Annotated in this window: 54 protein-coding genes and 1 pseudogene (1 of these 55 running past the window's edge); 8 read left to right on the forward strand and 47 right to left on the reverse strand. The window is 41.2% G+C overall.

Annotated elements, in window-relative coordinates:
- Window positions 1-350: 350 nt before the first annotated feature.
- The 14 genes from IQ19_RS20730 to IQ19_RS20795 all read right to left on the reverse strand — a co-directional run bounded on the left by IQ19_RS20730 (window position 351) and on the right by IQ19_RS20795 (window position 17,769).
- Window positions 351-872: an RNA polymerase sigma factor gene (locus IQ19_RS20730; RefSeq protein ID WP_242021078.1), complete on the reverse strand. Its 522-nt coding sequence runs from the start codon at window positions 870-872 to the stop codon at window positions 351-353.
- A 34-nt stretch (window positions 873-906) separates the two neighbouring features.
- On the reverse strand, window positions 907-2,865 hold the full coding sequence (locus IQ19_RS20735) for a DUF6449 domain-containing protein (RefSeq protein ID WP_242021079.1): 1,959 nt from the start codon (window positions 2,863-2,865) through the stop codon (window positions 907-909).
- Complete coding sequence (locus tag IQ19_RS20740; protein ID WP_144544675.1) at window positions 2,840-3,736, reverse strand: ABC transporter ATP-binding protein; 897 nt, start codon at window positions 3,734-3,736, stop codon at window positions 2,840-2,842. Before IQ19_RS20740 ends, IQ19_RS20735 begins: the two co-directional genes overlap by 26 nt.
- Entirely contained in the window at window positions 3,720-4,118 is a 399-nt protein-coding gene (locus IQ19_RS20745) for a GntR family transcriptional regulator (RefSeq protein WP_144544677.1), read from the reverse strand. Before IQ19_RS20745 ends, IQ19_RS20740 begins: the two co-directional genes overlap by 17 nt.
- 173 nt (window positions 4,119-4,291) lie before the next feature.
- On the reverse strand, window positions 4,292-6,079 hold the full coding sequence (locus tag IQ19_RS20750; protein ID WP_144544679.1) for an L-lactate permease: 1,788 nt from the start codon (window positions 6,077-6,079) through the stop codon (window positions 4,292-4,294).
- A gap of 238 nt (window positions 6,080-6,317) precedes the next feature.
- Window positions 6,318-7,094, reverse strand: a complete 777-nt coding sequence (locus tag IQ19_RS20755) for an IclR family transcriptional regulator (protein ID WP_144544681.1) — start codon at window positions 7,092-7,094, stop codon at window positions 6,318-6,320.
- Window positions 7,095-7,161: 67 nt separating this feature from the next.
- Window positions 7,162-7,941, reverse strand: a complete 780-nt coding sequence (locus IQ19_RS20760; RefSeq protein WP_144544683.1) for a fumarylacetoacetate hydrolase family protein — start codon at window positions 7,939-7,941, stop codon at window positions 7,162-7,164.
- Window positions 7,942-8,019: 78 nt separating this feature from the next.
- Window positions 8,020-10,197, reverse strand: a complete 2,178-nt coding sequence (locus tag IQ19_RS20765; protein WP_144544685.1) for a malate synthase G — start codon at window positions 10,195-10,197, stop codon at window positions 8,020-8,022.
- A gap of 198 nt (window positions 10,198-10,395) precedes the next feature.
- Window positions 10,396-11,853 (reverse strand): FAD-linked oxidase C-terminal domain-containing protein, encoded by a 1,458-nt coding sequence (locus IQ19_RS20770; RefSeq protein ID WP_144544687.1) that lies wholly within the window; start codon window positions 11,851-11,853, stop codon window positions 10,396-10,398.
- Window positions 11,854-13,209 (reverse strand): (Fe-S)-binding protein, encoded by a 1,356-nt coding sequence (locus IQ19_RS20775; protein WP_144544689.1) that lies wholly within the window; start codon window positions 13,207-13,209, stop codon window positions 11,854-11,856.
- Window positions 13,210-14,535 carry an FAD-binding oxidoreductase gene (locus IQ19_RS20780; protein WP_144544691.1) on the reverse strand — a complete coding sequence of 442 codons (1,326 nt, stop codon included), beginning with the start codon at window positions 14,533-14,535 and terminating at the stop codon, window positions 13,210-13,212. It lies immediately after the preceding gene.
- 64 nt (window positions 14,536-14,599) lie between these two features.
- A complete protein-coding gene (locus IQ19_RS20785; RefSeq protein WP_338422694.1) occupies window positions 14,600-15,298 on the reverse strand; it encodes a FadR/GntR family transcriptional regulator in 699 nt (232 codons plus the stop codon).
- Between the two features lie 505 nt (window positions 15,299-15,803).
- Window positions 15,804-17,072, reverse strand: a complete 1,269-nt coding sequence (locus IQ19_RS20790; protein ID WP_144544695.1) for a C40 family peptidase — start codon at window positions 17,070-17,072, stop codon at window positions 15,804-15,806.
- A gap of 337 nt (window positions 17,073-17,409) precedes the next feature.
- The gene (locus IQ19_RS20795) at window positions 17,410-17,769 is read right to left on the reverse strand and encodes a Na-translocating system protein MpsC family protein (RefSeq protein ID WP_110065270.1); all 360 of its coding nucleotides are present in this window, start codon (window positions 17,767-17,769) and stop codon (window positions 17,410-17,412) included.
- 236 nt (window positions 17,770-18,005) lie between these two features.
- Here IQ19_RS20795 and fdhD point away from each other — a divergent pair, with 236 nt between their 5' ends.
- The 3 genes from fdhD to IQ19_RS20810 all read left to right on the forward strand — a co-directional run bounded on the left by fdhD (window position 18,006) and on the right by IQ19_RS20810 (window position 20,055).
- Window positions 18,006-18,809 carry a formate dehydrogenase accessory sulfurtransferase FdhD gene (gene fdhD, locus IQ19_RS20800; RefSeq protein WP_144544697.1) on the forward strand — a complete coding sequence of 268 codons (804 nt, stop codon included), beginning with the start codon at window positions 18,006-18,008 and terminating at the stop codon, window positions 18,807-18,809.
- A gap of 356 nt (window positions 18,810-19,165) precedes the next feature.
- A complete protein-coding gene (locus IQ19_RS20805; protein ID WP_144544699.1) occupies window positions 19,166-19,591 on the forward strand; it encodes a CBS domain-containing protein in 426 nt (141 codons plus the stop codon).
- Window positions 19,592-19,716: 125 nt separating this feature from the next.
- The gene (locus tag IQ19_RS20810; protein ID WP_242021080.1) at window positions 19,717-20,055 is read left to right on the forward strand and encodes a hypothetical protein; all 339 of its coding nucleotides are present in this window, start codon (window positions 19,717-19,719) and stop codon (window positions 20,053-20,055) included.
- A 46-nt stretch (window positions 20,056-20,101) separates the two neighbouring features.
- Here IQ19_RS20810 and IQ19_RS20815 read toward each other — a convergent pair whose 3' ends face one another.
- The 5 genes from IQ19_RS20815 to fdhF all read right to left on the reverse strand — a co-directional run bounded on the left by IQ19_RS20815 (window position 20,102) and on the right by fdhF (window position 26,480).
- Window positions 20,102-21,229 carry an NADH-dependent flavin oxidoreductase gene (locus IQ19_RS20815; RefSeq protein WP_144544701.1) on the reverse strand — a complete coding sequence of 376 codons (1,128 nt, stop codon included), beginning with the start codon at window positions 21,227-21,229 and terminating at the stop codon, window positions 20,102-20,104.
- A gap of 211 nt (window positions 21,230-21,440) precedes the next feature.
- On the reverse strand, window positions 21,441-21,761 hold the full coding sequence (locus IQ19_RS20820; RefSeq protein WP_144544703.1) for an 8-amino-7-oxononanoate synthase: 321 nt from the start codon (window positions 21,759-21,761) through the stop codon (window positions 21,441-21,443).
- Window positions 21,762-21,774: 13 nt separating this feature from the next.
- Window positions 21,775-22,680 (reverse strand): HD domain-containing phosphohydrolase, encoded by a 906-nt coding sequence (locus IQ19_RS20825; RefSeq protein WP_144544705.1) that lies wholly within the window; start codon window positions 22,678-22,680, stop codon window positions 21,775-21,777.
- Between the two features lie 271 nt (window positions 22,681-22,951).
- A complete protein-coding gene (locus IQ19_RS20830; RefSeq protein ID WP_144544707.1) occupies window positions 22,952-23,518 on the reverse strand; it encodes a helical membrane plugin domain-containing protein in 567 nt (188 codons plus the stop codon).
- Window positions 23,511-26,480 carry a formate dehydrogenase subunit alpha gene (gene fdhF, locus IQ19_RS20835; RefSeq protein WP_144544709.1) on the reverse strand — a complete coding sequence of 990 codons (2,970 nt, stop codon included), beginning with the start codon at window positions 26,478-26,480 and terminating at the stop codon, window positions 23,511-23,513. Before fdhF ends, IQ19_RS20830 begins: the two co-directional genes overlap by 8 nt.
- A 189-nt stretch (window positions 26,481-26,669) precedes the next feature.
- Between fdhF and IQ19_RS20840 the strand changes: the two genes are divergently transcribed.
- Window positions 26,670-27,011 carry a cupin domain-containing protein gene (locus IQ19_RS20840; protein ID WP_144544711.1) on the forward strand — a complete coding sequence of 114 codons (342 nt, stop codon included), beginning with the start codon at window positions 26,670-26,672 and terminating at the stop codon, window positions 27,009-27,011.
- On the opposite strand, the gene IQ19_RS29040 is transcribed toward IQ19_RS20840, so the two are convergent.
- The 17 genes and pseudogenes from IQ19_RS29040 to IQ19_RS20915 all read right to left on the reverse strand — a co-directional run bounded on the left by IQ19_RS29040 (window position 27,008) and on the right by IQ19_RS20915 (window position 45,790).
- Window positions 27,008-27,133: a hypothetical protein gene (locus IQ19_RS29040; RefSeq protein ID WP_277875355.1), complete on the reverse strand. Its 126-nt coding sequence runs from the start codon at window positions 27,131-27,133 to the stop codon at window positions 27,008-27,010. The two genes, IQ19_RS20840 and IQ19_RS29040, sit on opposite strands and share 4 nt — an antisense overlap.
- Before the next feature lie 55 nt (window positions 27,134-27,188).
- Window positions 27,189-28,547 (reverse strand): LVIVD repeat-containing protein, encoded by a 1,359-nt coding sequence (locus tag IQ19_RS20845; protein WP_144544713.1) that lies wholly within the window; start codon window positions 28,545-28,547, stop codon window positions 27,189-27,191.
- A 522-nt stretch (window positions 28,548-29,069) separates the two neighbouring features.
- Window positions 29,070-29,742: pseudogene (locus IQ19_RS20850) on the reverse strand (GNAT family N-acetyltransferase).
- Window positions 29,743-29,762: 20 nt separating this feature from the next.
- Window positions 29,763-30,431: a GNAT family N-acetyltransferase gene (locus IQ19_RS20855; RefSeq protein ID WP_144544715.1), complete on the reverse strand. Its 669-nt coding sequence runs from the start codon at window positions 30,429-30,431 to the stop codon at window positions 29,763-29,765.
- A gap of 3 nt (window positions 30,432-30,434) precedes the next feature.
- Entirely contained in the window at window positions 30,435-31,310 is an 876-nt protein-coding gene (locus IQ19_RS20860) for a carbon-nitrogen hydrolase family protein (RefSeq protein ID WP_144544717.1), read from the reverse strand.
- Window positions 31,311-31,437: 127 nt separating this feature from the next.
- Complete coding sequence (locus IQ19_RS20865; RefSeq protein WP_144544719.1) at window positions 31,438-31,779, reverse strand: nuclear transport factor 2 family protein; 342 nt, start codon at window positions 31,777-31,779, stop codon at window positions 31,438-31,440.
- 356 nt (window positions 31,780-32,135) lie between these two features.
- Window positions 32,136-32,636, reverse strand: a complete 501-nt coding sequence (locus IQ19_RS20870; RefSeq protein ID WP_144544721.1) for a hypothetical protein — start codon at window positions 32,634-32,636, stop codon at window positions 32,136-32,138.
- Between the two features lie 168 nt (window positions 32,637-32,804).
- On the reverse strand, window positions 32,805-32,948 hold the full coding sequence (locus IQ19_RS27840) for a hypothetical protein (RefSeq protein WP_158638871.1): 144 nt from the start codon (window positions 32,946-32,948) through the stop codon (window positions 32,805-32,807).
- 381 nt (window positions 32,949-33,329) lie between these two features.
- Window positions 33,330-34,706, reverse strand: coding sequence for an N-acetylglucosamine-specific PTS transporter subunit IIBC (gene nagE / locus IQ19_RS20875; protein ID WP_144544723.1), 1,377 nt, complete (start codon window positions 34,704-34,706; stop codon window positions 33,330-33,332).
- A 155-nt stretch (window positions 34,707-34,861) separates the two neighbouring features.
- Window positions 34,862-36,121: an exo-beta-N-acetylmuramidase NamZ family protein gene (locus IQ19_RS20880; protein WP_144544725.1), complete on the reverse strand. Its 1,260-nt coding sequence runs from the start codon at window positions 36,119-36,121 to the stop codon at window positions 34,862-34,864.
- A 206-nt stretch (window positions 36,122-36,327) separates the two neighbouring features.
- Entirely contained in the window at window positions 36,328-38,442 is a 2,115-nt protein-coding gene (locus tag IQ19_RS20885) for a glycoside hydrolase family 3 protein (protein WP_144544727.1), read from the reverse strand.
- Window positions 38,443-38,511: 69 nt separating this feature from the next.
- Window positions 38,512-40,221 (reverse strand): serine hydrolase domain-containing protein, encoded by a 1,710-nt coding sequence (locus tag IQ19_RS20890; RefSeq protein ID WP_144544870.1) that lies wholly within the window; start codon window positions 40,219-40,221, stop codon window positions 38,512-38,514.
- A gap of 428 nt (window positions 40,222-40,649) precedes the next feature.
- Window positions 40,650-42,365, reverse strand: coding sequence for an ABC transporter ATP-binding protein (locus IQ19_RS20895; RefSeq protein ID WP_144544729.1), 1,716 nt, complete (start codon window positions 42,363-42,365; stop codon window positions 40,650-40,652).
- Between the two features lie 114 nt (window positions 42,366-42,479).
- Window positions 42,480-43,997: a gluzincin family metallopeptidase gene (locus IQ19_RS20900; RefSeq protein ID WP_144544731.1), complete on the reverse strand. Its 1,518-nt coding sequence runs from the start codon at window positions 43,995-43,997 to the stop codon at window positions 42,480-42,482.
- Between the two features lie 74 nt (window positions 43,998-44,071).
- A complete protein-coding gene (locus IQ19_RS20905) occupies window positions 44,072-44,515 on the reverse strand; it encodes a threonine/serine exporter family protein (protein ID WP_144544733.1) in 444 nt (147 codons plus the stop codon).
- Between the two features lie 40 nt (window positions 44,516-44,555).
- Complete coding sequence (locus tag IQ19_RS20910; RefSeq protein WP_144544735.1) at window positions 44,556-45,308, reverse strand: threonine/serine exporter family protein; 753 nt, start codon at window positions 45,306-45,308, stop codon at window positions 44,556-44,558.
- A 158-nt stretch (window positions 45,309-45,466) separates the two neighbouring features.
- Entirely contained in the window at window positions 45,467-45,790 is a 324-nt protein-coding gene (locus IQ19_RS20915) for a MerR family transcriptional regulator (protein WP_110065290.1), read from the reverse strand.
- Between the two features lie 183 nt (window positions 45,791-45,973).
- Between IQ19_RS20915 and fbpA the strand changes: the two genes are divergently transcribed.
- From fbpA to IQ19_RS20930, 4 genes are all read left to right on the forward strand, one after another.
- Window positions 45,974-46,138, forward strand: a complete 165-nt coding sequence (gene fbpA, locus IQ19_RS20920) for a Fur-regulated basic protein FbpA (protein WP_144544737.1) — start codon at window positions 45,974-45,976, stop codon at window positions 46,136-46,138.
- A 13-nt stretch (window positions 46,139-46,151) separates the two neighbouring features.
- The gene (locus IQ19_RS28170) at window positions 46,152-46,289 is read left to right on the forward strand and encodes a hypothetical protein (RefSeq protein WP_199749512.1); all 138 of its coding nucleotides are present in this window, start codon (window positions 46,152-46,154) and stop codon (window positions 46,287-46,289) included.
- Window positions 46,290-46,443: 154 nt separating this feature from the next.
- Window positions 46,444-46,752, forward strand: a complete 309-nt coding sequence (locus IQ19_RS20925; RefSeq protein WP_144544739.1) for a PadR family transcriptional regulator — start codon at window positions 46,444-46,446, stop codon at window positions 46,750-46,752.
- Window positions 46,753-46,765: 13 nt separating this feature from the next.
- The gene (locus tag IQ19_RS20930) at window positions 46,766-47,956 is read left to right on the forward strand and encodes a chromate transporter (protein WP_144544741.1); all 1,191 of its coding nucleotides are present in this window, start codon (window positions 46,766-46,768) and stop codon (window positions 47,954-47,956) included.
- Between the two features lie 547 nt (window positions 47,957-48,503).
- On the opposite strand, the gene IQ19_RS20935 is transcribed toward IQ19_RS20930, so the two are convergent.
- From IQ19_RS20935 to IQ19_RS20985, 11 genes are all read right to left on the reverse strand, one after another.
- On the reverse strand, window positions 48,504-50,231 hold the full coding sequence (locus IQ19_RS20935) for a PAS domain-containing sensor histidine kinase (protein WP_144544743.1): 1,728 nt from the start codon (window positions 50,229-50,231) through the stop codon (window positions 48,504-48,506).
- Between the two features lie 20 nt (window positions 50,232-50,251).
- The gene (locus IQ19_RS20940) at window positions 50,252-50,710 is read right to left on the reverse strand and encodes a GAF domain-containing protein (protein ID WP_144544745.1); all 459 of its coding nucleotides are present in this window, start codon (window positions 50,708-50,710) and stop codon (window positions 50,252-50,254) included.
- Window positions 50,700-51,353, reverse strand: coding sequence for a response regulator (locus IQ19_RS20945; RefSeq protein WP_144544747.1), 654 nt, complete (start codon window positions 51,351-51,353; stop codon window positions 50,700-50,702). Before IQ19_RS20945 ends, IQ19_RS20940 begins: the two co-directional genes overlap by 11 nt.
- A gap of 92 nt (window positions 51,354-51,445) precedes the next feature.
- A complete protein-coding gene (locus IQ19_RS20950) occupies window positions 51,446-52,096 on the reverse strand; it encodes a sensor histidine kinase (RefSeq protein ID WP_144544749.1) in 651 nt (216 codons plus the stop codon).
- Window positions 52,097-52,148: 52 nt separating this feature from the next.
- On the reverse strand, window positions 52,149-53,657 hold the full coding sequence (locus tag IQ19_RS20955; RefSeq protein ID WP_144544751.1) for a nitrate/nitrite transporter: 1,509 nt from the start codon (window positions 53,655-53,657) through the stop codon (window positions 52,149-52,151).
- A gap of 5 nt (window positions 53,658-53,662) precedes the next feature.
- On the reverse strand, window positions 53,663-53,938 hold the full coding sequence (locus tag IQ19_RS20960) for a hypothetical protein (protein WP_144544753.1): 276 nt from the start codon (window positions 53,936-53,938) through the stop codon (window positions 53,663-53,665).
- Entirely contained in the window at window positions 53,925-54,236 is a 312-nt protein-coding gene (locus IQ19_RS20965) for a hypothetical protein (RefSeq protein ID WP_144544755.1), read from the reverse strand. The genes IQ19_RS20960 and IQ19_RS20965 overlap by 14 nt, the downstream gene beginning before the upstream one ends.
- Before the next feature lie 5 nt (window positions 54,237-54,241).
- Entirely contained in the window at window positions 54,242-54,433 is a 192-nt protein-coding gene (locus IQ19_RS20970) for a hypothetical protein (protein ID WP_144544757.1), read from the reverse strand.
- The gene (locus IQ19_RS20975) at window positions 54,423-54,947 is read right to left on the reverse strand and encodes a Rieske (2Fe-2S) protein (protein WP_110065302.1); all 525 of its coding nucleotides are present in this window, start codon (window positions 54,945-54,947) and stop codon (window positions 54,423-54,425) included. The genes IQ19_RS20970 and IQ19_RS20975 overlap by 11 nt, the downstream gene beginning before the upstream one ends.
- A 12-nt stretch (window positions 54,948-54,959) precedes the next feature.
- Window positions 54,960-55,520, reverse strand: a complete 561-nt coding sequence (locus IQ19_RS20980) for a 4Fe-4S dicluster domain-containing protein (protein ID WP_110065303.1) — start codon at window positions 55,518-55,520, stop codon at window positions 54,960-54,962.
- Window positions 55,521-57,671 carry the 3' portion of a molybdopterin oxidoreductase family protein gene (locus tag IQ19_RS20985; RefSeq protein WP_144544759.1) on the reverse strand. The gene runs 18 nt beyond the window's last position, so only the last 2,151 of its 2,169 coding nucleotides appear in the window; its start codon lies beyond the right edge, outside the window; it ends in the stop codon at window positions 55,521-55,523.

The raw sequence follows: 57,671 nt of genomic DNA on the forward strand, positions 1-57,671 counted from the left end.
ATTATCCTCTGGAACGATTAGGTCATAGAGTCCCATATAAGGACTTAGCTTGATGGACTGTTGTTTTGGAATCATCGGAACCACCCACTTAACATAGATTACCTTCATTATAAAACAAAGAACGGCAGAATCCCTCACAAAAAGTAAGGGATTCTGCCGTTCTAGTTAGGCTAGGTTAAAAGCTATTAGTTAAGTAGCACTAGGTTGATTGGAGCGGAAGGTGCGAGACTCCTGCGGGAGCAGCGGGACAGGTGAGCCTCCTGGAGCGGAAATCAACCGGCTAATTTAACAAAGGCTATCCTTTAAGGACTTTTTCAGTGGCCTCCTTTTCAGGAGCTGTTTTTTTAAAATCAGGCAGAATACCGATCTCCCAGCATTTCTCTCAACTGTTTTCTGACCCGGAATATTTTTGTTTTAACTGTATTCGGGTTCAGCTGAAGAATGTCGGCAATTTCTCTTTCTTTTAATCCATGATTAACCTTAAGCAGGAACACTCTTTTTTGTTCGGGTGAGAGGGAATCGACATATGCGTATATCTGTTCCTGCAGCATGTTCATTTCTGCTTCCTGCCCAGCATCGAGATGATTTCTTTCCAGACAATTTTCCAAATCGATGCAATCTGCTATTCTCTCATATGTCCTTCTTTCTTTTCGGACAAAATCGATTGCTGTTCTGGTTGCAATCGCCGATAGCCATGCCCCCAATTTTTCCCGATCCTCAATGGTATCTATTTTTTTAAATGCCTTAATGAGTGTTTCCTGCACAACATCCTGTGCAAGATAGTGATCACGGGTAATGCAGTAAGCTATATGAAAGAGCCGTTTATTGTACAGATTGCAAATTTCACTCATATCCACTGAACGTTTAGTCACTCTCATCCCCCTCTCTTTCCAGCTTACCTAACTTCTATTCAAAATGTTTTTTAATGAAGTCTGGCACGTTTTCTCCATTGAAGTTTTTAATATCAATCGCTCTTTGTTCTTCAAAATAGAAGGCAATTAAATATTCTCCATCTATAAAACCTTTTGCGTTTTTAAGACTGGTCTCAATTTGTTCCTTATTGGTCATTTTCATTGCCAGGTTGCTTTGTTTCATATCTTCAAAAATTTCCTCATATGAAAAACCTCTTGCATGATTAATCTCAAGGTCCTCTGCTTTCATAACCAGGGCATATGATATATCGTTACTTGTTACTCTCGCCTCATCAAGCAGCGAGTTTTCCTTAAGCCATTTTTCAAACTTTGTATAGGAAGGATTCCATTGCATGTAGGCTTTCTTGCTGTCGCCATAGAAAACTTCGATATAGGCATACGGCTCAACATGATTTTGGCTGTCTTCATAGGCTGCTGAATCCACTTCTTCAGTCAAAATCTCAACCGCTTCTTTTAGATCATCAGGATCTGTGATCGTAGCCCGCTTATTAACAGGACCGGAAGGAGTAATAGTGATTTTGGTAGTTTCATTAGCTTCGACTTTGTAGATTTCGTTTGTTGCTGTTTTGTATTCATCCGATTCATAGATAAGCTTATAAAATGGTCTGTAATTCGTTTTATCTATTTTGTAATTTCGAACAAGTTTTTCGCCATTTTTCAGTTCATACACGATAAAGGCAGTATCTTGGACATTGGACTGCCTGTGATCAATATTTTTATTTTCAACAATCTCTTTATGAAGCCTTCTGACCATGTCAATATTTTCATATTCTCTTAGATATAAAGGCTCATCCCTATCAATGTCACTATAAAGATAATAACTTTCGCTAATATGGACTCGCTCAATTTCTTTAGCCGCAGGTAGTTTTTTTTCGTATTGGGTAAAGTCAAATTGAAAAAGTATGAACAAAACGGCCATTGCAGCTGTATAAATCATCAGCCCTTTAAGATGGATGGTCACACGCCAGGATTTCTGCAAAACCATTTCTGCAATCACATATCCGATCAACACTCCGAACACATATCCTGCAATAAGCCATCCCATACCGCCTCGCATCTCGCCAAAGTACATTCCACCAAGGAGCATGGTGCAAAATGTGGTTCCAAATTTAAAAATTGGTTTAGTAACCGGAAATACAAGCGCCTGGGAAACAGCCTCCAGCTTCCTCTTTTTATAAACCCACAAACTTAGCCAGTATATGGAGAATATAAGAATGAGATAAACCGCAATCTCGGCTGCTCCAGATGCACGGTAATTGATTTGTGTCAATGAAACCAAAGGAGAAAACTTCTCAAACTTGCTCTCCAAATAATATTGACTCGGATAACCATATAAGTAGAACGGCAAATTAAAAGCCAGCAGAACAATCAGGCCAACTGGAAGCAACAGGATAATGTATGTTAAGGCGCCCTGTACCGCAGATAAACCAGAAACCATTCCTACAAAAACTCCGGACAAGTAGATTAAGATGTTGTACATAAGGGTGATGCCCAGCCATTTAAAAATTTCGCCAATGTTATAGAAATCATTCAAAAAGAACGGCTGATAAAGAATCAGCACGATAATGGCAATGAGTAGAACCGGCAAAATTAAAAGAATAAGTCCAGCAATGGCATATTGATGAAAAATGGCTTCTCTTTTAACAGGAAGGCTATGCATTAAATCACTATATGGTTTCAACTGAAGAAACCGGAATAAAAAGACTGCCATAAGCACTGGTATGCTCATGTTTAGGATAATCTGAATCTGAAAATGATATTGAAACAGATTGTCAATATCTATGAATTTACGCTGTTCCTCTGAAGCGGTCATCAGAATCTCAAGCGGAATGGAAAAAAACAGCCCTAAAAAATAGATAATCGAAACCCAGCCAACACTCCTGGTGATGGTTTTCCAAATTTCTTTATTAACCAAGGATATTCTGGATGGCATATCCAACATCCCCCATTTCATAAATAAAGATTTCTTCCAGCGTAAGGGGAAGCAGATCAAAAATGACAGGTTTAAATTGTTCAACATATGCGGAGATTTCTTCTGCATCCCCCTTTACGATGCAAATCATGATGCTGCCTCTTTTTTCTTTATGCAGTAGTTTCATAGAATCAAAGATGGCAGGTACAGGTCCTTTAAAAGCTACCTGAACTTTATGGGTATCAGATTTGAGATCATCCAAATCTTTTTCCAGAATGATCCGGCCTTTATGCATAATGCCTATGTAATCACATAAATCTTCCACTTCCCTTAAATTATGAGAGGAAATCAAAATGGTCATTTCCCTGTCTGCAACCTCGTCAATGAGAAGGCTTTTAACCTTTTTTCTCATAACGGGATCCAGGCCATCCATTGGTTCATCAAGAATCAGAATTTCTGGCCTCGCGGACAAAGCGAGAATGAATGCAGCTTGTCTCTGGATTCCTTTCGAAAATTTATGAATCTTTTTATGTATATCCATTTCAAAAATAATAGCCAGTTCTTCAAAACGATCTTCATTCCATCCGCTGTATATGCTCTTATAAAACTGTGCCATTTGCTTGACCGTATATTGTGGCAGAAAAAAGGGATTATCCTGGATAAAAAAGATCTTATCCTTAATGGACGTGTTTTCAAAAACCGGCTGGCCATCAATCGTAACTGATCCTTCGTCCTGTAAATAAATGCCGGACAATAGCTTTAAAAGCGTTGTTTTCCCGGCTCCATTGGAACCTAGCAATCCATAAATGGATCCCTTGTTGACATGAATGCTAACCTTTTCGACAGCTTCCAATTCCTCAAAAGATTTCCGTGCATTACTGATTTTGATCACTTTCTATCCCTCCCCCTACGGTTGTTTCTATCTCTTTGATCATCTTGAATAATTCATCGGCTGTGATACCGAGGTACAATGCTTCTGAAATGAGCTTCGAAAGCTCATGTTTCACTTTTACGATTTTTTCACTGTTTTGCTTTAGAGTTGCAGGGCTGACGAAGCTTCCTTTTCCTTTTATTGAATAGATATAGCTTTGGGATTCCAGCTCCCTGTACGCCTTTTGAATGGTATTAGGATTGATCGTCAGCTGCTGGGCCAGCATTCTTACGGAAGGCAGCTGTTCATTAGCTTTTAAAACCTCTGTTATGATCAGCTCTTTTAACCGTTCAACCAATTGTTCATATATGGGCTTCCGGCTCCTTACGTCCAATTCAAACATGCTAACCCTCCCTTCTGTATGCAGTGTACTATGATTCGTAATACAGTTAATACAGTTAGATTATATTACAATGAATTGGAAAAGAAAATAGGGTTTTGGAAAATTTTCTTAATATCTCTTAAATCCATTAAAAAACTGGCTTAGCATAAGAGCTAAGCCAGTTAGAAAAGACCTTATTTAGCAGACTTTACATTAACTGGAGGAGGTAAAATCATGTTGGAGCGTCTGTTGTTTGTTGCGATAATATATACGGCTGCAACGGCTATACCCACCGCAATAAATGATCCCAGGTTAAATATGCCTTTTTGTGAATACCAAACAATCGAGTATCCGACTGAACCTGCTAATAGTGCGTAATAGAAGAATGGGAACAAGGTTTTTCGGATAACAGCTCCTTCTTTACCTACAAGACCAACGACTGCTGATGCTGCAACAACATTATGGACACAGATCATATTTCCTGCTGCCCCGCCAACTGCCTGAAGGGCAACAATCCATGTTGCATCAACACCAATTTGTGATCCAACATCGTACTGGAACAAGGAGAACATCATATTACTTACTGTATTACTTCCGGCAATAAAGGCACCAAGGCCACCAATGAATGTTGAGAATAATGGCCAATAATCACCGGCAAGAGCGGCAACACCATTTGCTAACTCAATTGGCATTTTATCAAAACCTGCTGCACCGCCTCCTGAGTTAAGAAACACTTGAACCATCGGAACGGTAAAAATTAGGGCAGTAGAAGCTGCAATTGTTGTTTTAAAAGATTGACCCCAGGCCCGTTTGTATCCGCTTCCATCCATACCATGTAAAAAATAGGTGATAAGCGATACAAGAATAAATATTGTGCCAGGCAAATATAAAGGCTGGAAGCTGGATGTAATTCCAGAATCAAAGATATTTTCGAACTTAACAGTCCATGATTGCATCCAACCTAAGAAAGGAAGCGTTTTCAATCTTGTCAAAACAAGGAATAATCCTACTAGTACGTACGGAGCCCAGGCTTTAACCATGCTCATATTGCCGCTTTTATGTGCAATATCTTTAATTTCCAGTTTTCCGCTCCACTCAGGATCCCATTTAGACTTTTCTTCAAAGTCCCAAATCTGATCCTTAGCAGGCATGAGGAAACCTTTTTTAGCAGCAGTAACTACCACTGCCAAACCGACTAATCCCCCTACCATTGAAGGGAATTCCGGTCCTAGGACATTTGCAACGATTACATATGGAATTGTCATTGCAAAAGAAGCAAATAAAGCGAATTTCCACACCTTAATTCCTTCTGAGAAGGATTTGTTTTTACCAAAAAATCTTGTCATTAATGCTACAACAAATAAAGGAACCAATGTGCCGGCAATCATATGTAGGATTGCAACCTGGCCGGCAATTTGTGTTACTAGTACGAGAAAATTATCAGTGATGCTTGAGTCAGCTGATAAGCCTGTTTGTACACCTACCAGAATAGGAGTTCCTACAGCACCAAATGAAACTGGTGTACTTTGGATTACCATTCCAGCAACAACAGCAGCCATTGCCGGGAAACCTAATCCTACTAAAAGTGGAACTGCTACAGCTGCAGGTGTACCAAAGCCGGATGCTCCTTCAATAAATGATCCAAACAGCCAAGCAATAATAATTACCTGAATACGCCGGTCAGCAGAAATATCGGTGAATCCCTGGCGGATCGTTTTAATGCCGCCGCTTTCCTGCAAAGTATTGAGAAGTAAAATGGCGCCAAAAATAATGTACAGCAAAGTTCCTGCAACAACAAGGCCATTAATCGAAGCAGCAGCGATATTTGCTCCAGGTACTTTCCAGATAAATAGTGCCAAACCAACTGCCACCAGATATGAAATCGGCATTGCTTTGCTGGCAGGCCATCTCATTCCAACAAGGAACACTGCAACAGCAATAATCGGCAAAAGAGATAGAAAAGCTAAAGTTCCAGTACTCATAAATAACATTTCCTCCTTCTGTTTCGTAATGAAAAACAATAATTGCGATTTGTTGCGGACGACGAAACATTGTTATATAACTATAATTTTTTTGTTATACAACAACAGCTCGACCTATACTTTATTATACAGTCCTTTTTTGTAATTTCAACAATATTAAGAAAATTTAATATATATATTTTTTGAAAAAAAATTAGCCCGATATATCTTTAATAAAAGAAATATCGGGCTAATGCATTTAACTTAAAGGGCTGACATGTCCCAAACGGGCGGAGATAGCTTTTCCTGTTTTAACCATAACTGACTTCAGCGTATTCATCCTATCTTCGGTCATTCTCATAGTAGGACCTGATATACTGACAGCTGCAATCACCTTTCCAAGATGGTCAAAGATAGGAACAGCAATACAGGTAATTCCGTATTCATTTTCCTCCAGATCAAGCGCATACCCCTTTTGCCTAACTTGGCTAAGTTCTTTAAGAAATTCTTCTTTATCAGTAATGGTTTTATCTGTATGGACCGGCATCCCCTTCCGTTCCAGGATATCAAGTACCACACTGGAGGGAAGGTGTGCAAGAATGGCTTTCCCTACAGATGTGCAATGCATAGGAGCCCGTTTTCCAACCTTTGAGTGCATCCTCAATGTCTCATTGCCTTCGAGCTTTTCGATATATACAACCTCTCCCTGATCATATACTACTAAATGTATGACTTCGTTTGTCTCATTTTCAAGCTCTTGCAGAAAAGGCCTTGCTTCCGCTCTCAAATCGATTGATTCAAGAAGTTTAGAGCTGACCTCAAGGAACTTGTAGCCAAGCTTATATTTTCCTGTCTCGCCATCCTGTTCAATATACCCATATTGCACAAGTGTAGACAGGATGCGGTATACGGAACTTTTATTTATGTCTATTTGTTTGGCTATCTCCGTAACACCCAGGCCGCCTTTTTTCATGCTTACCAGCGTGATGATATCAAGTGCCCTGCTTACAGATTTAACCATATTCTCTCTTTCCAAAACGCTCACCTCTGGTGCATAAACCTTTATCTTTTAACATTATAGCATACAAGAAAATGTGAATTGATTAAACAGTTTTTGCACCTTCAAGGGCTGCAGCAAATGTGTTGCGAAGCGTTCCTACTTCTTTAATTTCACACTCAATCACATCGCCGGAACCAACCATCTCCGCTCCGACAGGGCTTCCAGTAAGGATGACATCCCCAGGCTTCAGTGTCATTACATTAGTCAGGTAAGAAATCATTTTGCGGATCGGAATAATCATTAATTCCGTGCTGCTATTCTGCTTTTCTTCCCCGTTTAATTTCGCCTCAACCTTCACTTGGAATGGATCCAGTTCTGTTTCAATAACAGGTCCCAGCGGAGTGAAAGTATCGAATGACTTTCCTACCGTCCAATGCCCGTCACTATGGAAGAATTGCGGTGCCGTCACATCATTTCCTACTGTATAGCCAAAGACATAATCAAGCACATTCGATTCCGGTACATTCTTAGCCTCTTTACCGATAACCACAGCAAGTTCCGATTCAAATTTAACCTGTTCAATGCCCTCCGGAATAACGATTTTTTCCTCTGGACCAATAACTGACGAAACTGGCTTGAAAAAGAATACTGGAATCTCAGGAAGCGATTCCGGTAAATCAGTTTTTGCGGATACATAGTTAGCTCCAATACCAATAACCTGATTTGGTACAAGCGGGGCAAGCTGCTTTACTTCGCTTTTTGAGAAAGAATTTCCTGTATACTCCCATTCCCCAAAAATATCACCTTTAATTTCTTTAACTGTTTCATTTTCAATCACACCTGTATGTACAGCTGAATTAACTTCGAATCTTGTAAATTTCATATTTTTTGCATCTCCCTTCAGCATATTTTTGAAAACAGGGCATTTAACTTATTTTAAATGCCCTGTTCCTTTTGCAGTTTATTGTTTTACAGCATACTTAGCTTTTGCTTCAAGGCGGCGGCGGTGCAGAATCGGCTCTGTATAGCCATTTGGCTGATCATAACCTTCAAATACAAGGTCGCAGGCTGCCTGGAATGCAACTGAGTTATCAAAGTCAGCTGCCAGAGGGCGATAAGCCGGATCTCCTGCATTTTGTTCGTCTACAACTGTTGCCATTTTCTTGAGAGTCTCAAGCACTTGTTCTTTTGTGCAAATGCCATGATGCAGCCAGTTCGCAACATGCTGGCTGGAAATCCTTAGTGTCGCACGGTCTTCCATTAAACCAATATCGTTAATATCTGGAACTTTTGAACAGCCGATACCCTGTTCAACCCAGCGGACAACATATCCAAGAATGCCTTGTGCGTTATTGTCAAGCTCTTGTTGAATTTCTTCCGGGCTCCATTGCGGATTTTCAGCAACCGGAATTTGCAGGATATCATCGCGCAGGTCAGAAATATCCTCCATCAACTTGTTTTGTACTTCCGAAACATCAACCTGATGGTAATGCAAAGCATGCAATGTCGCAGCTGTAGGAGATGGAACCCATGCAGTATTGGCTCCCGCATTCAGATGGCCAATTTTCAGCTCCATCATATCAGCCATCATATCCGGCATTGCCCACATTCCTTTTCCGATTTGGGCACGTCCCTGGAAGCCTGTTGCAAGCCCGGTGTTTACATTGGACTTTTCATAGCCCTTAAGCCATGCAGTTGATTTCATGTCGTTTTTGCGGATCATCGGGCCAGCTTCCATGGATGTATGCATTTCATCGCCAGTGCGATCCAGGAATCCTGTGTTAATAAAAACAATGCGGTCCTTTACTTCACGGATACATGCTTTTAAATTTAAAGAAGTACGGCGTTCCTCATCCATAACACCTATTTTTAATGTATTGCGCTCAAGTCCAAGCAAATCTTCTGTGCGGTCAAACAATTCATTTGCGAAAGCAACCTCTTTTGTACCGTGCATTTTCGGTTTTACAATGTAGATGGAACCTTTTGATGAATTTTGGTAAGGGCCATTTCCAAGGATCGTATGCTTGGAAATTAGGCTTGTTACCACTGTATCAAGGATACCTTCCTGAATTTCATTGCCGCTTGCATCTAAAATAGCGTTGTTAGACATTAAATGTCCCACATTGCGGACGAACATAAGTGAACGCCCTGACAGGGAAAAACCTTGTCCTTCCGGGGATACATACGTACGATCAGGATTTAAAGAACGTGTCATTGTTTTAGTGCCTTTAGCAAATGTTGCAGAAAGATCGCCTTTCATTAATCCAAGCCAATTGCGGTATACAAGAACCTTGTCTTCTGCATCAACTGCCGTTACAGAATCTTCACAGTCCATGATCGTTGTAACAGCTGCTTCGAGAAGTACGTCTTTAACGCCAGCATCATCTGTTTTTCCAATAGGATGGCTTCTGTCAATTTGAATTTCGAAGTGGAGACCATTATTTTTCAAAAGAACTGCTGTTGGATGATCTTCCTCACCCTGATAGCCGGCAAACTTCGCTTCATCTCCCAATCCTTCAGTTTCCCCATTGCTAAGGACAACCGCAAGCTTTCCATCCTCTACCTTGTACTGCACAGCATCTTTATGCGATCCGTTTGTTAATGGCACTGTTTGATCAAGGAATTCTCTGGCAAATGAAATAACTTTTTCACCTCTGACAGGATTATAACCTCCTTCCCGCTGAGCACCATCGTCTTCACTAATGGCATCCGTTCCGTAAAGTGCATCATATAAGCTGCCCCAGCGCGCATTTGCTGCATTGATTGCATAACGTCCATTGTTAACAGGTACAACTAATTGAGGCCCAGCCTGGACAGCCACTTCATCATCCACATTTTCTGTCGTGATCTTGTAATCTTCTGCCTTTGGTTCAAGGTAGCCGATTTCCTCTAAGAATGACTTGTAGCTATTAAAATCGAATTCTTTATTTTCGCGGTGCCAAGTGTTAATTTGATTTTGAATTTCATCACGCTTTGCAAGAAGGGCTTTATTTTTAGGCGTCAAATCGTTTATAAGCGCTTCCAAACCTGACCAGAAATGCTCCTGATCGATTCCGCTTCCCGGAAGAGCTTCAGAATTAATAAATGCGTAGAGTTCACTTGCAACTTGCAGGTTTCCAGATTTCACATAGTTTCCCATTGGTCATTTCCTCCTTAGAATTGCCACTTTGATAACATTTTTACTTGTTCGCTATTACCAAACGCTGTTTCTCTCTATCTCTTAAAAAAATAATAGCATGGTTTTCTTTACCGTTTCAATAATTTTCATGCAATTTGTAATTCTTTTTATTATTCTTAAGCCAGCCTCCTTTCGTTTAAGGGCGGCTGCCAGTTTACTTTATGAAATTGCCTGGGCTTTCATCTCTTTTTTTATCTCAACACAGCGGCTCGGTGTCGGGAAGAGTTTCCCTGCATTCAGCAGATTATGAGGATTAAAAACTTCACGGATTTCCGTCTGGGCTGCAATTTCTTCTTCGGTGAAAACAAATCGCATCTCTTCCCGCTTTTCAATGCCAACACCATGTTCCCCTGTTATTGTTCCGCCAACATCAGCACATACCTTCAGGCATAGGCTGCCAGCTTCAAGCGCTTTCTCAGATTCTCCAGGAACTCGGGCATCAAACAGTACAAGCGGATGAAGATTACCATCACCGGCGTGAAAAATATTCGCGATTCTCAATCCCGACTCATCGCTAATCTCGTTGATTCTGCGCAGCACTTCCGGCAGCTTGCTTCTTGGGATAACTCCATCCTGTACCAGATAATCTGGAGAGATTGCTCCCATGGCGCCAAAGCCTGTCTTTCGATTCGCCCACCATCTTGCCCTTTCTTCTTCATTCCTGGCTGCACGGACTTCACGGACATTCCGCTTTCTGCAAACCTCAAGAATCTGCTCGATTTGTTCATCAATTCCTGCAGCAATTCCATCCACTTCAATGAGAAGGACAGCTTCAATATCCTTCGGGTGTCCAACCGGGAAGGCAGCTGCTTCTACACCTTCAATGGCTGTTTTATCCATCATTTCCAATGCAGCCGGCACGATTCCTGCGGAAATTATATTTGAAACTGCCTGGCTGCCATCCTCGACATGATCAAAATAGGCGAGGACAGTTTGTTTTCCCTCAGGATTCTTAAGAATGCGGACAGTTATTTTAGTAACAATGCCCAGAGTGCCTTCAGAGCCTGTAATGAGTCCAAGGAGATCATAACCAGGTGCATCCGGAATGCCGTCTTTCCCGATTTCGATTATTTCTCCATTCGGCATAACGACCTCAAGACCGAGAATATGGTTTGTGGTTACCCCATACTTCAAACAATGGGCTCCGCCTGCATTTTCAGCAACATTTCCGCCGATTGTACAGCAATATTGGCTTGAAGGATCTGGAGCATAGTAATAGCCTTTGTCTGATATTGAATTTGTCAGTTTCAGGTTAACAAACCCGGGCTCCACAACAGCCCGGCGGTTTTCAAGATCCACACTAATAAGCTTTTTCATCCGTACCATGCTGATAATGACTTCCTCATTCAACGGTATGGCGCCTCCGCTTAGTCCTGTTCCTGCCCCCCTTGCAAGGAAAGGCAGATCATTTTCTGAACAGTACTTTACCACTTCAGCAACTTCCTGGCTGTTCTTCGGAAAAACGACTGCTTTTGGCAAATGCTTGTGAATGGTAAAACCGTCACAGTCATACGCAAGCAGATCTTCCTTTTGATAAAGAATGGAGCGGGCGCCGCCAACAATATTAGCCAAATTCAAGATATGTTTATCCTTTGATTTAATATTCTTTCCCCTCATTTATTCCCCCTCCTTCATGCAGTCTTCCTTTTTATATGCCCAGTCAAGAAGCTGTACGGTATGAACGATTTTCTGGTTCCGCCCGTATTTTTGAACACCCATCGCCATTTGAAGCATACAGCCGGGATTGCCCATTGATATCATCTCTACATCATCAGGTACATTTTCCATTTTGCTCTCTAGAACAGCATCGGCCATCTCTGGATTGGTTATATTATAGATTCCAGCACTTCCGCAGCAGCGGTCTGAGTTTGGCATTTGGACCATATCTACTCCAGGGATATCCAAGAGGATGTCTCTCGGCTGCTGGCGGATTCCCTGTCCATGTGCAAGGTGGCAGGCATCATGGTAAGTAATTCTTGTATTTATTTCAGCTTTTGGCTTTTCATAACCTGTATCATGAAGATGTTTCGAAATATCCTCTACCTTATCTGAAAACTCCTCTGCTTTCACATGCATTTCTGGATCTTCCTTGAATAATTCGGCATATTCCTTCATCATGCAGCCGCATCCTGCTGCATTGACGATCACTTTATCGAAATCCTTGAATGCTTCCATATTCTGCTTTGCCAGTTTCCTTCCCATCTCGCGGTCACCTGCATGGACATGAAGTGCTCCGCAGCAGGTTTGATTTTGAGGAATGACAACATCATTTCCATTTCTGGTGAGTACATTTATGGTTGATTCATTGATATCGCTGAACATAACATCCATTACACATCCCGTTAACATGGCAACTTCTTGCTTGGTTTCACCTTTAGCTTTAATCACCTTTACATCTTTATATTTCTTTTTAACAGGCTCTTTCACTTCCGGCATGATTGATTCCATAACAACAAGATGCTGAGGCATGATATTAATCAGCTTCGTCTTACGCACCACTTTTTGCATGCCGCTTTTTTGATAAAACCTTAATAGGCCTCCAAGGGTGTTCAAGCGATTTTGATGAGGAAATAAGTCATGAAGGAAAAACTTGCTCACTGCTCCCTTTACCCCTGTTAACGGCATAGCCTGGCGGATCTGCCCACGTGCTTCCTCAATCAAACCGCCTACATCAACATCTGCAGGACAAGCCGTTGTACAGGCACGGCAATCAAGGCATTGAAATACAGGATCCATGAATTGCTCATTCACTTGAAGCTTCCCTTCAGCCACTGATTTAATCAGATGGACACGTCCCCTTGGCGAATGCTGCTCCTGTCCTGTCTGCTCATAGGTTGGGCAGGATTCCAGGCACATTCCGCAATGGACACAGTCTGCCCATTTCTTTTCATCGGGCGGATCGCTCCATAGATAGTTCCCCAATCCTGACGTACATGGTGGATCTTGTTTTAAATCGAGTTCCCGGACACTCACTTAAATCCCTCCTACAAACCTGTTTGGGTTCAATGTTTTATGTGGATCCACTTTTGTTTTAATTCCTTGCAGCAGAAACAAGTACGATGGATTCCTTCCCCATACATTTACTTCTTTTCGAAGTTCTAATGGCAAGTGCTTTACAATGGCGTGTCCGCCAGCCTTCTCAGCAATCTCTCTCACTTTCTTAGCAGCAGAGGCTACATCGTCAGCAGCGCCTCTAATGGATACCTGACTCAATCCATGGCCCAAGCCTCCGTGTGACTCTACCGTAACGTTAAACATATCTTTAAGAAGCTCAGATTCCTTTAAAACATGCAGCACATTCAAGTTAACCGTACCAACCTTCAAGCAAGCTTCTGTTTCAGCCGGCAATTCTTCAGCTGTCCCATTTGGGCTATGCTGGTAAAATCGCTTCCAGAAGAAATCCGCTTCTTCCTTTGAATTTACAGTCAATTTTGCATTTTCCGGCAAAATATTTTGGATAAACTCTTCCTGGTATTGTACAGAACTTTCTACATCTTCAAAGCTCATCGCAAGAGTATAAAAGTTTATTCCGGTAAGCTTATCTGAAAGCGCGGGGTTTAATAGTTCCATCGTTACTGGCTCAATCATGGAATCCAGCACTTTAACGGCAAATGTTCTTATTTCCTTCAGGTTTCCTTGCGGGAACGATACGAGAACCAGGCTTTCACTTTTCGGCAGCGGTCTTAGCTTTAATGTAATCTCGGTGACAACACCAAGTGTTCCCATTGATCCGATAAATAGCTTATTCATATCGTAACCGGCAACATTTTTAACGACTCTTCCGCCAGACCGGATAACTTTGCCATCGGGATATACTGTCCTTAATCCAATAACTGCATCACGTGCGGATCCATACCCCAATCTTTTGGGTCCGCTTTCATTTGCAGCAATCACTCCGCCAATTGTACACCGTTCCGGCCAGAATGGGTCAAGTGAGATCTTTTGATTATGCTTTGCCAGATAATCCTGGAGTTCTTTAAAAGGAGTTCCAGATTTTACAGTTAATGTCATATCGCCAGGCGTATGTTCCACGATTCCTGTAAACCTTTCAAGAGAAAGCAGAATATCTGCCTTTTCATTAAGGCCTCCAAATCCCCGCTTTGTTCCGCCACCCATTATGTTAATCTTCAAACCATTTGAATTGGCATATTCTAATACTGCTGAAATATCTTCTTCAGATTCAGGATAAACTTTTAGATGTCCTGAGTTCCCAAAAGGATGGGAATCTTTTTCACCTGCTAGCATTTGATCTTCCCTAAGGATTGTTTTTAACTCGCTCATCGATTCTGATGCAATCAAAACAAACACCACCTAACGTTTCGTAATAACAAACAACGTTTCTTATGAATTTCAAAAAAATACATTATTGTTCCTGAAGAATACTCATTTGCAAAAGCTGCTCCACCAGTTCTAAATGTTCAATCATGTTTTTATGCGCCTGCACAGGCTGTTGATTTTTAATAGATAAAAAGATTCCGAGATGCTGCTGCTCGATTTTTTTAGCCGTTTTAGACTGTGTTTGAATGTGCTGGTGGAAATCCATCATCGACTTTTTCATTGTTTCCGAAATAAATTGTACAAACTGGATGAGGATATCATTTCCTGCTGCATGGGCAATGGCCATGTGAAATTGGTAATCCTCCTCCCATCCATGGAGGGCTGTATCTGAAATCAACTCAGTCATTTTGATTAGATCCTCTTCCGAGCGATTTCTCGCCGCCATTTCTGCAAGACCGGCTTCTACCATTTTTCTGGCCTGAAACAATTCCTGAATGTCTTTAATGCCAGGAAGCAAGTGGTGGCTGTTAAATAATTTCGAGGAATCAAACTTGCAAATATAAGTTCCTTCTCCCTGCTTAACCTGAACAATCCCTTTCCCCTGCAACGATGTTAAAGCATCCCTGACAGCGGAGCGCCCAACACCGAATAATTCGCATAATTCCCTGACTGATGGGAGCTTCTCACCTGGCTGAAAAGAACCCTTCGCAATCATCTCTTCGATTTGTTCTGTAACCAAATCTGAAATCTTCCTGTTAGAAATTTTTTTTACATTCACGCTCATGCCTCCTTCCATTTCAGACATCACATATCTGATAAGTTAATTGTTATTTATTATTAAAGCATGACAAATTATATTAATCAATAAAATATTTAGAATTTATTTAAGATTATAAGTATTTTATATCTTCTTTCTTATTTTTCATATTTAACTAGTAGGATGAAGGGCTTACATTATTATATTGCAGCCTTTCCCACGAGAATTACTTTTTTTAAAATGAGCTTTGTTAAACTTGGCTTTTGATTTCCTCTCCAGGCGCTCGTTTATCTTTTAGCGGTCAGGGATCCTCCTCGGCGCCTGCGGGGTCTCCCTTTGATCCGCACTCTCGCAGTACTTTGAATAAACATCGTTGAAAACACACCGTAAGAAGGAAATACGAATGCATTTTCGAGGATCTCGCGCCTTCCGCTCCAATCATCAAAGTGGAAAAATCAACATTGAGCTTTAACACAGCCAAAATAAAAAAACCTGACCAGCCATGCTTCGCATGGTGATCAGGTTCGCCCTATTATTCTATGACGCGCACTACGCGGCCATTAAATACATTCTTCCAGTAGCCGCTAGACATATTGGCAATCGCGACTCCTGTTGAGCTTTGGGAACCGATGAATTTTCCGCCGCCAAGATAAATGCCCACATGGCCATCTTTTTTATATGTATCAAAGAAAACAAGGTCTCCCGGCTTCATTTCGCTTGTAGAAACTTGACGCCCCGCATATTTCAAAGAATCTGTGCTGGCCCCTACCTTTATTCCTGCTTGAGTAAAAGACCAATGAACAAATCCGGAGCAATCAAATCTTCCGTTTGCAATATCATAGGCATTTCTGCCACCGCCAAACACATAAACAGAGTTGCCAATATATTTGTAGCCGGCAGTTGTGACTATATTAACAGCACTGCTTCCATTTACTGTTTGCTTAGGTGCAGAACTGCTGGAGCTGCCTGACTTCTTCCCGCTTACAGATGTTGTAGCTGCCCCTGCAGATGATTCTACTGAAGTTGAAGCCGCAGTTTGAGCAGCTATACTATGCTCAATTTCAGCAAGCAATGACGCGTATTTGCTATCTTCACTTTGAAGCTTCGTCTTCTTTTCAGCAATACCACTCTCTTTTTCTTTCAGCTGCTGAATTAGTGAATTATTTTGCTGTTTTTGTTCAGCCATATTAGCCTGCATGCCTTCAAGCTCGGTCATCATGCTGGTCAATTTGGACAAATCTGCTTCTACTGCAGCCTTTTTCTCTTCAAGCTCTCTTTTATCCTTTTCTTGTTCGACCATTAATTGTTTGTCTGCCTGAACAAATGTCGTAACTGCACCAACACGGTCAACAAAATCACTGAAGCTTGACGCGCCAAGCAGAACATCCAGATAAGCTACTGTTCCGCCGCTTTCCTGGAACGACTGGGCTCTCTGTTTTAAAACTGTGCTTCTCTTTTCAATTCTTTCTTCAATGATCCCCATTTCCGCTTGTAATTTATTTAACTCGGATTGAATGCTTGTAATATTACTTTGTGTTTCTTCTATTAATTTATTATTATCTTCAATTGCTTTTTCTACTCTTTGAATCTTTATATTAAGTTCGGCAATTTCCTTTAATACTGAAACCAGTTCCTGATCAGCATTGGCAAGGTTTGCTTTTATGTCTGATCGCTGCTGCTGGATTTCACTTTTTTGATTATGTAATTTATTAATAGATTCAGCATTTACGCCCGGAATGGAAAAAGCACTTCCAAGCCCTAGCATAATTGTAGTATTTAAAATGAGCAGCTTTTTTTTCAAGATTACTACCTGCTTTCTGATATGTACCGGGCCAATAACCCCGCCAGCATATGAAATATACAAAACTTTTGAACTATGTATTTTAAAATTAAGCGATTACAATAAACTCATTAGTAAATTTGTCTTTCTATGGAGGATTATACCACCGTTATTTGACAGGCTTGTAATATTAATATTACAAAAATATTTCATTCATGACATTAAACCCCTTTTTTCGCCAATTTGGTATGACATTTTTCCTGTTTTTTCTTCATTTAATAACAAAAGGCCGAAACCCGAGTTGAGAGCCTCGAGATTTCAGCCTTTTATTATCATGCTCTTAATATAGAAGGAACTGTTAACTCCTAAATTTGCTTTGGATGTCCTGATCGAAAACAAATACTGACATCCCAAAATCACGTTCAATATCTATGTCAACAAACAGGTCGATAAGCTTCGCCTGCAAAAATTCTTCCATTTCTGCTGGACGATTCTTCTTATACATTTCTTTTACCATTTCTGTTCGGGCTGCACGGAGCATTTGTTTTCCTTCATCTGCACTGGCAATAAATTTTTCTACAGGAGACAGGTTCCCTTCCATCTCACAAATAGCCCAATTTTTACAGAAAGTTGTTCTGACTTGGCTTGGCCCTTTACCCATGTGCTTTTTCCTGAAGGAGCGTACTAAATTACTAAATTCAGCTTCATACTTATTCATCTTTCCAACCCTCAAATACCCATTTATTGTCCCTAATTACTATCTATTTAATAAGATTAAACTAGGATTAGCTGTAATAAGTTAAGCAATTATCGCTATAATTGTCAAACAAAAAAACAGGTGCCAGGTACCTATTCCAATAGGTTAACAGGTATAGATGCATATTAATTTCTTGCCTAATTGAGAATTTGTGCTAATATTTTTGTTAGTTAAACAGAATTTAGGAGGCGGCTTACATGGACAGCCAAATCAGCAACAGCAGTAAAATTGTTAAATTTCAGGATGGGGTTCTGCAGGAAACACATGATGAAATTGTTACAGAGCATCCATTAACCATTCACCTGAATGGCGAGGAGTTCGCCACAATGGTTTGCAGCCCAGACAACATCAAGGAGCTGACAATTGGCTTTCTGGCTTCAGAGGGTTTTATCCGTAAAATAGACGAAATTAAAAATATACAAATAGACGAAAGCAAAGGCTATGCATACGTAGATTTACATGTTAAGACTGTCACTGCAAGCCATGAGTTCCATTCTAAAAGATTTATCGGTTCATGCTGCGGAAAAAGCAGGCAATTTTATTTCCATAATGATGCACGTACGGCTAAAACCTCCACTTCCAACATGACTTTGACCCCCCTTCAGTGTATATCTTTTATGAGAGAGCTTCAGGAAGGCAGTGTTACTTTCCAAGAAACCGGAGGGGTACATAATGCCGCATTATTCTCTGCTGATGAGTTAATTGTAAGCAGAACCGATATCGGACGCCATAACGCATTAGATAAAATCCTTGGCTACTGTATTGAAAACCGTATTCCTGTCAGGGACAAAATTATCGCATTTAGCGGAAGAATTTCATCTGAAGTTTTATTAAAAGCTGCAAAAATTGGGGTTGGCATCATCCTTTCAAAATCTGCCCCTACCAATCTTGCTATTAAGCTAGCAGATGATTTGAATATTACCGCAGTTGGTTTTATTCGCGGAAACACCTTCAATATTTATTCACACCCGGAAAGAATTATTTCGGAGCATAAAAGTTAATTTATCCTGAACACAAAAATATATAAGAATAACAAAAGTAAGAATCCGGTTTGGGTTCTTTTTTTTAGGCTCTGTTTAGTTGATTTCCACTCCAGGCGCTCAGCGAACCGAGGACGGTCCGACGCTCCTCGGCGCCTTCCTGCATGCAGGGCCTCCCTTCGGCACGCTTTTCCCGCCGGAGTCTCGCTCCTTCCGTTCAAATTAACATGGTACCAATTACAACTTGCTTTAAGAGGCCTTTTAAGAATCTTTCCTTTATCAATTTCTGGTTATTTTTCACATCACGTTTCGCACACGCTGCTACAGGGAAATCAATTAATATCAGGATAACAAATTCTTGTAAGGAGGCAATACCAATGAAAATCACTGAAATGATGACAACGGAGGTAGAAAGCTGTTCACCAAATGCTACCCTTATGGAAGTTGCAGCAAAAATGAAGGAGTTGGATGTTGGTGTAATGCCTATTACACAAGAAGATGAATTAGTCGGCTTGGCAACTGACAGAGATCTTGTATTAAAAGGCCTTGCTGAAGAATTGCCGATCGATGCACCGGTGTCCCAGGTAATGACCGGCGATCCGGTTAGAGGGACAGTAACCATGACACCTGAAGAAGCGGCGGATATTATGGCAGATGTACAAATTCGCCGCCTTCCAATTGTAGATGACGGCAAGCTTGTGGGAATCGTGTCTTTAGGTGACCTAGCCGTCCATAACAGGACAGAATCTGATGCAGGAGAAGCTCTGGAAGAAATTTCCTATCCTTCTGAACCAAATAAATAATAAACCATGATGGATCTCTTTTTAGGGATCCATTTCTTTTTCATTCTTACTTCTAAAACTTTCTTATTTCAACTCACTTTTTTGCATATAGGTGAATACCCTATTTATGCAAAGGAGGAATGTCTATGTATTACTTTAACGCGCATGGGAATCTGCCAGTTTCATGGAGCCGTGAAGATCAGAACTTCAGGGACGCCAAGAGCCAATGCCAAAAATACATGAATTACCATGTAATCGCTCAAATGAAAGATGGTTCTCAAGTTGAAGGCATCATAGAGGATATGGATGATGAAGGCGTAACAATGATGGTACCTGAAGATGTGGAAGAAAATGACTCAAGAACATATGGCTATGGCGGATATGGCGGCTACGGAAGAAGGAGATTCCGCCGCTATCGAAGACGTCGCTTTCCATTCTTCGTTTTCGCTTTCCCATTCATTGTTCCATATCCTTTTTACTATTAAGCAACAGGAAAAACCAAGGAGCTTTTGTATGCTCCTTGGTTTTTTGCTATTCAACTCCAGGGAACCAGCCAGGTGTATTAATAATTGCCTGCCATAGCGGATCCGGAACAACCAAACGATCCTGGGCATTTTTATCAAGCTTTGTTTCAATTTCTTCTTCGCGCCCGCTTAGAATCTTTTCCACCCAATCCGGATCGATTATAAGCTGCCGACCTAATGCAATTAAAGGAACACCGCTCTTTTCCAATGCATGAAGGGCTTCGTCGGCACCATATAGAGAGCCCACCCCAATAACTGGTATACGATGTCCAACACGCTCCTGAATAATTTCTATGCGGGAACGTTTATCCTTCACTCCTCTTCTTGGTTCAGACCAGAAGTCCTGCAGGGAAACATGGAGATAATCTAGCCCCGTCTCCGACAAAACATCAATTAAGGCTAATGTATCAGCCATTGTAATGCCTGGTGTTTCCGGCTCTTCAGGTGAAAAACGGTAGCCTACCAGAAAAGGCTCCTTTGCATGTTCAGAAACTGTTTTCTTTACCTCTTCAATAACCGCCAATGGGAATGCCATTCTTTTCTCAAGACTGCCTCCCCATTGATCTTCACGCCGGTTAGAGTGCGGGGAGAAGAATTGCTGAATTAAATAGCCATTTGCTCCATGAATTTCAACTCCGTCATACCCTGCCTCTATAGCACGCCGGGTTGCCTCACCAAATGCTTTAATTATTTCTTCTGTTTCCTGTCCGCTAAGTGCCCTTGGTTCCTTGGCACCGCTGCGTTCAGACGCAACAGCACTTGCGGAAACAATGTCACCATCCGGCACCAGCTCAGGAGGACATTCTCTTCCCCCATGAAAAATTTGCAGAACAGCTTTGGCACCTTGCTCTTTTATCGCAGAAGCAAGCCTTTTTAAACTCGGAACCATTTCATCCGAATGTCCTGCAAACTCCCCATGAAATCCTTTTCCGTTAGCTGTTACATAAGTGCACGCGGTGATTACCATACTAACGCCTTTCGCGCGTCGGGCATAATACTCAACTTCTGCATCAGATACAGTCCCATCCTCGTTTGATGAAAAATTAGTCATTGGTGCCATTACGACACGATTTTTAAGCGATATGCCATTCGAAAAAGTAAAGTCTTCAAAAAGCGGTTGAAATTTTGGATTCATTGCTGTCTTCCCTCTCTGTAATAAATTTATATATTTCCTACCAGGTCATAAAAATCAGGTTTTATTATTCTTAAAACCTGCCACTTTTATGTAATACCTCTTTTTTAGGTTATTCAAAACGGTTGTTTATAGAAAATTCCATTATATAAACAATACAAATAAAAAGAGCCTAATTATGAGCAGTCATAAACTCACATCAGACTCTTATTTCCTAAAATAAAGGGTGCGGAGGATCAATTCCTAAGACCGTTTCCCCATTTACAGTTAACCAAATATAGTAATGATCAATTTCAGCTTTAAGAATTTTTTCTATTTTAGCGATTAAGGCTTCCTGCATTTCAAAAGATAACCTTGCTGTTTCTTCTCCTAATTCATAATCCTGTAGACCCATTAAATCTGCAATATACCTTGCTTCTTCATAAGAAACTTCAATATATTTATCATATTCGGATAGGTAAGCTGCTTCAGAAGACTTTACATTAAAAACTAGTAAAAGCATTAAGGTCAATAACGATATAGATATCTTTTTCATAATATTTCTCTCCTTAGATTTTTATTAATTCTTCTTTTAATTCTAAAAATGCATCTAAGATGTCCGGATTGTACATTTTTCCTCGGCATCGAATTAATTCTTCAAAAGCTTCCTTTGTTGTTCTTCCTTTTCTATATACTCTATCTGTTGTCATAGCATCAAATGAATCTACTATTGATATTATTGCAGCTTCAATTTCGATTTCCTCACCTTTTAATCCCTGCGGATACCCCTTACCGTCATATCTTTCATGATGCTGCTCTACAATTTTTGCTGCTTCAATTAATGTAGGAAGACCAGTATTTTCTAAGATTTCTCTACCATATCTAGAGTGCTCTTTCATTATCTCCCATTCCTCAGAGGTGAGTTTATCTGGTTTTTGAAGTATTTCCAAAGGGATTTTTACTTTACCGATATCATGAAGGAAGGAAGCAAGGCTTAAACGGAAAAGTTGGCTTGTATTAAGACCTAGTTTTTCTCCTAAAATCATAGAAATCTTACTAATTCTCGAACAATGATCAACTGTGTAGCCATCTTTTTCTTCAATAGATATAGCCAAATCCTCAAGTTCTTTTGAAATCGTACTATAATGATGAAACACTGGTTGAGATGAAACATAAATAAATTCTGTTAACTGATCCGCATAAAAAACATAATGTTCTTTTACTGGAGATTTATAAAAAACATCTCCTATTTTTAGAGAATTAATTTGGTTATTTTTTTTATATTTTAATTCACCTGAAAGGATATGAAAAAACTCCAGAACGCCAGATCCATTTGCAGGCTCTAACCCCCATCTAGTCCCAGGATCCAACTTATGATATATAACCTCTGTTCCGTCTCCGGAAGCGATTAAGGAGATTTGCAATCCCTTCATGTGGACTGTTTCAATGAAACTATCTTCATTTATGATGCCCACTTAATTCCCCTCTTTCTAAAACTTTCTCTTTTGATGCTGTATGTATAAGTTTCTATAGTATGAATCTTTTAATACTTTATGTAAGAAATCTCTGCCTATAATGACATTCTAGTACATGATTTTCCATATTTCCACAAAAATTTTACTAGATGCTTGATTTTCATGATAATGTTTCCAATTAGCATGTCTTTTTACCTATAATTCTTGCAAATAAAGTATTTTTATAACTTTAAAAACCAGAGACCGTTTTGGTCTCTGGTTTAAGTATAAATTATTCTCTTTTATTAGGTGCCACATCTCTTTCGTGGTTCTCTTTTTTATGAAGATTCTGGTCTTCGGGAAGCTGTGTCGTTCTTTCCATTCCGCTTGTATCCTCTCCCATTCCTTTTAGGAAGGTAATCAGCAGTGTGACAGCTCTGTTCACTTCAGGGTCTTTTAATACCTTTACTAAATCAAAATAGCTCGTTCTTTCATCTGTTTCTTTGTATTCCGCAACACGTGCTATACCCGAATTTAATTTAAGCAGCAATGGCTCCAGCTGCTGGACATTGATCGTACCTAGTGTTCCAACCATTAGAAGCAGGTTTTTAATCGTGTTTGTGGCTTCTGGTTTATCTACCGCTTTTACAAGCACGTTCAATACTTTGTCTCCCTGTCCAAACAAGCCGTTTAATAGGGAAAGAACACCCCTATCATGCATATGGTTAACAACTGAAAGGAGTTCGAGAATGGATTCCTTATTATCAATAAGGGCATTTTCGACTTCTTCCAAGTCCTTTTTGCGTTTGTCCTCCGGACTTAATTCGAAACGCTTTATATTATTAATCGCTTTAGCCATGCTGCTTCCGCTCCTTTTTCACCATATCTCCAGGGAAAATATAATCCTTCCGTGCCCACTTTTTCTGAACATTGACACCGATCTGCGGCTGGGGATTTCCATAGCGGTGATTTATTTTTGGAAGTGGATTGATTCCTTCTTCACTTAGAATTTCAAGCTTTGCCCTTGTTTCCTTGTATGCAGGCGTATCCGTATCTTTATCGGCATAGCTGCTTGTCAATAGGTTGATTGCTGCTTCTCCTCTATCATTCATCGGCAGATAGACCTCTTTGCCTTTAACCCTGTCGGTTATATGACATTTTACTTTAACATTCCCGTATGGAGAGGTTAAACGAACCAGTGTCCCATCTTTCAGGCCCCGTTCGGCAGCAAGGTCAGGTGAGACTTCCAAGAAGACTTCCGGTGTTTTTGAGCTGATTCCCTTTGATTTATATGTCATATTCCCTTCATGGAAATGCTCGAGCAGGCGGCCATTATTGACATGAATATCATATTCAATCGGGAACTCAAGAGTAGGTGTCCAATCGACAGGGTAAAGCCTTGCTTTGCCATCCGGGAATGGAAAGCCTTCTGTATACAAGAGCGGACTGTCTGTTCCGTCCTCCATAACTGGCCATTGCAGACTCTTGTATCCTTCCAATCTCTCATATGTTACACCTGAGTATATCGGCATGAGCATAGCTGCTTCAGCCATTATTTCGCCTGGATGAGTGTATGCCCATCCCGCTCCAAGACGATTGGCAATCTCTATGATTATCTGCCAGTCCGGCTTGGAATCTCCAAGCGGTTCAAATGCCTGGTATAATCGCTGAATTCTTCTTTCTGTATTTGTGAATGTTCCCTCTTTCTCAAGGCTTGGACTTGCAGGAAGAACAACATCCGCAAATTCAGCAGTACGGGAAAGGAAAATGTCTTGGACTACAAAGAAATCCAGTTTTTCAAAAGCAGCTTGAACATAGTTGATATTGGAATCAACAAGGCCCATGTCCTCGCCCTTTAAATACATTGCTTTCAACTGGCCTTCATGGATACCCTCTACCATCTCGTGGTTGTTCATTCCAACCTGTTCTGGCAGCTTCACTCCCCATGCATTCTCAAACTTCTTTCTCACTTCAGGGTCTGTAACCTTTTGATATCCCGGCAAGTTATCCGGGCTGCTTCCAAAGTCTCCTGCACCTTGGACATTATTATGGCCCCTTAAAGGATAGGCGCCTGCACCAGGTTTAGCGTAATTTCCTGTTACGAGAAGCAGGTTGGAAATGGCGGTACTAGTATCACTTCCGCCAAGGTGCTGAGTAACCCCCATTGCCCATAATGCGCAAACTGAATTTGCTTCATGGATCATTTCTGCTATTTTAATTAAATTCCCCTTAGAAATGCCTGTTGTTTTTTCTGCGTATTCAATCGTATATTTTTCAAGATTTTGTACAAATTCCTCTAATCCATTTACTTTTTCTTTTAAAAATTTCTCATCTGCCCATCCCTGGTCGATAATATATTTTGTAACCGCAGATAGCCAAACCATATCGGTACCTGCACGAGGACGAACGAAAAGATCAGAACGCTCGGCCATTTCATGTTCCCTCAAATCAGCAACGATGACCTTTTGGCCGTTTAGCTTTTGGGAACGTTTCACTCTGGTTGATAATACAGGATGCGATTCAGACGTATTGGAACCGATAATAAGCACCAATTCAGAGTTCTTGATATCTTCGATAGAACCGGCATCTCCCCCATGCCCCACTGTCCGGAATAATCCAACAGTCGCAGGTGTCTGGCAATACCTTGAGCAGTTATCAACATTATTTGTTCCTATTACAGCCCTTCCAAGCTTCTGCATTAAGTATGATTCTTCATTTGTACATTTTGATGATGTAATGAAACTGAGGGCATCAGGTCCGTTCTGCTCTTTGATTTCGGTGAACTTCCGTACGATCAGATCCAATGCTTCCTCCCATTCAGCTTCCCGGAATAAATCTCCCTCCCGGATTAATGGCTTCGTTAAGCGTTCCTCACTGTTAACAAAGTCCCAGCCAAATTTCCCTTTCACACATGTGGAGATTCCATTTGCAGGCGCTTCTGCCTGAGGTTCAACCTTCAGGATTTCCCGGCCCTTTGTCCACACGTCAAAGCTGCAGCCAACTCCACAGTACGTGCAGACAGTCTTTGTTTTTTTGATTTTTTCCTCACGCATTGCTGCTTCCATATCAGATATTGTCAGGATTGATCCATAGCCAGTCTCGACATTTTTGGTGATTTCAATCATTGGGCGCAGCGTATTTTTAGCGATGCCTGTTAAAAAGCCAGCTTCCCCTTCCATTCCTTTTTCCATCATGGCATTACATGGGCAAACGGTGGAGCAATGTCCACAAGAAACACAAGAGGATTCATTGATTGGCACATCATTATCCCAAATGACTCTTGGACGCTGGCGTTCCCAGTCGATCGTAAGCGTTTCTGTAACCTGGACATCCTGGCAGGCCTCTACACACCGGCCGCAGAGAATGCACTGGTCAGGGTCATATCGGTAAAACGGGTGTGAATCATCTTTTTCATAGGGTTTTTGATCGAATGGGATGCTTTGATGGTTAATTTTCATAGCTTTAACGGTGTTATGTACTTCGCATCCCCCATTGTTGTAATCACAGACTGTACAATACAGTTCATGATTATAAAGGATTTTATCCATGGCGATGGTCTGGGCTTCTTTTACATTAGGATCTATTGTATCAATGACATCCCCATCTTTAATTTTTGTAGAACAAGAACGCACCAGTTCTCCATTAATAGAAACAATACATGTATCACACGTTTCGATGGCACCCAGGCTCGGGTGGTAGCATACCTGCGGAATTTCAATCGAACTATTATTTAATAATTGCAAAACGGTTTGATCCGGATTTGCCTTCATTTCTACTCCATTTATTTTTATATTCAGAGAATCTGGCAAGTCAATCAACATCCTTTCAAAAAATCGGTTTCATAAGTTTTCACTACCCTTGTATAAAAAAGTTAAACGCTTAGTAAATCTTATTGGCTAATATGAATGGGCATTCTCATAAAAAGCGAAGTAAGTGATATAAATCAATACCTTGTTCAATGAAATTCATTATCATTAAGGTGTAAATAAAAACTTTTGGAGGTTATTAATATGGAAAAGCAGTCAATTGTATCAGCAATGGAATACAGTGATAAACAGTTTACAAAACGGATTCTTTTCAAAAAGGGAGAGAGTACAGTATTTATCCTTAACTTTATGCCTGGACAGGAGCTTCCTGCCCATAAACATCAGGGTACTGAAGTATACTTATTGGTTCTTCAAGGGAACGGAACACTTACTATAAACGGGGAGCCAACTGAAGTGTCTGAAAAAGCTGTGATTCATGCCGGCGGAGAAGAAGAGTTTTCTTTTAAAAACAGCGGAAACGATCGCGTTAGCCTTTATGTTATGCTGAACAAAATACTAGATGAAAGATATGCCCAGGATATTTAACCAATAAGAAAAACGGCTGTAACATCAGCCGTTTTTCTATCAGCACTCATATTCAGCCAGCTATCTCCGACTTGCGTCTCTCCTGCATTTTTCTGAAGATGCCTGTTAACATGAATGCCCAAACTAATCCCCAAAAAAAACAGGAGCCTATAAAGAAGCTCCTGCCATTTAATCTTATTATTGGCTGCCGTTCTTTTGCAAAACTTTTAACCCTGTACCCATATCGGATGCCAGCACATAATTGCGGTCTACAAATACGCCCCAAATGTTTGATCTGCTTGGAATATAAACCCCAATTTCTTCTGGATTAGATGGATCAGTGATATCAACTGTTCTAACCCCGCCGGAATAATGGGATAAATAAAGGGTATTCCCCTGCACCTTTGGATCATGGACAGTAGCCCCGCCTGGAATCGTTTCTGTAAAATCCGTTCTAAAGGTGCTTAATAGCTTCGGATTTGTTTTATCTTTAATGTCATAAATCATCGTATAGCCATAAGCTGATTCAAAGCCCTCTCTAACCGGACCGAATACCTCCCTTGTCTCAACTAGTACAGTACCGCCTTTAGCTAAATCCATGGAATGCGCTGCACCTTGTACATCATTGGCAAAGTCCGTTCTGCCAAGATAGACCGGATTCTTGGCATCACTGATATCTAGCATAATGGTTCCTAAATCCCAATAAGAGAGGAAAGCTGTTTTTCCAGTTCCATCCGTTTTGACACTATGAGCAAATGCCGTTCGCTTAATCCCTTCTTCGTCAGTCCAATTATAGCCATCGTAGTTATCGTCACTGACTTCGGGAATATAGTCGCGTGGATTAAATTCATAAATGGTTTCCGGACTTGATGGTTTGGAAACGTCAACAATCGTAACATCCATTTTTTCGCCATGCGAGTAGTAGTCAGCATAGCAATTAGCAGTCAGAACATAAACATTATCTCCTTGTACCGTTAAATACAGCTCATGAGTACCTCTCGCACCTGAAGCATCTTCCCAGAATCCAAGCTTCTTCGGCTCACGAGGGTTGGTCACATCATATAAGACAAAACCGCCTTTCGAGTTAGGATTAAAACGGTCCAGCTTCTGGACACTGACAGCTGCTAAGTCCCCTTTGAAATGCTTAGTATTAACTGTTTTTACAATTACCTTCTCCTGCCAGGTACCTGGAATATCAGCAAATGCAGCTACTTCTACAGGATTTGAAGGGTCCTTCATATCAAAAACACGAACTCCTCCTCCTCCTCCATTTGCTGAGTGTGTACCTAAATATGCATAACCTTTATGGGCATAAACATCACCCGTAGAGTTTTTTACACCTTCACGGATTTCCTTTAGCGGTACAGCAGCCACCTCCTGAAGGTTGCCAGTATTCTTGCTGCCTTCAAGCAAAGGAACTGCCAATTCCACACCAGCAAGGCTATCGCCTTTTTCAGCCCCTCCGCCTAGTTCATCATGGGCAAAAACCGAGGCTCCTCCTGCCGAAAATACCAATGCTCCTGCCAGTGCAGTATTCATTAAAATTTTCTTTTTCAACTGTATTCCTCCCTTAATGGAATTTGATAACCACTTATGTAGTCATTCATGATCTATTTCTAAGACATAAAAAGTTAAGTGTCCCGAAATAGTGTAGTTTTAATATTAATGAAAATTCAGAATTTTTAACATCCGCTAGATTTCCTAATGTTTCTACATAAATAGACAAGCTTGTTCCTTTCTTTTTCACTAGAAAAATTTAGGGAATATGAGATTTACACTACCTTGAAATGGTTTATCGTTATATCTTTTGACCCTTATAAAAATAAAAAGCACCTCCCGTAGGGAAGATGCCATAATATATTTATCTTCTGCTTTTCAGCTTTCTTTTTACCGCTGGAACTACATACCTTTTCACTAATGTTACGCCATTCTTTAATATAAAGGCTTTGATAATTCTTTTCACAACCATCTCTTATCCCTCTCTTTCATTCGTACAGCAGTTTGTATCCTTTACCTTTCCCTTGCGTCGGCTAAACATTGCAAAAAAATAGCCCTTGAATATAAGGGCTTGTGATCCGATTATAAAGGCAAAAGAACAATATTTTCTTTTCTTTCTAATTGCTCGATCATCGAATACCATTCCTGCGGTTTAGTTGAAAGTACGGAATAGTATTTAGTTAGGAATTTGATTACTAAATCCGAAGGGATTTCACATACATTTTCATCTGAAGGCATAAAGCAGAAATCAAGTCCTTTTACCGCTTCACCATCATTTTTCCATGATGGATGAACATATGGAAAATCAAGCTTTTTATAGCCCAGATGTGACAAAACTTCGCGGCGGACAAACGGATTCATTGGCTTTGCGCCGCCAAATTCATGATGATCCAGCTGATATGGATCGTAAATCTCCGCAAACATTCCAAATAGCTGTTTTCCATTCTGGTGGGCAAGCTTCTCTAAATCCCTTGAGCGGTTTTGTGCCAGAAAGCGGCCAAGGCTTAATCCCGGACGTCCAATAATAGTAAAATCTGTCATCGCAATATTCCAATCAGGGTAGTATCTGTACTCTGTTGCTCCAACTACTTCGCCCTGGTGCACAGCAACGAATACACCGAATGCCTGGATCCTCCAGCGGCTCTTTCCATAATTCAAACTCAAGCACTTCTTCAGGAGGAAAGATTTCCTTCATTAGCTCATGCATCTTTACAAAAAGAGGGTCTTCAATACTCGTAATTCTGATAAAATCCATGGTTCTTTTCTCCTCTGCACTCACTGCTTAAATGGATTTTTCCATTCCATTAAGACGCCGTAGTTAAGTGACTCCTTATCTTCTAAATAATTTTCCACAATGGCCATTGGCGTTCTGCCGCATCTTAACAAAAAAGTGATTACTGGATCTTTCTTCTCCCCGGCAATCAGCTTTTGCAAATATTCTTCGGCAGACATTACCTCCGCTGCTTTATGGTACCCCGGCATCCTGCCGCCTCCAAGAAGCCTATCCAGCCCAAGCTGAATGACAACCTGATACATAGCCTGCATCATTAGTTTGCCTAGTCCGAGCTTACGGAACTTCGGGCGTACGCTGATATCAACAATATATAAAGTATTCCCTTCCGGATTGTGATTGCGGATATACCCATTATCGGTTATTTCCTCCCATGAATGGTTCGGATGCAAAGGATCAAAGTCAACAATCAGACCTGTCAACGATCCAGCTAATTCACCATCCACATCAATACAAAGTGCACCTTCAGGGAATAGCTCAGTATGATTCGTCAATTGTTCCTTATTCCACCAAAGTTCAGATGGAAAAGGCGGCGGAAAGCATTCAGACTGAATCCCAATCAACTCGTCAAAGTCCGCCTTTGTATAATTCCGAATTGTAACAGGCACCGGCTTTTCAGCATCAAAAACATAGAAATCGCTTTTGTATGTCATTGCTTATCCTTCAATATTTTCTTTTTCCCAGTCTATATACAAATCAGTTCTGCGGTCACGCCAGGTCGTTACAGATCCGCGCTCACGCACCTCGTATAAAAGGCTTAAATCCAGGTCAGCTGTCACTATCATATCGTCATTCAGCTCACCTTCCACCATAATCCCTTTAGGCGGGAACGGGATATCATTTGGTGTAATGACTGCAGCCTGGCCGAAATTGGCGCGCATGAAGTCAACAGTAGGCAGGGATCCGATTGTACCTGTCAAAACTACGTATACCTGGTTTTCAATAGCACGCGCGTGACTTGTATAACGGACTCGATGGAATCCATGCCGGTCATCCGTACAAGAAGGACAAAAAATAACGTCCGCCCCCTTTGCCTTAGCCATACGGACGATTTCTGGAAACTCAATGTCGTAGCAAGTCAGGACAGCAATTCTGCCTTTTTCCGTATCAAATACTTGAAGCCCTTCACCAGGAGACATATTCCATTCATGAACCTCTGTTGGCGTAATATGCAGTTTAGCCTGCTCTTCAATTCGTCCGTCCGGATAAAATAAATGGGCGACATTATATAAGCGGCCCTCTCTATTAATCACGTGAGTGCCGCCGATGATATGCATATTTGTATCTTTAGCAAAATTGGAGAAAAGTGATCGGTATTGATCTGTAAAACCAGGCAATTCGTTAATTGTCAGGGTTGTTCCCTGCTCGCTGCCGATTGACAACAGCTGTGTTGTAAAAAATTCCGGAAACAAAACAAACTCCGCCCCGAACTCCTGGGCTGTTTTAATATAATGCTCACACTGTTTTGCAAAGTCTTCGAATGAACGAATGGTGTGCAGATGATACTGCACAGCGGAAACACGAATTTTCAATGTACTCCCCCTCATCAGCAAAATTTATAGATGAGTATCACTCTATCTTTAAAAGATTATCAATGATTTTTATTAATTTAACAATACCTTTTTTATAGTTGCTCGAAATTTTTTAATTCACAGTATTTTATTTTACAAACCAGACTTTTTGGATTTTATTATCCAAGATCTCATACATGGCTACTGCTTTTATAACCTGCCCGTTTGATCTTCCTGTAACATATTCATGGTCAATAACAATGTTGCCTTTTACCATTCTGGAAAGCAGCTCAGCATGCTGGTTTGGATTATTTTTGAACAGCAGGCTGTATCTTTCTCTCAATTTATCTTTCCCTGAGTATACTACCTCGTCGCCCGGAAAATGCCTAACGACAACATCCTCACTGTATACTTCTAAAAACTCCTCAATATTCTGCTGGTTATAGGCATCCAGCTGATGCTGTGCCAATAATGCTGCTTTTTCTTCCATATGGCTCACCGTCCTTCAGTAGATTAAATACTATTTTAAAGACTTGCTGTGAGATGGTCCAGTTTTAATAAGTGCAGCTTAACCATTATTAACTCAAAATATCTACCAGGTAATTTTCTTTAAAAAGGAATAAAATCTGAAATCTGCCACCCTGAGGAGCGAGTACTTTGCTTATTCTGAAGACAAGACATTGACACTTAGCCTTTTAGTATGTTTGTGTTACCAACCTAATGTTTTTCTCCTTCTTACGAAAAGGGACACCCTTGCATTAAGCTTGCCTATGCAGCTGGCTTCACGGTGGCCCATTCCAGGCACACAGAAAAAAGCATTACTTGTAAAGCAATGCTTAAGATAAGCTATTTTAATAGCTTGCTTAATCCAGATAGCAATTCGACACTTTTTTTAAGATCTTGGTTAGCAGCATTGATAACTTTGAGAAACAGATTTAGCAGGGAGGCATTTTGTTTCTTAAGTTCAGCAACCTCTTTTTGTGTTTTTTTGAGTTCAGCCTTTATTTCTTCTATTTCTATATTTAATAATACAAGAGCCTCATCTTCAATGCCATTGCGATCCTCAGATGCTTTTTTTGTTCCTGCTTCTGTTCCTTCTTTCATCGTTTCCTTTACAGCAGTTCCTTCACTTCTCTCAGGTTTTTTTCCGATTTCATTAACCATTGCCATTAAGGAATCATCTTTAATAAGTTTATTTGCCATTTTGAAAATAGATCCGATATCGATATTTTTTTCGTCTTTGAGTAAGTTTGATGCCAGACTTTGGATAGCCTCTGCTTTTTCCTGTTTTATTTTATTTGTTGGTTTTTCAGATGAATTTTTTTGTTCCTGGTTATTTTTTTCCACATTCAGCCCGCCTTTTATAGTTTCTGCTAACTATTTTATGTTGTTTCGGCCTGATTGAAATGGATAAACATCCAGTACAGTATGATTTGGAGGATTGCCTAATAGGAAAAAAACCTGGAAAAGTACCAGGGTTTTTCCTATTAAGCATTATTCGAGTCATTTTTCTTTCTAAGCATCGCTTGGAGTGCCGCATTCCAAAAGCTCACAGATCGCATCCCTGATTGCACCTGCTGCTGAAGGTGCAAGAATGCTTGCCAAAAGCAAGATAACCACTAACAATAAAACTATCACAATCGTTAAAGGTTCTACCATGTTGATATCCCCCCTTTTTAAGTTCAATTAATAAGGGTACCCTTACAAATTTATGTTATGTTTAAAAATGGGACATGCATATGCGAACATCATTTACTATGAAAAAAAGGCGCTTGTTCACTGGACTTTTGCCCAGTTTTCGTGTTGAATACTGCCTGCTATAGACCAATTTTTGAACTAAGAGAATAGAATAAAAGAATTGAGGAATAGATTTGAAAAAACCGGGAATGAAATTGAAGTTCTAGTGGTAAGAACTAGAACAATAGGGGAATAGACTGCCAAAAAAACTTTTTAACTATTAAATGGTGATACATAAGAGATTAGGCACTAAACAAAAAACTGGCTTCCAAAGGCATTTACCTAAAGAGCCAGCTTCCTTTTTTATTTCTTTTTCAATTCATTGGATAGGAACTCCACGTCAGTTCCCACGATTATTTGAAGATCTGTTTTACTTAGTTTTATTACACCTTTCGAGCCAAGCTGTTTTAACCGTGCTTCATTTACCAGCGACATATCTTTAACTTTTAATCGCAGGCGGGTTACGCAGTTATCAATTTCAACCAGATTTTCTTTTCCCCCCAAAGCAGCGAGGTATCCATTGGCCGCTTCCGTGTAGTTCCCTTTGACAGTGAAATTCTCTTCAAATTCACCTTCAACCTCACCTTCACGTCCTGGCGTTTTCAAGTCTAATTTTTTGATCAGGAAATAGAATATAACAAAATATAAAAGCGCATAGATAAGGCCTATTCCTGCCAGCAGTACTGGTTTCTGTGCAATTCCGAAGTTCAGGAAATAATCAATCGCTCCTGCAGAAAAACCAAAGCCGTGATGGATGTCCAGAACATAGGCGATGGACATTGCCAAGCCTGTAAGTATCGCATGAATGAAATATAATACAGGAGATAAGAACATAAATAAGAATTCAATCGGCTCTGTAATACCTGTCAAGAAGGATGTAAAAGCAAGACCGGCAAGCGCCCCGGCCATTGCCTTTCTTCGCTCCTTTTTAGCTGCGGCAATCATCGCAAACGATGCTCCAGGCAATCCGAACATCATGATTGGGAAGAATCCAGCCATGAAAATTCCGGCGGATGGATCTTTTGCGAGGAAACGCCATAGATCACCTTTAATGACATCACCAGCTGCATTTGTATATTCGCCAAACTCAAACCATACGAGTGTATTTAAAATATGATGAAGGCCAATCGGAATTAATAGACGGTTCAAGAATCCAAAGACACCTACACCCGCAGCACCGGCCCCAATAATCCAATCACCGACACTGTTGATGCCTGCCTGGACCGGAGGCCATACATAGCCGAACAGGAACGCAATAACCAGCATAACAAGTGATGTTACAATAGGGACAAACCGCTTTCCTCCGAAGAACCCCAGCCAATCCGGCAGTTTAATATCATGATATTTATTGTATAATAGCCCTGCAATAATACCGGAAATGATACCGCCAAATACGCCCATATTAATCGTTTCATTTATGGCAGCGGCACCTTCCGTTAAAACAAAATAGCCAACCGCTCCGGCAAGCGCTGCTGCTCCATTGCTATCCTTCGAGAAACCAATTGCAATACCAATTGCAAACAACAGGGCCAAATGACCAAAAACTGCATTACCAGCTGCAGAGATAAATGGAATCCCCAAAAGGTCATCCTGCCCCAACCTCAGCAAAAGCGCAGCCGCCGGCATAATCGCAATCGGAAGCATCAAAGACTTACCAATCTTCTGCAAAAACCCCAACATCCCAAACACCTCTTTCTTTCTCGATTTAATAATAATTATGAACAGGCTTTCCTTTTTAGTACCAGGCACAACCTGAATTTTGTCGAAAAATTTTAGTAAAGGGTAAAAGAACTTGGGGGCGATTGCCACCAAGTTCTTTTTTTTGGATTGCTAGTTTAGTAGAGCAGATATTGCTCGCGTGTTTGATTAAATTGATCCAGTTCTTCCTGCCATTGTGCAGAGATTTTTTCTACTGATTTTCCTTCTTCTATCGCTTCACGGACCCAGCCGTTGCCCATCAGGTTATCAAAGAATGAAATGCCTGCACTGTTTTCTGCACGGAATTGGAAGTCTTCCGGATACATATCATGGATCGCTTTTACGATGTAAAGGCCCGTTTCTACAGGCTTAAAGGAATTACGATTTGTAATATGAATCTGGATACCATGAGAAAGCTTTCCAGAGTGCTTTGAAAAGAACGGTGTAAATGAAGCAGCCCTAAATGTTACACCTGGCAATTTAAGGCTGTTCAAGTGTGCTGACAAGTCATCTGCATTAATAAATGGAGCACCGATTAATTCAAAAGGCTTAGTCGTTCCACGTCCTTCAGATACATTCGTTCCTTCAATTAAGGCCGCACCCGGATAAACCAAAGCCGTTTCTAACGTTGGCATATTGGGAGAAGGCATTACAAATGGAAGATTGGTGTCATCGTAATACATATTACGCTTCCAGCCATTCATTTCTACAACAGTCAAATCGGCCCCAATTCCGAATTCTTCATTAAATAACTTCGCAAGTTCACCGACAGTCATACCATGGCGAAGCGGAATCGCATAATTACCTACGAATGAAGAATATTTCATATCAAGAACAGGTCCTTCAACCTTTGCTCCGCCTTGAGGATTTGGGCGGTCCAGCACGATGAATGGAATATTATTTTCCTTGGCAGCTTCCATGGCATAAGCCATTGTGTAAATATATGTGTAAAAACGCGTTCCTACATCCTGGATATCAAATAGAAGGACATCGACATTTTCAAGCATTTCTGGTGTTGGCTTCTTAGTTTGTCCATATAAGCTGTAAACAGGCAGGCCTGTTTTTTCATCGATATAGTATTCAACATACTCCCCTGCCTGAGCGCTTCCACGGACTCCATGCTCTGGTCCATATAAAGCAGTCAATTCCACCTCAGGATCCTTGTGCAAAAGATCCACAATGCTGTTTATCTCCTGATCAACGCCAGTTGGATTCGTAATCAGCCCGACCCTTTTCCCTTTAATCAGATGCTTTTGCTCATTTAAAAGCACTTCCACACCCAGTTCGAACTTTTTGTCCTTGCCATTTGCTTTGCCATTTCCATTGTCTGCGAGCACAACGGATAAAGAAGAGAGTACTAGAATCATTGTCAAAAAAGACATAAACCATTTTTTCATTAGATTTCCCTCCCTGTTTGGAAACGATGCCGGACAAAGACCAGAATAGCCTGTCCGCACCGTTTCGTTGAAAAATCACCCAAAATTCGTTGATGTATTGAAATTTCCGTTGATATACGCGCCCTTTTCGTTGATATATTTATTTTTTCGTTGATATCTTCCATACGAAGCACTTTTCAACTGATCTTTCGTACACTAAAACCTGCTTAATAGCTCAAACCATGCCCAAATTCATATAAAACGCTGCCTTCCACGCCAGGAATCGTAATTGGCAATTTACCGGAAGGGTTATTTTTGCCGAAAATGGATGCCGCAGTTGCTTCAAAGCTCGCTGTTCTAAATCCGTATTGTGCGAGGTAAGCATCAACTTCCGGATATGCCATAATGTCATATGGATTGCGGATCCCGACAGCAATAATTGGAGCGTCTGTTGCAGCAATGATCGAATTAATCATTTGCATTTGAGAGCTGTCCGGTGAACGCCCGGATACATTAAAGGTGTAGGATCCAACGATTACCGCGCTTGCATCTTTGATTTGTTGAAGCTGGGCTTCCGTCAATTTATAGGTAGACGTTTGGATAACAGCTGTATTTTCGTGATGCTTACTCACTGCATCCACAAGGCTTGTAATATACGTATTTCCCACGACAACAATCTTATCATCACTTTCAACATTTAAAGGCAATGCTGCACCTTTATTTTTCACTAATGTAATTGAACGCTCTGCTGCCTCTTTTTCCACTTGCTTATGCTCTTCGGATCCAACAACCTCGAGTGCATTTGCAATTTTTTCTTCAATCGGCTGAGGTGTTTCATCTTTAATAATTCCCCGTTTGATTTTCAATGTTAAAATTCGTTCAACGGACGCTTCAATGCGTTCCTCTGAAATTTCTCCGCTATTAACAGCGTTCAATAGTCCTCCTGCGACTTCTTCCAGACCAACAGGCATCAGCACGATATCAGTACCCGCTTTTACTGCACGAATTGCTGCGTCAACTGGTCCAAAGTGATCTGCAATGGCTTTCATATTCATTGCATCCGTTGTAATGACGCCTTCATAGCCCATTTCTTCTCTCATAAGTTCTGTCAGCACTTTGTAAGAAAGTGTTGCTGGAATTGCGATCTCTTCACCTGTTTTTTGCGAGATCGCTTTTGTATCATCAATTTTAGGGAAGGTAACATGTGCAGTCATAATGGCATCAATTCCCGCTTCCATTCCCTTTTGGAAAGGATACAATTCAACCTCTTTTAAACGTTCTTTATCATGCGGCACTTCCGGCAAGCCTAGATGTGAATCTACTGCTGTATCTCCGTGCCCCGGAAAATGCTTGGCTGTTGCCGCTACGCCTGCTAATTGCAGTCCTTCTGTGTAGGCTACTCCCATTTTTGCCACTAGCTCAGGGTCTTCCCCGAAGGAGCGAACACCAATTACCGGGTTATCCGGATTATTATTAACGTCCATTACTGGAGCAAAGTTCATGTTAATTCCAAGTGACGCCAGCTCTTCTCCAATTGCCTTACCGACTTTGCGGGAAATTTCTTCGGAACCTGTTGCCCCTAAAGCCATATTTCCAGGCATATCAGTCCCTGATTGAAGACGTGTGACGATTCCGCCTTCCTGGTCAATTGTCATTAACAGCCCGAACTTTTCAGCAGCCTCCTGGTATTCCGAGACTAGAGTGGCTGTCTGCTCTGTTGTCACAACATTTTCACGGAATAAAATAACTCCGCCAAGATGATAGTCTTTTACAAGCTGCTCAATTTCAGGAAGCATTTCTGTTACGTTTTCGCCATTCCAATTGCGGAAATCTGGCATCAGCATTTGGCCAACTTTTTCTTCAATTGTAAGGTTGCTGATTGCGTGGCCAATAACATCATAACGATCTCCCGGCTCCTTGATAACCTCCGCTTTGGAAGCTGGCTTTCCCTCGCCTTTTTCCTTTGAGTCCACTTTATAATCAATGGCAATCCGGTCTGTAAATTGTCCATCTGTTACACTGATAAAAGTTCTGCCGTTTTGTCCAGTAAGTGTCACTTTTCCGTTCTGGTCAACTTTTGCTATATTTTTATTGGAAGACTTCCACTCTACACCGGAAGAGACTCCCATGAAATGGCCTTCTTCAAAAACATGGAGGGCTTTTAATTGAATATCCCCGCCATTGGTGTCCGTAACAGCTTGGGGGACATTTTGCAGGATGATTAAATCCTTGACTGTACTTTCAGCGGCTGCCTTTTTCACGGGAGCACCAATACCAAGCTGGGAGACTGCCAAAATTAGTGCGAGAAGAGAAAGGATTACCACTTTTCGCGCTTTCCTCATTTTCTACACCGTCCTAACTGCATATTTTTCAAAATTCGCTCATACTTACTTTCTCCAAATGATGGAAAACTAGTAATTTCTTTTTTGCCAGCCCTCACCTGTAAAATCTGGTTCAACTGTTTCGCTATTAGAAAACTCCAACTTAACATTATTAACGTACCAGCCTCTTCCGTTCACCGAGCTGTCCGTTTGGTATCTGAAACGAATATAATTGGTACCTGCAGGGATCTCCACTTTTTCATTATTCCAATCGACGCTGCTGCCTGTGAATGGCTGGGCTGCTTGAGTCCAATTAACGCCATCCTCCGAAACTTCCACATAGGCCTTGTCAAAATTAGTTTCAGTTCTGTACCATGTATCGAAGGAAAGAACTGCATCTTCTGCAACATCCACTTTAGCAGTCAAATTATGATGTGCTCTATCTCCATATCCAGAGAACCAGGCATCCCCTTTTCCAGGGATCAAAACTGGAATCGAATCAGCAACCTGCCTTGCAAAGGCTCTTCTGGCAACATTGGTTGTAACCGTATTTCGTGATGGATGTACACGGTTTGTCAGGAGAATCGCAATGGTTCCGTTATTTCGATTAATAACGATAGAAGTTCCTGTGTACCCTGTATGCCCAAGTGAAGTGCCTTCAGATAAGGCGTCCATAAACCATCCCTGGCCAAGTTCCCAGCCAAGTCCGTGGTCATCGCCAGGGAATTGCGGGATCTGATTTTTAACAAGCATTTTTACGGTTTCTTCTTTTAGAATTTGCTTGCCGCCGTATCGGCCGTCATTCACATACATATGGGCGAATTTCGCAAGATCAGCGGCTGTTGAAAAGACGCCTGCATGGCCTGCCACACCATCAAGTGACCAGGCATTTTCATCATGGACTTCACCCCATACAAGCCCCCGGTTGATAGCAGGCTGATATTCAGTTGCAGCGATACGGTGTTTCAAGGATTCAGGCGGGTTATACATCGTATCGTTCATGCCAAGCGGCTCTGTAATATGCTCATTCACAAATTCATCAAGCCTTTGCCCCGATAAACGTTCGACTAGTGCACCAAGCGTAATCATGTTCAAATCGCTGTATGTATACGCTTCGCCTGGTTCATTGGCTAAAGGATATTTAAAAACGATCTGCATGCGATCTTCCCGGCTGCTGCCCTGGGAATGTAAAGGAATCCATGCGGTGAACCCTGAAGTATGTGTCATCAGCTGTCGGATCGTTACATTTTCCTTGCCATTTTCTGCAAACTCTGGAATGTATTTTGCTACGGGTTCATCAAGCTGAAAATAACCTTCATCGTATAACTTCATGGCAGCGGTAGTCGTAAATATTTTACTGATCGAAGCCAGGTCAAAAATCGTTTCTTCTGACATTTCAATCGGGTTTTCAGCTTCGGTAAATTTATCATCCGTATAACGGTAAGCATATCCGTATGCATCATGCTTCACGATATGCCCCCTTCTTGCTACAAAAGCTACAGCGCCCGGCATGACTCCATCTGCTATCATACCCTCCATAATTGAATCAATTTTATCCAGCGGCTGCTGAACCATTCCGGCTCCGACTGCAGACCCCGGATGAAGAACATGAGAAACAGGTCCCGGACGATCCCATGCAAAAACCGGATGAACTTTGTGTTTCGTATTCTTGTTATCTTTCATTTCCATTGTTGGCTCAACTCCTTCCCCGCTTTGTGCAGATAACGGATGTACTGCCGGAATAAAGAGTGAAGTGCTTATTGCAGCTGCAAGCGCAACAGTGATTGATTTGTTTTTCATATTGCCTCCTTTATTATTATGATTTTTGCCCAAACAATAACCTCCTTTGCTTCCTGAAAGGGTTTACATTCCATACTTTTAGCTTAATAGAGCAAGAGTATAGTTGTCTATACCACATAAGTCCTGTTCTAGTTAAAAACTTCCAGTTAAAAAGAATATAATCTAGTCAAATTTGACTATTCTGAAAACTTTTTATCTAATTCTTTCTCAAAAGATAATTTAACATTCGTTCCCAAGCAAATATCCCTGCTGTTTATTCTCTAAATCTCATACTTTCTTCGCAAGTTTTCATTGTTTATTCGCTGAATTCAAAACTTTGTTCGCTAATTTCCAAGGTTTATTCGATAGAATGAGTCTTTTATTCGTAAAGTACACAATTAGAAATAGTCCGGACCATGAAAAAAGCGAAACCCTATTCGGATTCCGCCTTATCTTTGAAACTGCACATTATGAAGGCTGGCAAAGATTCCGCCTTGTTTGATTAATTCGTCATGTGTCCCTTCTTCCGCTATTCCGTCTTCGGTTACAACGACAACCCTATCGGCATTGCGGATCGTCGCAAGCCTATGTGCAATCACCAGAGTTGTTCGGTCCACCGCAAGTTCCGTTAATGCTGTTTGAATAATTTGTTCCGTTTCGGTATCCAATGCGGATGTAGCTTCATCCAGGATGAGAACCGGCGGATTTTTTAAGAACATACGCGCTATCGCAATCCTCTGCTTCTGGCCGCCCGAAAGTTTTAATCCCCTTTCCCCAATTTGTGTTTCATAACCAAACGGCAACGAAGCAATAAATTCCTCCAAATGAGCTTTCTTTGCAGCTTCCGCAATCTGTTCATCCGTTGCCCCAAGCATTCCGTACGCAATATTTTCTTTTAGAGTGCCGGTAAAGAGAAAAACATCCTGCTGGACGATACCAATTTGCGACCTTAATGATTTCTTCGTCAAATCCCTGATGTCCATGCCATCTATAGTGATGCTGCCGCTATTCACATCATAAAAACGAGGAATAAGTGAACATATCGTTGTTTTACCGGCGCCTGAAGGTCCCACAAATGCGACAGTTTCACCCGCTTTCATTTGCAGATTTATCCCGTCCAGCACCGCCTTATGTTTGTCATAGCTGAAGGTTACATGGTTAAAGCGGATATCTCCTCTTAGAGACGCTACCTCTATAGCATCCTCTGTATCTTCAACCTCAGGCTCTGTATCAATCAGCTCCGTAAAGCGTTTAAATCCTGCCATCCCTTTCGGATACAGTTCCATTAACGCACTTATTTTGTCGATAGGTTTTAAGAGAACATTGACATATAAAACAAATCCAACCAGCTCCCCATAAGTAAGCTGCCCGCTGAAGCTCAGCCAGGAACCGTACACTAAGACAATTAAAGTAATGAACCTTGTCAGCATATAAATGCCGGAAGCACTAAAGCTCATAATCTTATAAGCTGCAAGCTTGGCAAGGCGGAACCTGCCATTGTTCTCTGTAAATCTTTTAATTTCATAATGTTCATTTGTAAAAGATTGAACGACACGGATCCCGGAGACACTGTCCTCCACCTGGGCATTAACATCGGCAATATCACTGTACATCCGCTTCCATGCCCTGTTCATTTTGATGTTGCAAAAAGCAATAAGCCATACCAGAAACGGCAGGACGAATATGGTAACAAAAGCAAGCTTAATGTTAATTGTCAGCATAATCCAAAAAGCACCGACAAAAGTCATTGCTGCAATAAATAAATCCTCAGGTCCGTGATGGGCAAGCTCCCCAATATCCATGAGGTCATTCGTCACTCTGCTCATAATATGCCCTGTTTTAGTATTGTCAAAAAAGCGAAATGATTGGCGCTGGACATGCTGAAACAGCTGCTGGCGCATATCTGTTTCAATATTTATCCCAAGCTTATGTCCCCAATAGTTCACAATAAATTGCAAAAATGTACTCATCATATAAAGAGCCAGCAGTCCGGCACTGACAGAGACGATCATTGACCAATTGCCGCTAGGAAGCAAGCTGTCGATAAACCACTGTACCGCTAACGGAAAACCCAGCTCCAGAAATGCCACAATTACAGCTGAGCTGAAATCAAGAATAAATAAGCGCTTATGCGGCTTATAATAAGTAAAAAAACGTCGGATCATCGCTGTTCTCCTTTTCATGAAAAATCAAGAATATAGTAGGATTATAGTTTCACCAGGAAAATTTTACAAGCTAAAAATCGTCCCAGAAATTACGCACCTGGAACGATTCAAGAATTAAAGCATATAATCCAATTTAAAGTCCTGGCCGCTAATCCTTCTGAAAAGCTCGCCGAATGGATATCTCCCCGAAGGCTTAATGACTTCATTGATTAAAAATTCACCAAATTCTTTTGGCTTATCAATCATTTTCACACCTGCTTTTAGCTCAAAAACAGAGGACAGCATGGCACAAGTTACATCACCCATAAAATAATTGTGAAGGTAAATCGGATGGGTGGTATAGTGAATGGTAAACGCCCATGGCGGTTCTTCGCAGAACGGTTCCTCCTTTAAAACATTCATCTGATTTTTCCAATATACATCATAAATATAATCCAGGCTGCTTATATCATTTTTATATAAGCTATGGTCAAAGAAGATTCTGTTGATCGCACGCAATGAATTTTGCTTTCGATATTCCTTCAATTTCTTAAATTCATCCCCCGCACCCATTTCCCCTTTAAAGAACTTTTTATAAAATACAGGACTGTATAAAAAGCCTTGGAACAGGTTAGCGATTCCTTCACTGATAATTCCGCTGACACCATGGTTCAAAATTTCCTCGTCAGGATTTAGGAGGAAAGAATGTACGGCATGGCCGGTTTCATGAAGCAAAACTCCATATTCATGATATTTGTTTTTGACATTGGCAAGAATCCGGGAATCCTTTGCTGTTTCCACAGGGAAATTGTAGCCCCATTCAGATTTATTGGATCTTGGGAAAATATCATAAGTGATATTAAAATTTGAAATATCAATAGAGAATAAATCAAACAGCTCTTTAATATTCCCATAGAAATCCGACATATCTACATGCTGATTCAGGGAAGGTGCAATTCTGGAATCGATATACTGTTCATCCCATGGCAGCATGCGCTCATCGTTTAAAAACTCTCGGGCATATTTTTCCCTTGCTGCATTCATTTGAGGAAGTGTATCGTGAAGCTGCCGGGCCCAGCCGTCAAACACATTTTGATCAAGTTCATCCTGCTCAAGCTTGTAAGCAATAAAATTTTCCGCTCCATATACCTTCGCATATTCCTTGCGAAGATTTATCAGATCAATAAAACCGCCTTCAACCATCGGTTTATTAATTTGGTTCTTCGCAAAGTAGGCTTCCCTTCTTTTTTCCCGGTTGCTTTCAGAACTCAATACCTGATTGAGCTCCACAGAAGAAACTTCTCTTCCCTCAAATTGATAACGAAAAGTATTTAATATTTTTGAAAGAGTATTTACTTTATCACTAATCTCCATATCTAGCTCGTTTAATTCAGCGGAAAGATGGAAAGGTTTTAACCCGTTCAGGACAATCTCCGCTTTTCTTTTTTCAAGCGGAGAAATGTCCTTTTGCAAATAATCCAGAACAGTCTCATAATTAGCCTTATTTTTCATTATGTCAGTGATTTTTGCATATTGTTCCTTTAGCCCGAAATCATAGCCGGCTGTATATAGTGTCCATTGCATCCGGCTATACTGGGTGTAATGGGTATGTATTTCTCTATAAATTTCTTCTATTTTTGATTGTGTCGCCATCACTAAACTCCTCTAAGTTATTTAGCATTTCGAAATAACTGCTAAATAAATTATAGAGAATGAATTTTCAGAAATCAATAACTTCTTTCCGATTTAAACTGAACCTTGCGGATGATTTGATTAAGAACTTCGGATATCACCAGCCCAACCGCTATCGCACCAGAAATCATAAAGGCTTTTGCAGCAAGCTGAATAGCGATATTGTAATCATTTTCAACAAAGTTCCGCATCGCATCATAAGCCAGTCCGCCTGGCACAAGCGGAATGATGCCTGCAACACTGAAAATGATAATAGGCGTTTTATATATTTTGGCAAAAACCTGGCTGATCACTGCAATCGTAAATGCAGCAATTAACGAAGAAATAACGGCATCGTACTGGCGGGTAACCAGCCATATATAAACGAACCAGCCCACCATGCCGACAAACCCGCATTTCAGCAATGATTTTTTCGGCGCATTGAAAAGAACGCCAAATCCTGCCGATGCTATAAAACTTGTGATTAAGTGAGTTAACATTCATTCATTCCTCCGTTTTAAGCAAAACTAGCTTTTACGTTTAAAAAGTGAACACAAGAGCAATCCCAGCTCCAATTGCAAAGGCTGTCAGAAAGGCTTCCGCTCCCTTCGACAACCCTGACACCAGGTGACCGGCCATTAAATCACGGACGGCATTCGTAATAAGCAGCCCGGGAACCAGCGGCATTACCGAGCCAATGATGATTTTATCGAGCTCGGTCCCTAATCCAAATATAACAAACAGATATGCTAAAAGCCCAATTAATAAGGAAGCAATAAACTCGGAAAAAAACTTGATCTGCACGACCCGATGGACATATATAAATGAAGCAAAGCCCAATCCGCCTGCAAACATGGCAGGGATAAAGTCTGCCCATTGCCCTAGAAACATGATCAGGAAACAGCCGCTTGCAATAGACGCTGCAAGGACCTGCTGGTATACGGGAAAAGTATAGTCTGCCCTTTCAATTTCTTTAAGTTTGGCTAATGCCTCTTTCCCATCCAGCTCTCCGCTGCTGATCTTTCGCGATATCCCGTTAACCAGTGTTACTTTATATAAATCTGTAGAACGCTCGGATATACGGATAAGTTTCGCCGGTTCTGTTCCATCCGTTGAAAAAATGATCCCGGTGGGCGTCACATAACTGTGTGAATGCGGAATTCCCAAAGAGGCTGCAATTCTAGTCATCGTGTCCTCTACCCGGTACGTTTCTGCGCCTCCCTGCAGCATAATTTTCCCTGCTAGCAGGCATAATTCGATTACTTGTATTGTTGTAGGAAACTCTTTCCCCATTCTTTCACCCGCTTTAGTTAACCATTTTTATGAAACTCTCTTTTATAAGGTTAAATCTTAAAGGAAATGATAAACGAAAGAAAGAGCTTTTAATGAAAAATATATATAAAAAGTCAAAAAAACGATTATTCTTCTAAAGAATAACCGCTTTTAGAGCTTTATTTTTTTCGAATCCCGAATTGTGCGTTAAGCTGTCCCTGTATCATTTTTGACCGTGTCGCCTTGTCGTCCTTTTTCTTTTTCCTTTTTAATTCAGACCGTATTTCTTCCGTTCTGACTCCTTCTTCCCTTTTGTTTGCAATATCGATAAGCCTCTCAACATCGGAAAAAGAATACTTCCTGCTTCCCCGGTCTGATCTTTCCGGAAATACTAATTTCCTTTCTTCATAATAGCGAATCTGCCGCTCACTTAGCCCTGTCAATTCACTCACAGTTCCGATCGAAATGACTTTTCTGTTCTTGTAAGAAGCTTCATTCTCCAATCAATGTCACCTCAAATTCAACTGATTTCTTTCATTATACTAATCTCACTGTTAATTTCATCAAATATGTAAGAAAATCTGACAACATTTAAAAAACTGCGTCAGAAAACCTAACATAACTAATGACTATAAACTAAACTTTTTATAGAATGACAGAAACATTAAAGAAAAGAGGAGATCCAGATGCAATATTTACGGAAGGCTATTGAAAAAAAGAGACAATACTTGATTGATTTGCTGATTAAATCAGGAGGAGAATATCAGCATTCCGAGCCCGCACTGCAAAAGCTGACTCTAACGGAACTCGAGGTTATTTTTAAGAAACACAAAAATGGGAACTGCTTTTAATAGGAGGATGAACATGGAGACGAAAGATGCGATTGACCTGGCGAGAAAAATAATTGAACTCGATTTATTGCGTGATCAAATGTGGGAAAGCTTTGCTGCCGCGGCCGGAGACGAGGCTTATGAAATCTTAAGAAATGTACAGAATAATTAACAATGAACGCTTGGACAAAGCGTTCTTTTTTATGTAAATTTCAGGGTATTGGGAAAGATTACTCTCCCCCCTTTTCATATTCTGTTTAATTTGTTATTATGCCAATATCGGTTTTCGATATTGGCTTTCGAAATTGAAAAAAGGAGGATTCACTTTGGAGGATAAAATAGTAAGGAAGCTGTTTTTAGGTTTCATACAAATCCATATTCTTCATCATGCAAAAGAGCATCCCATATTTGGCATGTGGATGCTTGAAGAATTAAAGGAGCATGGATATAGCATTAGTTCCGGGACACTGTATCCGATCCTTCATTCAATGGAATCCGCTGGCCTTCTCCATCAGGAGCAAAAAAATGTGGAAGGTAAAATCCGAAAATATTATACAGCTACTGAAAAAGGAATTATGGTCTTAGAGGAAGCGAGAAAGAAAGCCTATGAGCTTTTCAAAGAAATAAAAGATTAAAAGGAGATGCATAATGGACAGGAATAGTATGAGTTTAAAATCTTTACTGGAAATACTAATTGTTTCAACAAGACTCGGATTCACATCATTTGGCGGACCTGTGGCACATCTTGGCTATTTCCACGATGAGTATGTTCGAAGAAGGAAATGGATGGATGAAAAAAGCTATGCTGATTTGGTGGCTTTATGCCAGTTCCTGCCAGGTCCGGCAAGCAGCCAGGTTGGCATTGGCATTGGAGTGATGCGGGCAGGTGTAGCCGGCGGTATCATGGCCTTCCTTGGATTTACCCTGCCGTCCGTCATTGCCCTGATTATCTTTGCCATCTTGCTGCAGGGTATAGATGTGGCAGAAGCGGGCTGGATACACGGTCTAAAAATTGTCGCAGTGGCCGTAGTTGCTCATGCAGTTTTAGGAATGGCGCAAAAGCTGGTACCTGACCTGCCAAGAAAAACAATTGCCTTAATTGCAATTATTGCTACTTTATTATGGCAAACAGCATTTACACAAGTCGCAATCATTCTAATCTCAGGATTTATTGGATTTTTAATTTACAAAAAGCATGCCGAGAATGATGAGGCAGAGATACATTTTCCTATTTCAAAAAGCTTTGCCATAGGATGCTTAGTGCTATTTTTTGGTCTGTTAATATTGCTGCCTTTCCTAAGGGAGTTAACTGCTCTAAACTGGGTGGCTTTATTCGATAGCTTTTATCGTTCAGGTTCGCTTGTTTTCGGAGGAGGCCATGTGGTACTTCCATTACTGGAGCGCGAGTTTGTCCCGACTGGCTGGCTAAGTGAAGAAGCCTTTCTGGCAGGTTACGGTGCAGCCCAGGCAGTGCCAGGACCCTTATTTACTTTCGCTGCTTATATTGGAGCAGCAATCAATGGATGGCAAGGCGGTTTGCTCGCAACAGCAGCTATTTTCCTGCCGGCTTTTCTCTTGATTTTAGGTACACTCCCTTTCTGGGACAGCCTGCGCCGCAACCCAAAAATAAAAGGTGCTTTAATGGGTATGAACGCAGCAGTAGTTGGTATCTTAATAGCTGCCTTTTACCATCCCATTTGGACAAGCAGCATCCTGGAACCTGTAGATTTTGCCTTTGCCGCAGTTCTTTTCAGTATGCTGGTCTATTGGAAGCTTCCGCCATGGATTATCGTTGTGACTGGTGCCATTGGCGGAACTATATTGGGTTTGATCTTTTAAAAGGGTTCTTTAAAGTGATTTCTGTCCTTCATATCCTTATGAAGGACTTTTTTACAACTTTTTATGGGCATTTGTCCTTCATGGCCAAAATGAAGGACTTCTTCACAACTCTTTTACTCGGTTTCGGCCTTCAAGACCCTTATGAAGGCCTTTTTCACAACTCTTTTACTCAGTTTTGGCCTTCAAGACCCTTATGAAGGCCTTTTTCACAACTCTTTTACTCAGTTTTGGCCTTCAAGACCCTTATGAAGGCCTACTTCACAACTCTTTTACTAGGTTTTGGCCTTCAAGACCCTTATAAAGGCCTTTTTCACAACTCTTTTACTCAGTTTTGGCCTTCAAGACCCTTATGAAGGCCTACTTCACAACTCTTTTACTAGGTTTTGGGCTTCAAGCCCTTTTTGAAGGCCTTTTTCACAACTCTTTTACTCAGTTTTTGGCCTTCAAGAACTTTTTCATAACTCTTTCACACGGTTTTGTCCATTCAGACGCTTATAGGGAACAATATTGCCGCATAGAAAAAGCTGCCGATTTCCGGCAGCTTTTTCTATAAAGGAATTTCAAGGACGACCCTTGTTCCTTTTTCTTCTGCTGAATGGATTTTTATAGAACCTCCGGCGGCTTTGGCTCTTTCTTCCATGCTGAAGAGTCCGACGCCGCGTGTTACTTTTTCGACATCAAAGCCTTCCCCCTTATCTTCGATGACTACGCGGATTTCTTCATCTAATTGGCGGATTGTGACAGTCGCTTCTTCTGTATCGGCGTATTTCCTGACGTTGGTCAGGGCTTCCTGAATAATCCTGTAGAGCGTAATCTCTTTGTTGGAACTAAGTCGGGAGGTCAGGTAACAATCGAAATGGACATTAATATTATGATGTTCTGAATAACGGACCAAATAGGAACGTATAGCCGGAATCAGCCCCAGGTCATCAAGGACAGAAGGACGAAGCTCCCATGAAAGATCACGAAGCTCTTCAATAATCTCAGTGGCTTCATCCTGCATTTGATCGAGGAGAGGATGGCTTATTTCTGCCTGCAGCCTGTTAATCGTAATTAGATGGCTGTATAGATTCTGGCCAATGCCGTCGTGAAGCTCCCGCGACAATCTCTTCCGTTCATCCTCTTGAACATCAATAATTCTTGTCATCATTTTTTGAAGCTCTTCTTCAGCATTCTTTCTTTGGGTGACTTCATGGCGAATGGCAAGATACTGGTAAGGATTCCCATTTACATCAAGGAAAGGCACAATGGTTGTATCAACCCAATAATAAGTTCCGTCCTTTGCTTTGTTTTTGATTTCCCCTTTCCACACCTGGCCTGAGGAAATCGTTTTCCATAAATCCGTGAAAAACTCTTTGGAATGATAGCCGGAATTTATAATCCTATGATCCTGCCCAAGCAATTCTTCTCTTGAATACTTTGAGATTTTGCAAAATTGATTATTAACAAATTTTATGGTGCCTTTTTGATCTGTGATCGCCACTATTGACGATGCATCAAGGGCAAACTTTAAGTCTATCAGTTCATTGACCGATTTTTTCAGTTCCGCAACGACACGCTTATACTCGGTTATTTCCTTGCGGATAGCCAGATATTTGTAGGGATTTCCTTTCTCATCCATGAAAGGCACAATTGTCGTATCAACCCAATATAAAGTTCCATCCTTAGCTCTATTTTTAATTTCACCGCGCCAGACATTCCCGCTGGAGATGGTTGTCCAGAGGTTCTCCATAAACTCTTTGGAATGATAACCGGAATTAATGATTCTATGATCTTTGCCAATCAGCTCTTCAGACGAATATTTTGAAACCTCACAGAACTTTTCGTTCACATATTTAATTTTCCCTTTTTGGTCGGTAAATGCTACAATCGTTGATTCATCCAGAGCGAATTGAAGGTCAACCAGTTCATTCAATGGATAGGACTGCTGTTTTTTCAAACGCGATCGGTCTTTTACAGAATGAAAAACGATTAAAAAATAGCTCTCCTGGCCAAGCTTGAAAGAATTTATTCTATAAAAAATCGAAAAACTTTCCCCGTTCTGATGCCTTCCATACTGATGGACTACTTTACCTTCCTCTGTAGCGAGCGGAGTAATTTCTGGCAATAACTCTTTAAGGCTCTTACCCAACAATTCATTGTCCTTGTAGCCGAATTGTTCATGTGCCTGCTGATTCGCATAGAAGATGTTGCCCGATTCATTAATAAGAATGGTAGCATCGCTGGAATCAGGAGCAATCTCTCTTTTATTATGTAATTGATTATTCCTGTCCATTTTCTTTCCTCCAGTTGCATTTAGATTAAGCTGCTCAGCTTTTCTTCCAGCCTTCTGGCGGCTGACCGAACTGTGCTTTGCTCACCTTCATTAATAGGCTGACCGGTTCGATTCCCAATCAAAAGCACACCTTTGGGAATGCCCTTAAAGTGGATCGGAACTGCATAGGCGAAGTTAAGGCTTTCTGCAAGCATAATTGGATATTCAAGCGCTTTGCCAGAAATATCCTCCGGGAAGTTCTCCAAATACATCGGCCTTCCGGTTGAAATGACCTTCCCCGCAATGCCTTTTCCGTACCTGACAGTAATCCGTTTGTATTTTTCATTGCTATTGCCTGCAGCGTAATGCCACCTCACATCCGGCCCATCCGTATTTTGAAGGGCAAGACCGACAAAATCACATTCCAATTCAGATAGAACTTTTTCACAGGCTTGATCAATCTGTCCGTTTCCAGCCTGGCTGCACTCCTTATATTCCATACCCTAACAGCCCCTTTTTTAGTGCATAGGAAACAAGCTCAGGCCTTGTTTTCATTTGGAGCTTTTCCATCAGATTGCCTTTGTGTGTTTCAACTGTCTTAACACTTATGATAAGCTGTTCGGCAATTTCTTTATTTGAGAAGCCTTTGGCGATTAATGTCAGAACTTCCTTCTCGCGGTCAGAAAGGAGATTGAATGTGTCGGTGTTTCCTTGCTTCACGGTTCCGATATATTCTTCCATTAGCCTTTTCGTTGCAGAAGGATGCAAGTATGCATTTCCGCCGGCAACAGAACGGATGGCAGCCACCAACTCATCATGCGGGGCACTTTTTAAAATACAGCCTGAAGCCCCAGCCTGAATGGCCCTGAATAAATATTCCTCATCATCATGCATGGTCAAAATCAGGATAGCTACATCCGGCATAAGTTTTTTTAATTCTGAAGTTGCAGACAAGCCATCCTTACCATGGGGCATGCTTAAATCCATTACTACTACATCAGGTTTTAAGTCAAGCGACTGCTGGATCCCCTCATTGCCTTCCGAAGCTTCACCGACTACCTGCATATCTTCATGATTATTTAATAGCATTTTCAAACCCATTCTAACTACTGCGTGGTCATCGCACAGTAAAATTTTTATCAAGCCTGCTCCCCCTTAACATTGTTCGTATAATAAAGGATTTTAAATATGCAACAAGGGATTCGCTTTTGCGCAATCCCTTGTTCTTTCTAATCTTAGTATAACGGAAGGGTAATTTCTATTGAAGTCCCTTCCCCAATTTTGGAATTTATCTTGCATGTTCCATTGATTAAGCACATTCGTTCAATCATAGCAGCAAGGCCTGTCGATTTTTTCATAGCTGTGTCGACATCAAAACCTTCGCCCTGATCTTTTATGCTGATTAAAAGCTGGCTTGGCTCCCAATGAAATAATATGCTCGCACTCATGGTATCAGCATATCTTGCTATGTTCGCTAAAGCTTCCTGGCAAACCCGGAACAAGGTAATGCTTTCCCTCTCGCTTATCTGCACCTCTACCCCCTCGTTTTGCAGATCAACAGTGATTCCATAAGTGGAAGTATATAACTTTAGATAACTCTTCATAGCCGGGAGCAGACCCAGTGTTGCAAGAGTAGGGGGATGCAATTCCACAGCCAGAAGCCTGATTTCCTGAATTGTTTTTTCGAGCATTTGCCCCATATCCCCCACATAACCTTTCAAGTCCGGGAGATTTACAGCTGCTTCAATGAATTGCATGCCGGTGTAAAGACTATAAAGCGTTTGCCCGACCCCTTCGTGTAGCTCCAGGGCAATGCGCTTGATCTCCTCTTCCTGAGATTGAATAATGTAGGAACTGATATTATTCTTTGCTGGCTGGGTTTCCATTTCACCCCTCCTCCTTGCTATTAAAATGCAATTTTAAAAAAAGTCTGACTCGTTATTTCGCATGTTTCACTCTATGGCTTGAGATATCACTAAACATTCCGGCATATTGTATTACATCTCCGGCATCATTTTTAATCGCACTTATGGTGAGCCATTGCAGGTATTCCTCCCCATCTTTACGACTGTTCCAAATTTCCCCTTGCCAGAATCCCCTTGTTTCGATTGTTTTCCATAAGTCCTGATAAAAACTTTTGGACTGTCTGCCAGATTTAAGTATATTAGGGTTTTTGCCAATCACTTCTTCTTCCAGATAACCAGTGATTTCTGTAAATGCGGGATTTACAGATATAATCTTTCCATTCTTATCTGTTACCAGTATACCCTCAACGGTGTGGTCAATCACCTGGCTTGCAATTTCCATTTTCCCTTGGAAGTACATCCATATAACCAGGATTAGACTGGCAAGCGCTACTTCAGACAACGCCATAAAGCCAATTGCATAATGGCCAGTCATATTAAATAACAGTGTCAAGATCAGCGGCGGGAAGAATCCGCCAAGACCACCCATCGCAGAGACAATTCCGTTAACAATGCCGGCCTGCTTTTGGAAGTACATTGGAACAAGCTTAAAGATGACTCCATTTCCAATCCCTGCAGAGAAAGCAATGCTTAAGCACCCGAATGTATACCATGTGATAGATGGGGATAAAGAAAGAATCACCGCAGATACAGTATAAATCCCAAAAACGAACATAAGCAGAATCAATGAATGGAAGCGGTCAGCAAGCCATCCTCCAATCGGTCTCATAGCAGTTGCAAGGACAATAAAGCCCGCTGTTCTTAAACCTGCATCCACTTTATCCAGCTCAAAATGTGCAACAAGGAAGTTTGGCAGATAAATGGTGAAGGCGACAAAAGATCCAAATGTAATAAAATAGAACAGGCTTAAAAGCCAAAGTTTTTCATTTTTATAGACACCTTTGATTTGTTCAAGGAGAGGTGTATTGACCTTAACCTCTTTTTTATCACCAAGAAAGAAGTTAGCGGCAACAAAGATTCCAAGAATGACAAGGTAAATTTGCACCGTTGCAGACCATCCAAATTTAGTTGCCACAACAGGAGCAGCAAATGCAGTAACAGCTGTTCCCAGGTTACCAGCACCGTAAATTCCATTTACAAAGCCGTGGCGTTCTTTTGGGTAGTACTTTGGAAGCGATGTCACCCCAACTGAGAAAACGGCTCCTCCGAGTCCAAGGAATAACCCGCCAACCAACAGGTCGGTAATAGAATCCGCTATGCTGATATAGTAAACAGGAAGTAATAGCAGGATAAAGCTGAACATAAAAATCTTTCTTGCGCCGAATTGATTGGCATAGTAGCCTAGCGGAATGCGAAGCAAGGATCCGAGGATTACCGGAACTGCCGTTACAAGCGCCAGCTTATCGGCTGGAATATTTATATCTTCCTTGATAAACGGCATAAGTGATGATATTAATACCCATACCATAAAGCCAGCTATTAAATTCATCGTCTGCAAAGGAAGCTGTATTTTTCTTATCATTATTTTCACGCTCTCTTCTTAATTACATATTTTAAACCAGCATCATGATCAAACGCGGCCCATTCCTTCTCTGTTGCTTCCACAGAGGAAGTTAGGGGAACCGCAAAGAAATTCATATGGTCAAAATAAATGCGCAAGTGTGTTCCATCAGGGCATAGTCCGGTTTTTTGTATGACTTTAGGGACAAAGGGGGCTTTGTCATTCCCCTCTTCATCCAGTATCGCTACCTGAACATTTTGAAGGACAAATGCATCCAAATCTTCTTTTTTAATGAGTTCCACAGCTGCCGCACCCTCTCTTTGCAGGATAGATATACATTTGGTATCCCTGCAAATATCTCCAGAAAGAGTCACCGGCATGGTCTTCAATAAAATCAATGGTTTCGTCTTCTGACCCCCACTTGCTCATGCCTTTTACTTCAGCTACAACAATATCCATGCCATCCTCGTTCTTTTCATCAAGGTACCAGTTCAGGCGAACTCCTTTAAATAACTCAGTAAGCATTTGATCAACCTCTAATGCAAAGTTTCCAGATGCCTCTCTGACAAAACAAAAATCAAGATAAGTCTCACTGTTCATTAAAATCACGCCCTTATGTTAATCGTCTTTTTATAAGCCAATACAGCCAAGGGAAATAATACAATATTTAACCCGCCGAAAATTAACACATTCACATAGTTTTCATAATAGTATTGATGGACCATATACTGGGTAAATACAATATTCATCATTAATATAGCCGCCAAAATGATGACGCCAATATAGCTACGCTTCATAACGTTTCACCCTCACTGCATAAATTGCTCCATTTTCCACTTTAACCTGTATTTCAGGAAGCGGCCTTCTTGGCGGTCCGGCAGTCGGTGCGCCAGTTTCCACATCAAATTTTCCGTGGTGGCAAGGACAAACCATTTCCCCTTGTTCCTTTACCCAAAAAACCGGACAGCGCAGATGTGTACAGGCGTTTTGGTAGGCAACATAATTGTTTTCGGATAATCGAATGAGGATGGCATCATCATGGTCTCCAGGAAACTTGAAATCCACTGCATTCCCTATCGGCAATTTGCTTACATCTGTTATTTTTTTATGCGGATATTCTTTTTCGCCCAGCCCCATTAATTCTTTTGCAGCTACAGCACCCCATGGAAGGGAGGAAACTGCAAATACGCCTGCAGCTCCAACCAATGTTTTCATAAATCCCCGTCTATCCAGCTTTCTTTCATTATTCCGTTCAATATTATGGGTGTAATTATCTTCGTTAAAGGGAATTTTATTATTTTTATCTGACATCCCTAATCCCTCCTAATACAGCTTTGTAATGCCCTGCAGGATTCCCGGCAGATTTACTTTAACGTTTGTTTCGCCTTCCAGGTACGGCATGCTTGTGACCCATTTGCCGTTATCAAGGTTAAATTGCTTCTTTTTGTTTTCAATTTCCTCATCTGTCAGCCACTGAAGTGTATTGGATGGACATACACTCGCACACATTGGCGGGATGCCATCCTTCGTCCGGTCAATACACAAATCACATTTATACATTAAGTTTTGTTCGGTATCAAATTTTGGTATGCCATAAGGACAAGCAATCGTACAGTTTTGGCACCCAATGCATTTTTCAACGAGGGCAGATAAAACTGCCCCTGTTTCATGGATCTGGATTGCCTGGGCCGGACAGCTTCTCGCACATGCCGGATTCTCACAGTGAAGGCACATAAGAGGCATCGTCTGCCGGTTAACGAGAGGGTTTACATCGTAAACATAGTTCCTGTTGCGTTCCTCATGCCCTCCACATTGCGTACATGCTGCCAGGCATGAACGGCATCCTATACAGTTTTCTAGTTCCAAGTACAGCCTCTTTTTCATTTATTGCACCTTCTTCATTTCGACTTTTTCCAGCTGTGCAGCACATGCCTTAAATTCCGGCATACGGGAAATTGGATCCAGCGCTGCTATTGTTAATAGATTAATAGAGTCCTCGTGTCCAAAATGGTAAGGAACGAAAACCGTATCCTTTCGAATTGCTTCTGTTATTTTCACTTTATAGATGGCTTCGCCCCTTCTAGTAAACAGGCGGACTCTTTCTTCATGTTCCATATTGTATTTCGCTGCTGTTTCAGGATGGACCTCCACAAATGGCTCAGGGCACATGTCATGCAGGAACGGAATCCTTCTTGTCTGGTTTCCAGATAAATAGTGGTATACAACACGCCCGGTTGTTAAGCGGAGCGGGTATTTTTCACAAGGTTCTTCAGCCGGCGGGCGGTATGGAAGTGCACATATTTTAGCTTTGCCATCAGGGTGATAGAACTTTTTATCAAGAAACATATGCGGTGTTCCCTGGTCATTCTCATCCTTGCATGGCCAGAATACGCCATCCTGCTTTTCGATCTTATCCCAAGTGGCCCCATAGTAATCGGCATTGCCTCCTTTGGTTGCCAATCTGAATTCATCGGCTACATCTCTTGCTGATTTAAGATGGGAAAATTGCTTTCCTCTTCCTAACCGTTCAGCCAGCTCTACTTGGATCTGCCAGTCTGGCTTGGATTCTCCTACAGGCTCCTGTGCTTTATTGATCTTAATAATTCGTCCTTCAATATTGGTTACAGTTCCTTCGTCTTCAGACCAGGTAACTGCAGGAAGCACTACATCTGCAAATTCAGCGGACTCTGATAGATAGAAATCTGAGCAAACCATGAAGTCCAAAGTTTTCAGCGCTTTTCTTACAAAGTTCTGATTTGGCGCGGATACTGCCGGATTTGAGCAAAGCAAATACAAACCGCGAATTGTTTTCTCTTCCATCAGCTCAAACATTTCATATGCAGAAACACCTGGCTGCGGCATTTCTTCTGGAGTAATCCCCCAGACTTGGCAGACTTCTTTAACATGCTGAGGATTTGTGATTTTTCGATATCCAGGCAGAAGATCTGATTTCTGGCCATGCTCTCTTCCACCCTGGCCATTTCCCTGGCCGGTAAAAGTGGCTACGCCTGATTTTGGACGGCCAATTTTGCCTGTTACAAGAGCCATGTTGGTGTAACCTGATACATTGTCAACACCTTTGTGCTGCTGTTCTACTCCCCTCGCAAACATAACGACTGCATTTGGCGCCTTGCCGTATAGCTCTGCAGCCCGAATGATTTTCTCAGGTGCAATACCAGTCAGCATGCTCGTGTATTCAGGTGTAAATTCTTTAACAAGTTCTTTTGTTTCCTCAAAACCGTCCGTATGGTTATTGATAAATTCTTCATCAATATAGCCTAATTCGATTAATTGATTAACGATCCCGTTTGCAAGAGCAAGGTCAGTGCCCGGCTGAAGATCCAGATGAAGGTCTGCCCTTCTTGCAATCGGTGTTTCACGCGGGTCCACCACGATAATATAGCCGCCTCTTTCCTGAACATTCCAGATGCGGAACATGGAAGTTGGATGGCATTCTGCCGTGTTGCTTCCTGCGATAAACAAGCAGTCTGTTTCATGAATATCTGTCCATGGCAGTGTTGAACCTCTATCCACTCCGAAAGAGCGGAGGAAACCGCCGGCTGCGCTTGACATACAGAAGCGGCCGTTATAATCGATATATCGAGTTCCCATTGCAACCCTTGCAAACTTGCCAGTCAGATAACATTTTTCATTAGTCATGGATACGCCGCTGAATACTGATAGTGTATCTTTTCCATATTCTGTTTGAAGTTCAGTAAATTTCTTTGCAATTAGATCGTATGCCTCATCCCAGCTTGCTTCCCGGAATCCTTCGGTTGTTCCTTTTAATGAAGCATCTTCCCTTATCAGCGGCTTTAGAAGCCGGTCTTTATGGTTTGTCTGCTGATAGGCAGTAACCCCTTTAGGGCACATTTTTCCAACTGTAACCGGCCAATCATATCGAGGTTCAACTCCGATTATTTTATTTGTCTGTATATTAACCCGCAGGTTCATTCCGCACTGCATACCGCAATAGCTGCAATGAGTTTTGATTAATTTTTCATTTGGATGGTTTAAATTCTCGATTTCTTTAAA

Origin of the sequence: Cytobacillus oceanisediminis, from assembly GCF_007830235.1 — a bacterium.
Taxonomy (GTDB): domain Bacteria; phylum Bacillota; class Bacilli; order Bacillales; family Cytobacillaceae; genus Cytobacillus; species Cytobacillus oceanisediminis.

Coding starts and splice junctions, on each gene's coding strand:
- IQ19_RS20955 (WP_144544751.1), bottom strand. CDS start 53,657: ATGATAAGAAAAATACAGCTTCCTTTGCAGACGATGAATTTAATAGCT.
- IQ19_RS20965 (WP_144544755.1), bottom strand. CDS start 54,236: ATGAACAGTGAGACTTATCTTGATTTTTGTTTTGTCAGAGAGGCATCT.
- fdhD (WP_144544697.1), top strand. CDS start 18,006: ATGGACAGCCAAATCAGCAACAGCAGTAAAATTGTTAAATTTCAGGAT.
- IQ19_RS20830 (WP_144544707.1), bottom strand. CDS start 23,518: ATGGCTAAAGCGATTAATAATATAAAGCGTTTCGAATTAAGTCCGGAG.
- IQ19_RS20810 (WP_242021080.1), top strand. CDS start 19,717: ATGTATTACTTTAACGCGCATGGGAATCTGCCAGTTTCATGGAGCCGT.
- IQ19_RS20795 (WP_110065270.1), bottom strand. CDS start 17,769: ATGAATAAGTATGAAGCTGAATTTAGTAATTTAGTACGCTCCTTCAGG.
- IQ19_RS27840 (WP_158638871.1), bottom strand. CDS start 32,948: ATGGTAGAACCTTTAACGATTGTGATAGTTTTATTGTTAGTGGTTATC.
- IQ19_RS20805 (WP_144544699.1), top strand. CDS start 19,166: ATGAAAATCACTGAAATGATGACAACGGAGGTAGAAAGCTGTTCACCA.
- IQ19_RS20885 (WP_144544727.1), bottom strand. CDS start 38,442: ATGAGGAAAGCGCGAAAAGTGGTAATCCTTTCTCTTCTCGCACTAATT.
- IQ19_RS20940 (WP_144544745.1), bottom strand. CDS start 50,710: ATGGAATATAAGGAGTGCAGCCAGGCTGGAAACGGACAGATTGATCAA.
- IQ19_RS20970 (WP_144544757.1), bottom strand. CDS start 54,433: ATGAAGCGTAGCTATATTGGCGTCATCATTTTGGCGGCTATATTAATG.
- IQ19_RS20855 (WP_144544715.1), bottom strand. CDS start 30,431: ATGACATACAAAAGCGATTTCTATGTTTTTGATGCTGAAAAGCCGGTG.
- IQ19_RS20880 (WP_144544725.1), bottom strand. CDS start 36,121: ATGAAAAAATGGTTTATGTCTTTTTTGACAATGATTCTAGTACTCTCT.
- IQ19_RS20910 (WP_144544735.1), bottom strand. CDS start 45,308: ATGGGGAAAGAGTTTCCTACAACAATACAAGTAATCGAATTATGCCTG.
- IQ19_RS20785 (WP_338422694.1), bottom strand. CDS start 15,298: ATGAGCGTGAATGTAAAAAAAATTTCTAACAGGAAGATTTCAGATTTG.
- IQ19_RS20750 (WP_144544679.1), bottom strand. CDS start 6,079: ATGAGTACTGGAACTTTAGCTTTTCTATCTCTTTTGCCGATTATTGCT.
- IQ19_RS20735 (WP_242021079.1), bottom strand. CDS start 2,865: ATGCCATCCAGAATATCCTTGGTTAATAAAGAAATTTGGAAAACCATC.
- IQ19_RS20950 (WP_144544749.1), bottom strand. CDS start 52,096: ATGGAAACCCAGCCAGCAAAGAATAATATCAGTTCCTACATTATTCAA.
- fbpA (WP_144544737.1), top strand. CDS start 45,974: ATGCAATATTTACGGAAGGCTATTGAAAAAAAGAGACAATACTTGATT.
- IQ19_RS20765 (WP_144544685.1), bottom strand. CDS start 10,197: ATGGGAAACTATGTGAAATCTGGAAACCTGCAAGTTGCAAGTGAACTC.
- IQ19_RS20975 (WP_110065302.1), bottom strand. CDS start 54,947: ATGTCAGATAAAAATAATAAAATTCCCTTTAACGAAGATAATTACACC.
- IQ19_RS20815 (WP_144544701.1), bottom strand. CDS start 21,229: ATGAATCCAAAATTTCAACCGCTTTTTGAAGACTTTACTTTTTCGAAT.
- IQ19_RS20820 (WP_144544703.1), bottom strand. CDS start 21,761: ATGAAAAAGATATCTATATCGTTATTGACCTTAATGCTTTTACTAGTT.
- IQ19_RS20905 (WP_144544733.1), bottom strand. CDS start 44,515: ATGTTAACTCACTTAATCACAAGTTTTATAGCATCGGCAGGATTTGGC.
- IQ19_RS20935 (WP_144544743.1), bottom strand. CDS start 50,231: ATGGACAGGAATAATCAATTACATAATAAAAGAGAGATTGCTCCTGAT.
- IQ19_RS20770 (WP_144544687.1), bottom strand. CDS start 11,853: ATGAGGGGAAAGAATATTAAATCAAAGGATAAACATATCTTGAATTTG.
- IQ19_RS20760 (WP_144544683.1), bottom strand. CDS start 7,941: ATGAAATTTACAAGATTCGAAGTTAATTCAGCTGTACATACAGGTGTG.
- IQ19_RS20900 (WP_144544731.1), bottom strand. CDS start 43,997: ATGGCGACACAATCAAAAATAGAAGAAATTTATAGAGAAATACATACC.
- fdhF (WP_144544709.1), bottom strand. CDS start 26,480: ATGTTGATTGACTTGCCAGATTCTCTGAATATAAAAATAAATGGAGTA.
- IQ19_RS20890 (WP_144544870.1), bottom strand. CDS start 40,221: ATGAAAAACAAATCAATCACTGTTGCGCTTGCAGCTGCAATAAGCACT.
- nagE (WP_144544723.1), bottom strand. CDS start 34,706: ATGTTGGGGTTTTTGCAGAAGATTGGTAAGTCTTTGATGCTTCCGATT.
- IQ19_RS20745 (WP_144544677.1), bottom strand. CDS start 4,118: ATGTTTGAATTGGACGTAAGGAGCCGGAAGCCCATATATGAACAATTG.
- IQ19_RS20980 (WP_110065303.1), bottom strand. CDS start 55,520: ATGAAAAAGAGGCTGTACTTGGAACTAGAAAACTGTATAGGATGCCGT.
- IQ19_RS20840 (WP_144544711.1), top strand. CDS start 26,670: ATGGAAAAGCAGTCAATTGTATCAGCAATGGAATACAGTGATAAACAG.
- IQ19_RS20930 (WP_144544741.1), top strand. CDS start 46,766: ATGGACAGGAATAGTATGAGTTTAAAATCTTTACTGGAAATACTAATT.
- IQ19_RS20865 (WP_144544719.1), bottom strand. CDS start 31,779: ATGGAAGAAAAAGCAGCATTATTGGCACAGCATCAGCTGGATGCCTAT.
- IQ19_RS28170 (WP_199749512.1), top strand. CDS start 46,152: ATGGAGACGAAAGATGCGATTGACCTGGCGAGAAAAATAATTGAACTC.
- IQ19_RS20895 (WP_144544729.1), bottom strand. CDS start 42,365: ATGATCCGACGTTTTTTTACTTATTATAAGCCGCATAAGCGCTTATTT.